At 52.5% G+C, this 57,671-nt stretch carries 47 protein-coding genes and 5 tRNA genes (1 of these 52 running past the window's edge); 15 read left to right on the top strand and 37 right to left on the bottom strand.

Going from position 1 to position 57,671, the window contains the following annotated elements; all coding sequences use genetic code 11:
• Positions 1 to 476, bottom strand: the 5' portion of a protein-coding gene (rlmE, locus tag J6J34_RS04425) for a 23S rRNA (uridine(2552)-2'-O)-methyltransferase RlmE (protein ID WP_301719917.1). Its footprint begins 151 nt before the window's first position; only the first 476 of its 627 coding nucleotides appear in the window; it begins with the start codon at positions 474 to 476; the stop codon falls past the left edge of the window.
• Positions 477 to 556: 80 nt separating this feature from the next.
• Between rlmE and yhbY the strand changes: the two genes are divergently transcribed.
• Complete coding sequence (gene yhbY / locus J6J34_RS04420; protein ID WP_301719916.1) at positions 557 to 865, top strand: ribosome assembly RNA-binding protein YhbY; 309 nt, start codon at positions 557 to 559, stop codon at positions 863 to 865.
• Here the strand turns inward: yhbY and J6J34_RS04415 are convergent.
• Entirely contained in the window at positions 862 to 1,401 is a 540-nt protein-coding gene (locus tag J6J34_RS04415) for a hypothetical protein (protein ID WP_301836622.1), read from the bottom strand. The two genes, yhbY and J6J34_RS04415, sit on opposite strands and share 4 nt — an antisense overlap.
• A 106-nt stretch (positions 1,402 to 1,507) precedes the next feature.
• Between J6J34_RS04415 and J6J34_RS04410 the strand changes: the two genes are divergently transcribed.
• Complete coding sequence (locus tag J6J34_RS04410; RefSeq protein WP_301719914.1) at positions 1,508 to 1,786, top strand: helix-turn-helix domain-containing protein; 279 nt, start codon at positions 1,508 to 1,510, stop codon at positions 1,784 to 1,786.
• 21 nt (positions 1,787 to 1,807) lie between these two features.
• Here J6J34_RS04410 and greA read toward each other — a convergent pair whose 3' ends face one another.
• From greA to grpE, 9 genes are all read right to left on the bottom strand, one after another.
• Positions 1,808 to 2,284 (bottom strand): transcription elongation factor GreA, encoded by a 477-nt coding sequence (gene greA / locus J6J34_RS04405; RefSeq protein WP_301719913.1) that lies wholly within the window; start codon positions 2,282 to 2,284, stop codon positions 1,808 to 1,810.
• A complete protein-coding gene (gene carB / locus J6J34_RS04400) occupies positions 2,281 to 5,505 on the bottom strand; it encodes a carbamoyl-phosphate synthase large subunit (RefSeq protein WP_301719912.1) in 3,225 nt (1,074 codons plus the stop codon). Before carB ends, greA begins: the two co-directional genes overlap by 4 nt.
• A gap of 30 nt (positions 5,506 to 5,535) precedes the next feature.
• The gene (carA, locus tag J6J34_RS04395; protein WP_301719911.1) at positions 5,536 to 6,696 is read right to left on the bottom strand and encodes a glutamine-hydrolyzing carbamoyl-phosphate synthase small subunit; all 1,161 of its coding nucleotides are present in this window, start codon (positions 6,694 to 6,696) and stop codon (positions 5,536 to 5,538) included.
• A 151-nt stretch (positions 6,697 to 6,847) separates the two neighbouring features.
• On the bottom strand, positions 6,848 to 7,657 hold the full coding sequence (dapB, locus tag J6J34_RS04390) for a 4-hydroxy-tetrahydrodipicolinate reductase (RefSeq protein ID WP_301898555.1): 810 nt from the start codon (positions 7,655 to 7,657) through the stop codon (positions 6,848 to 6,850).
• A complete protein-coding gene (locus J6J34_RS04385; RefSeq protein ID WP_301898554.1) occupies positions 7,654 to 8,889 on the bottom strand; it encodes a dicarboxylate/amino acid:cation symporter in 1,236 nt (411 codons plus the stop codon). The genes dapB and J6J34_RS04385 overlap by 4 nt, the downstream gene beginning before the upstream one ends.
• A 141-nt stretch (positions 8,890 to 9,030) precedes the next feature.
• On the bottom strand, positions 9,031 to 9,828 hold the full coding sequence (locus J6J34_RS04380; RefSeq protein WP_301719908.1) for a M48 family metallopeptidase: 798 nt from the start codon (positions 9,826 to 9,828) through the stop codon (positions 9,031 to 9,033).
• 31 nt (positions 9,829 to 9,859) lie between these two features.
• Entirely contained in the window at positions 9,860 to 11,008 is a 1,149-nt protein-coding gene (gene dnaJ, locus J6J34_RS04375; RefSeq protein ID WP_301773706.1) for a molecular chaperone DnaJ, read from the bottom strand.
• 111 nt (positions 11,009 to 11,119) lie between these two features.
• Positions 11,120 to 13,042, bottom strand: coding sequence for a molecular chaperone DnaK (gene dnaK, locus J6J34_RS04370; RefSeq protein ID WP_301719906.1), 1,923 nt, complete (start codon positions 13,040 to 13,042; stop codon positions 11,120 to 11,122).
• 273 nt (positions 13,043 to 13,315) lie between these two features.
• Positions 13,316 to 13,963 carry a nucleotide exchange factor GrpE gene (gene grpE, locus J6J34_RS04365; protein WP_301898553.1) on the bottom strand — a complete coding sequence of 216 codons (648 nt, stop codon included), beginning with the start codon at positions 13,961 to 13,963 and terminating at the stop codon, positions 13,316 to 13,318.
• A 103-nt stretch (positions 13,964 to 14,066) separates the two neighbouring features.
• Here grpE and nadK point away from each other — a divergent pair, with 103 nt between their 5' ends.
• The 5 genes from nadK to J6J34_RS04340 all read left to right on the top strand — a co-directional run bounded on the left by nadK (position 14,067) and on the right by J6J34_RS04340 (position 22,659).
• On the top strand, positions 14,067 to 14,960 hold the full coding sequence (gene nadK, locus J6J34_RS04360; RefSeq protein WP_301719904.1) for an NAD(+) kinase: 894 nt from the start codon (positions 14,067 to 14,069) through the stop codon (positions 14,958 to 14,960).
• Between the two features lie 76 nt (positions 14,961 to 15,036).
• On the top strand, positions 15,037 to 16,716 hold the full coding sequence (recN, locus tag J6J34_RS04355) for a DNA repair protein RecN (RefSeq protein WP_301773702.1): 1,680 nt from the start codon (positions 15,037 to 15,039) through the stop codon (positions 16,714 to 16,716).
• A 119-nt stretch (positions 16,717 to 16,835) separates the two neighbouring features.
• Complete coding sequence (gene bamE / locus J6J34_RS04350; RefSeq protein ID WP_301719902.1) at positions 16,836 to 17,183, top strand: outer membrane protein assembly factor BamE; 348 nt, start codon at positions 16,836 to 16,838, stop codon at positions 17,181 to 17,183.
• A 51-nt stretch (positions 17,184 to 17,234) separates the two neighbouring features.
• Positions 17,235 to 19,976, top strand: coding sequence for an insulinase family protein (locus J6J34_RS04345; RefSeq protein ID WP_301719901.1), 2,742 nt, complete (start codon positions 17,235 to 17,237; stop codon positions 19,974 to 19,976).
• An 85-nt stretch (positions 19,977 to 20,061) separates the two neighbouring features.
• The gene (locus J6J34_RS04340; RefSeq protein WP_301719900.1) at positions 20,062 to 22,659 is read left to right on the top strand and encodes an EAL domain-containing protein; all 2,598 of its coding nucleotides are present in this window, start codon (positions 20,062 to 20,064) and stop codon (positions 22,657 to 22,659) included.
• On the opposite strand, the gene J6J34_RS04335 is transcribed toward J6J34_RS04340, so the two are convergent.
• The 3 genes from J6J34_RS04335 to fadI all read right to left on the bottom strand — a co-directional run bounded on the left by J6J34_RS04335 (position 22,656) and on the right by fadI (position 26,360).
• The gene (locus J6J34_RS04335) at positions 22,656 to 22,787 is read right to left on the bottom strand and encodes a hypothetical protein (protein ID WP_301719899.1); all 132 of its coding nucleotides are present in this window, start codon (positions 22,785 to 22,787) and stop codon (positions 22,656 to 22,658) included. The genes J6J34_RS04340 and J6J34_RS04335 overlap by 4 nt on opposite strands.
• A gap of 130 nt (positions 22,788 to 22,917) precedes the next feature.
• Entirely contained in the window at positions 22,918 to 25,050 is a 2,133-nt protein-coding gene (fadJ, locus tag J6J34_RS04330) for a fatty acid oxidation complex subunit alpha FadJ (protein ID WP_301898552.1), read from the bottom strand.
• On the bottom strand, positions 25,050 to 26,360 hold the full coding sequence (gene fadI, locus J6J34_RS04325) for an acetyl-CoA C-acyltransferase FadI (protein WP_301898551.1): 1,311 nt from the start codon (positions 26,358 to 26,360) through the stop codon (positions 25,050 to 25,052). Before fadI ends, fadJ begins: the two co-directional genes overlap by 1 nt.
• A gap of 158 nt (positions 26,361 to 26,518) precedes the next feature.
• Here fadI and J6J34_RS04320 point away from each other — a divergent pair, with 158 nt between their 5' ends.
• The 6 genes from J6J34_RS04320 to J6J34_RS04295 all read left to right on the top strand — a co-directional run bounded on the left by J6J34_RS04320 (position 26,519) and on the right by J6J34_RS04295 (position 33,562).
• Complete coding sequence (locus J6J34_RS04320; protein ID WP_301719896.1) at positions 26,519 to 27,475, top strand: AAA family ATPase; 957 nt, start codon at positions 26,519 to 26,521, stop codon at positions 27,473 to 27,475.
• Positions 27,476 to 27,542: 67 nt separating this feature from the next.
• Positions 27,543 to 28,499: a DUF58 domain-containing protein gene (locus J6J34_RS04315; protein WP_301719895.1), complete on the top strand. Its 957-nt coding sequence runs from the start codon at positions 27,543 to 27,545 to the stop codon at positions 28,497 to 28,499.
• Positions 28,496 to 28,981, top strand: coding sequence for a DUF4381 domain-containing protein (locus tag J6J34_RS04310; protein ID WP_301719894.1), 486 nt, complete (start codon positions 28,496 to 28,498; stop codon positions 28,979 to 28,981). The genes J6J34_RS04315 and J6J34_RS04310 overlap by 4 nt, the downstream gene beginning before the upstream one ends.
• Entirely contained in the window at positions 28,978 to 29,967 is a 990-nt protein-coding gene (locus tag J6J34_RS04305) for a vWA domain-containing protein (RefSeq protein ID WP_301898550.1), read from the top strand. Before J6J34_RS04310 ends, J6J34_RS04305 begins: the two co-directional genes overlap by 4 nt.
• Positions 29,967 to 31,781 (top strand): VWA domain-containing protein, encoded by a 1,815-nt coding sequence (locus J6J34_RS04300; RefSeq protein ID WP_301773697.1) that lies wholly within the window; start codon positions 29,967 to 29,969, stop codon positions 31,779 to 31,781. Before J6J34_RS04305 ends, J6J34_RS04300 begins: the two co-directional genes overlap by 1 nt.
• Positions 31,775 to 33,562 carry a BatD family protein gene (locus tag J6J34_RS04295; RefSeq protein ID WP_301898549.1) on the top strand — a complete coding sequence of 596 codons (1,788 nt, stop codon included), beginning with the start codon at positions 31,775 to 31,777 and terminating at the stop codon, positions 33,560 to 33,562. The genes J6J34_RS04300 and J6J34_RS04295 overlap by 7 nt, the downstream gene beginning before the upstream one ends.
• Before the next feature lie 96 nt (positions 33,563 to 33,658).
• On the opposite strand, the gene ppiD is transcribed toward J6J34_RS04295, so the two are convergent.
• The 12 genes from ppiD to J6J34_RS04235 all read right to left on the bottom strand — a co-directional run bounded on the left by ppiD (position 33,659) and on the right by J6J34_RS04235 (position 43,853).
• Positions 33,659 to 35,551 carry a peptidylprolyl isomerase gene (gene ppiD, locus J6J34_RS04290; RefSeq protein WP_301898548.1) on the bottom strand — a complete coding sequence of 631 codons (1,893 nt, stop codon included), beginning with the start codon at positions 35,549 to 35,551 and terminating at the stop codon, positions 33,659 to 33,661.
• 112 nt (positions 35,552 to 35,663) lie between these two features.
• A tRNA-Asp gene (locus tag J6J34_RS04285) sits at positions 35,664 to 35,740 on the bottom strand.
• A gap of 7 nt (positions 35,741 to 35,747) precedes the next feature.
• Positions 35,748 to 36,020: a nucleoid-associated protein HU-beta gene (hupB, locus tag J6J34_RS04280; protein ID WP_034773817.1), complete on the bottom strand. Its 273-nt coding sequence runs from the start codon at positions 36,018 to 36,020 to the stop codon at positions 35,748 to 35,750.
• 306 nt (positions 36,021 to 36,326) lie between these two features.
• Complete coding sequence (gene lon / locus J6J34_RS04275; RefSeq protein ID WP_301719889.1) at positions 36,327 to 38,672, bottom strand: endopeptidase La; 2,346 nt, start codon at positions 38,670 to 38,672, stop codon at positions 36,327 to 36,329.
• 144 nt (positions 38,673 to 38,816) lie between these two features.
• Entirely contained in the window at positions 38,817 to 40,097 is a 1,281-nt protein-coding gene (gene clpX / locus J6J34_RS04270) for an ATP-dependent protease ATP-binding subunit ClpX (RefSeq protein WP_301719888.1), read from the bottom strand.
• 1 nt (position 40,098) lies between these two features.
• Positions 40,099 to 40,716: an ATP-dependent Clp endopeptidase proteolytic subunit ClpP gene (clpP, locus tag J6J34_RS04265; protein WP_301719887.1), complete on the bottom strand. Its 618-nt coding sequence runs from the start codon at positions 40,714 to 40,716 to the stop codon at positions 40,099 to 40,101.
• A gap of 104 nt (positions 40,717 to 40,820) precedes the next feature.
• A complete protein-coding gene (gene tig, locus J6J34_RS04260; protein ID WP_301719886.1) occupies positions 40,821 to 42,122 on the bottom strand; it encodes a trigger factor in 1,302 nt (433 codons plus the stop codon).
• 127 nt (positions 42,123 to 42,249) lie between these two features.
• Positions 42,250 to 43,362, bottom strand: coding sequence for a sensor domain-containing diguanylate cyclase (locus tag J6J34_RS04255; RefSeq protein ID WP_301719885.1), 1,113 nt, complete (start codon positions 43,360 to 43,362; stop codon positions 42,250 to 42,252).
• 109 nt (positions 43,363 to 43,471) lie between these two features.
• Positions 43,472 to 43,548: transfer RNA gene (locus J6J34_RS04250), tRNA-Pro, on the bottom strand.
• A 30-nt stretch (positions 43,549 to 43,578) separates the two neighbouring features.
• Positions 43,579 to 43,654: transfer RNA gene (locus tag J6J34_RS04245), tRNA-His, on the bottom strand.
• A 29-nt stretch (positions 43,655 to 43,683) separates the two neighbouring features.
• Positions 43,684 to 43,760: transfer RNA gene (locus J6J34_RS04240), tRNA-Arg, on the bottom strand.
• 16 nt (positions 43,761 to 43,776) lie between these two features.
• Positions 43,777 to 43,853, bottom strand: a tRNA-Pro gene (locus J6J34_RS04235).
• Positions 43,854 to 44,095: 242 nt separating this feature from the next.
• Between J6J34_RS04235 and folD the strand changes: the two genes are divergently transcribed.
• Positions 44,096 to 44,956: a bifunctional methylenetetrahydrofolate dehydrogenase/methenyltetrahydrofolate cyclohydrolase FolD gene (folD, locus tag J6J34_RS04230; RefSeq protein WP_301898547.1), complete on the top strand. Its 861-nt coding sequence runs from the start codon at positions 44,096 to 44,098 to the stop codon at positions 44,954 to 44,956.
• A gap of 7 nt (positions 44,957 to 44,963) precedes the next feature.
• Here the strand turns inward: folD and J6J34_RS04225 are convergent, their stop codons facing one another.
• The 11 genes from J6J34_RS04225 to topA all read right to left on the bottom strand — a co-directional run bounded on the left by J6J34_RS04225 (position 44,964) and on the right by topA (position 55,938).
• Positions 44,964 to 45,671 carry a hypothetical protein gene (locus J6J34_RS04225; RefSeq protein WP_301898546.1) on the bottom strand — a complete coding sequence of 236 codons (708 nt, stop codon included), beginning with the start codon at positions 45,669 to 45,671 and terminating at the stop codon, positions 44,964 to 44,966.
• Positions 45,668 to 46,390 (bottom strand): hypothetical protein, encoded by a 723-nt coding sequence (locus tag J6J34_RS04220; protein ID WP_301898545.1) that lies wholly within the window; start codon positions 46,388 to 46,390, stop codon positions 45,668 to 45,670. The genes J6J34_RS04225 and J6J34_RS04220 overlap by 4 nt, the downstream gene beginning before the upstream one ends.
• On the bottom strand, positions 46,387 to 46,632 hold the full coding sequence (locus tag J6J34_RS04215) for a hypothetical protein (RefSeq protein WP_301773692.1): 246 nt from the start codon (positions 46,630 to 46,632) through the stop codon (positions 46,387 to 46,389). Before J6J34_RS04215 ends, J6J34_RS04220 begins: the two co-directional genes overlap by 4 nt.
• A 12-nt stretch (positions 46,633 to 46,644) precedes the next feature.
• Positions 46,645 to 47,085, bottom strand: a complete 441-nt coding sequence (locus tag J6J34_RS04210) for a type II secretion system protein (RefSeq protein WP_301719878.1) — start codon at positions 47,083 to 47,085, stop codon at positions 46,645 to 46,647.
• Between the two features lie 37 nt (positions 47,086 to 47,122).
• Complete coding sequence (locus tag J6J34_RS04205) at positions 47,123 to 48,160, bottom strand: type II secretion system F family protein (protein WP_301836653.1); 1,038 nt, start codon at positions 48,158 to 48,160, stop codon at positions 47,123 to 47,125.
• Positions 48,148 to 49,545, bottom strand: a complete 1,398-nt coding sequence (locus J6J34_RS04200) for a GspE/PulE family protein (RefSeq protein WP_301898544.1) — start codon at positions 49,543 to 49,545, stop codon at positions 48,148 to 48,150. Before J6J34_RS04200 ends, J6J34_RS04205 begins: the two co-directional genes overlap by 13 nt.
• A 1-nt stretch (position 49,546) precedes the next feature.
• Positions 49,547 to 50,005, bottom strand: coding sequence for a hypothetical protein (locus J6J34_RS04195; RefSeq protein WP_301773689.1), 459 nt, complete (start codon positions 50,003 to 50,005; stop codon positions 49,547 to 49,549).
• The gene (locus J6J34_RS04190) at positions 50,002 to 51,195 is read right to left on the bottom strand and encodes a hypothetical protein (protein WP_301898543.1); all 1,194 of its coding nucleotides are present in this window, start codon (positions 51,193 to 51,195) and stop codon (positions 50,002 to 50,004) included. Before J6J34_RS04190 ends, J6J34_RS04195 begins: the two co-directional genes overlap by 4 nt.
• A complete protein-coding gene (locus J6J34_RS04185; RefSeq protein WP_301898542.1) occupies positions 51,192 to 52,715 on the bottom strand; it encodes a hypothetical protein in 1,524 nt (507 codons plus the stop codon). Before J6J34_RS04185 ends, J6J34_RS04190 begins: the two co-directional genes overlap by 4 nt.
• Complete coding sequence (locus J6J34_RS04180) at positions 52,712 to 53,062, bottom strand: hypothetical protein (protein WP_301836654.1); 351 nt, start codon at positions 53,060 to 53,062, stop codon at positions 52,712 to 52,714. The genes J6J34_RS04185 and J6J34_RS04180 overlap by 4 nt, the downstream gene beginning before the upstream one ends.
• 176 nt (positions 53,063 to 53,238) lie before the next feature.
• Positions 53,239 to 55,938 (bottom strand): type I DNA topoisomerase, encoded by a 2,700-nt coding sequence (gene topA / locus J6J34_RS04175; protein WP_301898541.1) that lies wholly within the window; start codon positions 55,936 to 55,938, stop codon positions 53,239 to 53,241.
• A 238-nt stretch (positions 55,939 to 56,176) separates the two neighbouring features.
• Here topA and astB point away from each other — a divergent pair, with 238 nt between their 5' ends.
• Positions 56,177 to 57,523, top strand: coding sequence for an N-succinylarginine dihydrolase (astB, locus tag J6J34_RS04170; RefSeq protein ID WP_301773683.1), 1,347 nt, complete (start codon positions 56,177 to 56,179; stop codon positions 57,521 to 57,523).
• The last annotated feature ends 148 nt before the right edge of the window (positions 57,524 to 57,671 follow it).

Genomic DNA, 57,671 nt, shown 5'->3' with positions numbered 1-57,671 from the left:
CTGCCATTCGGTTTCAATACCTGGTGACACATATCTAAGGCCAGTTCGACCAGGTACATTGACCGTGGCAAGTCAACGTTATCGTTACCGCTCATATTCGGCGCCATATCCGACAACACTACGTCTACGTTCTTGCCCCCGATTCGGGTCAGCAGAGCCTCCAAAACACTTTCTTCGCGAAAGTCACCTTCGAGAAAATCGACGCCAGCGATCGGATCCATAGGCAGAATGTCACAGGCAATGACCTGACAGTTGCCTTCCAGCTTCTCGACCACATACTGCGACCAGCCGCCAGGCGCTGCACCAAGATCCACCACCGTCATACCTTGTTTTAAGATATGATCCTTTTGCTGAATTTCATCAATTTTAAATACCGCCCGGGAGCGTAGGCCCTGCTTTTGGGCCTTCTGTACATAATGGTCGCTAAAGTGTTCCTGCAACCACCGTGAACTGCTTGCTGATCGTTTTTTACCCATAGCCTCAATACCAAACTGGCTTCTACTACCCAGATGGCGGTAGAATAGCGAAAATTCAAGAGATAGTAGGATATTATTACATGGCTGCAGGGTTAACTTTAAGCAATAAACAGAAACAACACCTAAAAAGCTTGGCACACAAGCTCAAACCGGTGGTGTTATTAGGCGGAAATGGCCTTACCGAAGGCGTAATGGCGGAAATCGACCTTGCGCTTAATCATCATGAACTGATTAAGGTTCGGGTCCCTGAAGACGACCGTGAACTACGTGAGCAGATTTATACCACCATCGTCGCGCATACGCAGGCGTATCGGGTACAAGTCGTAGGTAAGGTGCTGACCCTTTATAAACCGGGTCCGGAAGGGAAAATTCAATTACCGCGCAGTTAACTGCGCGGTTTCTTCATGTTGCGTTGGGCGCTGGCAAGCGCCTTGGCGACTTGTTTAATCGCAAAACTAGCTGTGACATGGTCCGCTCTGCGGGCCAGATAAGTTTCCACCAGTAACGCCTGGTTATCCTCAGTTTTCTCCAGATTAAAAAGTCTGAACAATGGTTCGATCGCTTCCACTGCTTTGATTACCTGTGCCCGTTCTGAAGCCCTTTGATACTCAGATTGCACTGCTTCGGCCAGATGCAGTTGCGAAGGCGTAGGATAATTCAGCTGTTTGTCGGGAGAGAAAAACCAATCTAATGATATACCTGCGTTAATCAGTCCTACCACCAACTGATCGCTGGTGACTGTGCCGCGTTTGCGCCAGTTCGCATATGTTGAGTTGGGTATGCCGATTTTACGCATGATTTTTGCCAGGGGTAAATCACCGTAATACAGCTTCAACCGCGCAATACACTCGTCCATACTGAGTATTTCTACTTTGCTTTTCTGCGCCCTATGTGTAGTATTTATTTTAGTGTCATTTGACATCATTTTTCCTTAATATTTGTCTTTTGACCCACTTTTTTAGTTCTTTTGAACGCACTGTGAACTCCACTTAAGTTCACAATGAGCTACATTCAACCACAGCAGAGCGACGATGGATAGTAATAAAATTAAAAAGGAATTAGCCCAGCGAGGATATGATTTTTCAATGCTTGCTAAAGCTCTTGGGAAAAGCCCTTCGCTGATTTCAAAGGTGGCTTCGCGCAAGGCCCGGTCACAATCTGTGGCTGCGGCACTCGCTAAAGCGCTGGACCGACCGATAGAAGAAGTGTTCCCAGATGTCGAGAGTTATCACGGCGCTGTGGTGACCAGCAAAGAAGACCGCGAACAAAAAGAGCGCGAACTGGTCGCGCTCTTAAATGACAAAAATTAGTCAAACCAGGGGAAAGACGAGTTAACTATACTCGACTTTCACCACTTCGTATTCGACTTCACCGTTTGGCGTATTGACGCGTGCCACATCATCGATTTGTTTGCCGATGAGCGCACGGGAAATTGGCGAGTTCACTGAAATCAGATTTTGTTTGATATCAGCTTCATCGTCACCCACGATACGGTAGGTCACTTCTTTTTCAGTAACTGTATTGTACAGGGTGACTGTCGCGCCAAAAATCACTTTGCCCTGATTCGGGACCTTGGTGACATCAATGATCTGTGCATTGGATAGCTTGGCTTCAATTTCCTGAATACGACCTTCACAAAAGCCCTGTTGTTCACGGGCGGCGTGATATTCCGCATTCTCTTTCAAATCGCCGTGCTCACGGGCATCAGAGATCGCCTGAATAATCCGCGGTCGGTCTTCAGTCTTTAAACGTTTCAATTCCTCCCGCAGCATCTCGGCGCCGCGGGTCGTCATTGGAATCTGACTCATGCTGTTTCAACCCTTTTATGTAATGACTGCAGTGAGTTTACCCGTGCCCGGTCATCTGCAGTATTTGCTTTAACTGTCGCAAATGCTGCATTCAAAGTGGTGGTATAAATCACTTTATTCAAGAGCGCTTCGCGGCGAATATAGACCGAGTCTTCAATTGCCTGGCGCCCTTCAACGGTATTGATAATGTAACTGTACTCGCCGTTTTTAATTGCATCAACAATATTTGGACGGCCTTCCTGCAATTTATTCACCACCGAGCAGGAGATGCCCTCGCCGCTAAGCAGTTTCGCAGTACCGCGCGTTGCTTCCAGAGAAAAACCAAGTGCAATCAAACCGCGGGCAAGGTCAAACAACCGCGCTTTGTCACCATCCCGGACCGATAACAAGGCCTTGCCGGCTTTTGCCAGCGCTTCGCCTGCGCCCAGGTTAGCTTTTGCATAGGCCTCTTCGAAGCTTTCACCTACGCCCATAACTTCGCCTGTGGAGCGCATTTCCGGGCCACGAATGGGGTCAACGCCCTGGAACTTAGCAAACGGAATCACGACTTCTTTCACCGAGTAATAGGGCGGAATAACTTCCTTGTCGTACCCTTGTTGCTTCAGGGTCTGACCCACCATCACCCGCGCCGCAATTTTTGCTAACGGAACACCGGTGGCTTTCGAAACAAAGGGTACGGTACGGGCTGCACGCGGATTCACCTCAATCAGGTAGATCTCGTCTTCTTTCACCGCGAACTGAGCATTCATTAACCCCTGTACGTTAAGTTCAAAGGCCAGCTTGCGCATCTGCTCACGCAGCTCGTCCTGAATTTTGTCGCTTAACGAGTACGGTGGTAACGAACAGGCCGAGTCACCTGAGTGGACCCCCGCTTGTTCAATGTGTTGCATAATGCCGCCGATAAACACGTCCTGACCATCACAGATGGCATCGACATCCACTTCAATTGCGTTATCGAGGAAACGATCCAGCAACACCGGGGCCGAATTGGATACCTTCACCGCATCCGTCAGATAGCGGTGCAAGTCAGTCTCATCGTAAACGATTTCCATCGCCCGGCCACCAAGCACGTAGCTTGGCCGTACCACCAGCGGATAGCCAATGCGCTCTGCTTCGCGCAGAGCTTCATCGACCTTGGTCACGGTCGCGTTCTCAGGTTGCTTGAGACCTAAGCGGCGTACCGCGCTCTGGAAACGCTCGCGGTCTTCGGCGCGGTCGATGGCATCTGGCGAGGTGCCGATCACGGGCACACCATTGGCTTCCAGCTCACGCGCAAGTTTCAATGGCGTCTGGCCACCGTATTGCACAATCACGCCTTTAGGTTGCTCGACGCGAACAATTTCCAGCACGTCTTCCAGAGTAATAGGCTCAAAGTACAACCGATCAGAAGTGTCGTAATCCGTTGAAACCGTCTCTGGGTTACAGTTCACCATGATGGTTTCATAGCCGTCTTCACGCAACGCTAAGGCAGCGTGTACACAGCAGTAATCAAACTCAATGCCCTGCCCGATACGGTTGGGTCCACCACCGATCACCATGATTTTGTCACGGTCGGTCGGCGCCGCTTCGCACTCTTCGTCATAGGTCGAGTACATGTAGGCGGTATCCGAGGCAAACTCGGCGGCACAGGTATCCACACGTTTATAGACAGGCACGACGCCTAACTCATGGCGGCGACGGCGAATTTCTGTCTCAGCAACGTCAAGAATCTGTGCGATACGGGCATCAGCAAAACCTTTGCGTTTAAGTACCCGCAGCACACGCTCATCAAGACCTGTCATACCCAGTTTTTGAATCTCTGCTTCCAGCAGCACGATCTCTTCAATCTGGATCAGATACCATTCGTCGATGCGGGTCAGCTCGAACACTTCGCGCACGGTCATACCGATGCGGAATGCATCAGCAATGTAGAAAATTCGTTCCGCGCCCGGCTCTTTAAGCTCCCGGATAACTTTGCCACGTGCTTCTGCATCATTAGGGTCGACCATAGGGTCAAAGCCGGTTGCACCGATCTCCAGACCACGCAGTGCCTTTTGCAAGGACTCCTGCTGATTACGGCCAATGGCCATCACCTCACCGACAGATTTCATCTGGGTGGTTAAGCGGTCATTACAGCCAGCAAACTTCTCGAAATTAAAGCGTGGAATTTTGGTAACGACATAGTCTAATGCTGGCTCAAAAGATGCAGGGGTGACGCCGCCGGTGATCTCGTTTTCGAGTTCATCCAGGGTATAGCCTACGGCTAATTTTGCAGCCACTTTGGCAATTGGGAATCCGGTTGCCTTTGAGGCTAGAGCAGAAGAGCGAGACACCCGTGGGTTCATCTCAATGACGACCATGCGACCCGTATCAGGATCAATACCAAACTGCACGTTTGAACCGCCGGTTTCGACACCAATCTCACGCAATACGGCCATCGCCGCGTTCCGCATGATTTGATACTCTTTGTCGGTCAGTGTTTGCGCCGGTGCCACAGTAATCGAGTCACCGGTATGGATACCCATCGCGTCAAAGTTTTCAATGGCACAGACAATAATGCAGTTATCTGCTTTATCGCGCACCACTTCCATTTCAAACTCTTTCCAGCCGATTAACGACTCATCAATAAGCAATTCTTTGGTGGGCGACAAATCCAGGCCGCGCCGGCAGATCTCTTCGAATTCTTCACGGTTATAGGCAATACCGCCACCGCTGCCGCCCATAGTGAATGACGGGCGAATAATACAGGGAAAGCCTAAGCGACCGAGAATATCGAAAGCTTCGTCGAGGTTATGAGCAACCTCAGCGTTTGGCGTTTCCAGTCCAATCGCTTTCATCGCTTTATCAAAGCGATCACGGTCTTCAGCTTTATCAATGGCATCCGCATTGGCGCCGATCATTTCCACCTTGTACTTTTCCAGTACACCGTGTTTATCCAGTTCCAGCGCACAGTTGAGTGCCGTCTGGCCACCCATGGTGGGTAGCACCGCATCCGGGCGTTCAACTTCAATGATCTTCGCCACGACTTCCCAGTGAATCGGCTCGATGTAAGTCACATCGGCCATGTCCGGATCAGTCATGATGGTGGCAGGGTTGGAGTTCACCAAGATAACCTTGTAACCCTCTTCACGCAGGGCTTTACAAGCTTGGGCTCCGGAATAGTCAAACTCACAGGCCTGGCCAATAACAATGGGGCCAGCGCCAAGAATGAGGATGCTTTTTATGTCGGTACGTTTTGGCATAAGTCGGTTCGTCCTCCGTTCAGGCAGCGCTTACTGCGCGCGCTGGCTCATCAGGTCAATAAAGTGATCAAACAAAGGTGCAGCATCGTGCGGTCCGGGGCTGGCTTCAGGATGTCCCTGGAAGCTGAACGCCGGTGCATCAGTGCGATGAATCCCCTGTAAAGTTCCGTCAAAAAGGGACTTATGCGTCACTTTAAGATTCTCCGGGAAGTTTGTCTCTGAGACCGCAAAGCCATGGTTCTGACTGGTAATCATCACCCGGTTGTTCGCTAGGTCCTGAACCGGATGGTTGGCACCGTGGTGGCCAAACTTCATTTTCTCGGTTTTCGCACCACTGGCCAGCGCCAGCAACTGATGCCCAAGACAAATACCAAACAACGGCATTTTTGCTTCAATCAGTTCACGAATTGCCTTGATGGCGTAATCGCAAGGCTCAGGGTCACCCGGTCCGTTGGATAAAAACACACCGTCAGGTTTCATTGCCAGTACGTCGCTCGCTGGCATTTCTGCTGGGACCAGTGTCACCTTGCAGCCGCGATCAGCTAGCATCCGCAGGATATTGCGCTTACAACCATAATCATAGGCGACCACATGAAACTTGTGATCTTCGAGCTCACTAAAGCCCTTGCCTAATTGCCAGCTTTTGCTGGTCCACTCATGCGGCGCGCGGATCGTCACTTCCTTCGCCAAATCCATGCCCTGCAAGCCCGGGAAGCCTCGTGCGAGCTCCAAGGCGTGGTCAACGTCTAACTCACCATCAACATTACCGGCCATAATACAGCCGTTCTGAGCGCCTTTTTCGCGCAACAGTCGGGTCAGTTTACGGGTATCAATGTCGGCAATCCCCACCACATTTCGCTGCCGCAAGTAGTCACCTAAAGATTGTTCCAGGCGAAAATTACTGGCTTTGAGGGATAAATCACGGATGACCAGGCCTTTGGCCCAAACACGGTTGGATTCTTCGTCTTCGTGGGTGGTGCCGTAATTGCCAATATGGGGATAAGTAAGAGTTACGATTTGTTCAGCATAGGAGGGATCGGTGAGAATTTCTTGGTAGCCGGTCATTGCGGTATTAAAAACAACTTCGCCGACCGCCGTGCCACCAGCACCGATTGCAGTGCCGTGAAAAACAGTTCCATCCGCAAGCACCAAAATGGCTTTGCTCGCTGAATGGCTCGCTAGAATACTCAAGGTTAACCTCCGTACATAAAAAAACGGGTGAATCATAAAATGACTTCCCCGTTGATTACCTTGCACCAGCTAAAAAGTGCGCGTTTTCAGCTCACCAACTTTACGTTGGCAAATTGAGTCTATTTTAAAGAAAAGCCGCCCTTAAGTCTAGTTAAATTTCGTGCAACAGCCGTTGTAGTAACGCCTTGGTGTCGAGCATATCGCGCATTTTATAACGGCCCGCAGGTTGCCCCGCCAGCCATTGCGCTGCCTGCACCGCGCCACGGGCAAACACCTGGCGATCGCGGATCCTGTGGGTCAGCTCAATACGCTCTCCGGTCTGGGCAAGATAAACGCTATGTTCGCCGACAATATCTGCCGCACGCAGCACGGCAAAACCGATACTTCCCGCCTGACGGGGGCCCTCGCCACGAATTCCTGCGGTGCTTTGCGCCAGAGTGGTGCCGCGTCCGGTTGCTGCCGCTTCGCCTAACACCAGGGCGGTACCAGAGGGCGCGTCACGCTTCGCCGCGTGGTGCGCTTCAAGAATTTCGATATCTGCGTCAGCAAATCCGGCACTAGCCAAAGTAACGAGTTGTTCCATCAGCGCGATACCAACACTGGTATTGGCCGCGTAAAGCACGGGCAGCGACTGCGACGCCTGTGCCAGCGTATCCTGATCGGCGTCCGCCAACCCCGTCGTACAAACGACTATTGGCGCCCCCAAGTGCTGCGCCAGGGCAAGATTATGCGATAACGCCTGTGGTAGGCTAAAATCAATCATCACATCGACGCTACCGGGCTCTAATTCACGGCCCGAACTGTAGTGCCTGCCGGCAAGTCGCGGATCGTCCGGCGCCTGGCCCAGCTGGCTGGACTGTTCACTGACAATGGCAGCAGCGCACTCATGCCCCTGCGCTATCAACTCTTGCAGGACTGCCTGTCCCATGCGCCCACTGGCGCCAATTACCGCTACCTTCATGATTGCTCCTGTGGCATCCCGACAAGCTCTTCACCAGCGCCATTATCTTCGCGTCCAAGCACGACTGCAACTGCCATATCACCAGTGACATTGGTCGCTGTGCGAGCCATATCAATAATGCGATCGATAGCAGCGATAAAGGCAATGCCCTCCAGCGGTAAGCCTACCACATTCAGGGTGACTGTCAGCATCACCAGGGCGGTGCCAGGCACACCCGCGGTGCCGATTGAGGCCAGGGTTGCGGTACCCGTGATCAGTAAGTAATCCATCCACTCCAGCGGCACGCCGTAAAGTTGCGCAATAAAAATTGCGGCAATCGCCGGATAAATACCGCCACAGCCGTCCATATTAATGGTGGCACCTAATGGCAACACGAAGCTGGCATAGGACTTTTTCACCCGCAGGCGTTCGGTAATGGCCTGATGGGCTGCGGGAATCGTACCAAAGCTGCTACAGGTGGTGTAAGCGACTAGCTGAGCTGAAAACACCGACTTGAAGAAAAACCAGGGTGACATCCCGGCAAGCCGCACCATGGAGCCGTAAACAAAGACAATATGAATAAAGCAGGCGAGATAAATCGCACCGACAAAAGCCGCCAGCGGTGCCAGACTACTCAAGCCATAACTGCCGACCACCCAGGCCATCAGACCGAGTACGCCAAAGGGCGTCAATTCAAGCACCATCTTGGTAATACGGTACATCACCTGAGCACCGGATTTTAACACGTTACCCAGTGCCTGAGCCGGCTGCCCTACCTGGCGGATAGCAATACCCACGAGGGCTGCAAACACCACGATCTGCAAAATTTTACCTTCGCTGAGCGCAGCAAAGGGATTGCTCGGGATCATGTTCAGAAACACCGCGATAGGCCCAGGAACGTCTTTCTCCTGATAATCTGGCGAAGCCACCAGATTTTGTGTCGGTGACACATCCAGTAAACTACCGACGGCAAGGCCGATGACACTGGCAAGGACAGCCGTCAGCAAGAACAGACCTACGGTTTTTGCACCTATTTTTCCCAGCCCTTCGTCTTCGCCAAACTGCAAAATAGCATTCACGATGGCACAGAAAATCAGTGGCGCCACCAGCATTTTTAAGGCTTGAATAAACAGATCACCTAAGGGCTTCAGGGCTACAGCAAAGTCCGGCACCAAAAGTCCCGCGGCCACACCAAGCACAAAAGCACCCAGCACCCGTTGCCAGAACGGAATTGCAAACCAGGTTTTGAGCATAGATCCTCACATCGCTCGTCAAAAAGAATCTATTGTACGGGGGATGTCTGGAATGGGATTAGAACGATTGGTTATTCGTTATTCGTTAATGGTGCGGCCGCGTGGTGCGGCCGCTGGGTACTAAAAGTTCGGGTCTAAGATTTAAGGTTTACGACAGCTTGGCTGCGGCGCCTGACGGTAGGTGCTCATGGCATCAACGGCAAGCGCTTCAAGCTTTTCAATGCGCGTTTGCGGTGACGGGTGAGTCGATAGGAATTCAGGCGGGTTCGGGCCGGCCTGTTGGGCCATGTTCCGCCACAACTCAGCGGCTTCTCGAGGGTCGTAACCGGCAGCAGCCATATAACCTAAACCGAGCTCATCAGATTCACTTTCATGAATCCGCGAATACGGCAGGATGTAACCCAGTTGCACACCTACGCCGAGGGCGCCCATGACCAGCGCAGCTGTATCGCTGTCCATTTCCTGTCCGACCAGAATGCCGCCTAACTGCAGGCCAAGACCTGCAGCAAACTGATTCGACATACGCTCATTACTGTGTTGCGCGATAACGTGGCCTATTTCATGGCCTATCACAGCGGCCAGTTGTGCGGCATTTTCAGCCACCTCTATCAGGCCAGTGTAAACACCTATTTTGCCGCCTGGCAGCGCAAAGGCATTCACCGCTTCGCTTTCAAACACAGTGACTTCCCACTGCTGCTGCGCCCACTGCTCTGGAAGCACAGCAATGAGATCGTCAGAGATACACTGCACATAACTATTCAGGGCAGGATCCCTGGAGATTTTTTCTTCCTGCTTCAGAGCATTATAACTTTGCGCACCTAATTGAGCGATTTCATCGCTACTGAACAACTGCAACTGAGATCGTCCCGTGGGGGATTGCGTGCAAGCCACCAGGCCGGTTAAGCCCAGGGCCAGAAGTCCATATTTTAGTGTGCGCATCGCCTGCCTCCGATTGAGTTCCAAAGAAGAATTAACCGCGAAGATCGTCGAAGAAACGTTTCACACCATCAAAAAAGCCTTTTTCTTTCGGCCGATAGTGCGCTGCCTCATCGCCTGTGCCCATGGATTCGTCCAACTGACGCAACAGATCCCGTTGGTCGTCCGACAGGTTCACTGGTGTTTCGATAACAACCTTACAAATTAGGTCGCCAACGGCACCGGTTCGCACCGAGCGGACGCCTTTTCCACGCAGCCGGAACAGCTTACCTGTTTGCGTCTCCGCTGGGATTTTCAACTTAACCTTACCTTCCAGCGTCGGTACCTGAATATCACCGCCTAAAGCTGCATGGGTAAAGCTTAAAGGTACTTCACAATAGAGATTATTGCCATCGCGTTTAAAAATTGGGTGTTCACGCACATGCACCTGCACGTACAGATCGCCAGCAGGGGCGCCCATTTCACCCGCTTCGCCTTCGCCGTTCAGGCGAATACGGTCGCCGGTATCAACGCCAGCAGGGATTTTCACATTCAGTGTTTTTGTACGCTCAACCCGACCTTCACCGTGACAGGTCCGGCAAGGATCCTTAATGACTTTACCGCGGCCCCGACAATGTGGGCAGGGTTGTTGTACGGCAAAGAAGCCCTGCCGCATTTGAATATGACCACTGCCGTGACAGTGTGAACAGGTTTCAGCGCTGGAGCCTTCACGAGCGCCCGAGCCATCACAGTCCTCACATTCGGCCAGCTTAGGAATTTTTAAATCGACTTCTTTACCGCGAACAGCTTCCTCTAAGGAAAGTTCGAGGTTATAGCGCAGATCTGAGCCTCGCGCTGCCTGCGCACGACCGCGACGGCCACCGCCGCCACCAAAAATATCACCGAACACATCACCAAAAATATCGGCAAAATCCGCAGCGCCGGCTCCGCCGCCACCGCCAAAGCCGCCCTGGCCTTGCTCAAATGCGGCATGACCATACTGGTCATAGGCTGCTCGCTTTTGCGGATCCATCAGCACTTCATACGCTGTTTTGACTTCCTTGAACTTCAGTTCAAGGTCTTTATCACCCTTGGTACGATCCGGGTGATACTTCATCGCCATGCGCTTGTAGGCTTTCTTGATGTCGCGTTCGCTGGCATCTCTGCTTACGCCCAGCACTTCATACAAATCTGGTTTCGCCATAATATTGCGTCTTCCACTTTCCTATTTAGCTTTGTCCTGACACAAACACACGGAGGCCACCTGCTGGCAACCCCCGTGCGTTGTTATCACAGACACCCGGTGGGCGTATGATTACTTTTTCTCGTCGTCTTTGACTTCTTCAAACTCAGCATCGACGACATCATCGTCTTGCTTCGCTTGCTGACCACCAGCTTCAGCTCCAGCGTCCTGCTGCTGAGCTTTTTGCTGTGCTGCTTCCATGAGCTTGCCAGAGGCTTCCACCAGCGCTTGCTGCTTGGCTTCGATCTGTTCTTTCTCATTGCTTTTCACAGCTGCTTCGAGGTCAGTAATAGCCGCTTCAATCTTCTCTTTTTCAGCGCTATCCAAATCATCGCCAACTTCATCAAGTTGCTTACGAGTGGCATGCACAAGAGCGTCAGCCTGGTTGCGAACCTGAACCATTTCCTCAAACTTGCGATCTTCTTCGGCATGGGCTTCAGCGTCGCGTACCATTTTCTCGACTTCATCATCGCTCAGACCAGACGAAGCTTTGATGGTGATTTTCTGCTCTTTGCCAGTGTCTTTATCTTTCGCAGACACGTGCAGGATACCATCTGCATCGAGGTCAAAGGTGACTTCAATCTGAGGCACGCCACGTGGCGCCGGACGAATTCCTTCCAGGTTAAACTGACCCAGCGACTTGTTGTCAGCCCCACGCTTACGCTCACCCTGCAACACATGCACGGTAACGGCAGACTGGTTGTCGTCAGCGGTCGAGAAGGTCTGCGATTGCTTCGTCGGAATCGTGGTGTTCTTCTCAATCAACTTGGTCATCACGCCGCCCATGGTTTCAATACCCAGCGACAGTGGTGTTACGTCCAGTAGCAAGACGTCTTTAACGTCACCCTGCAAAACACCAGCCTGAACTGCAGCACCTACAGCAACGGCTTCGTCAGGGTTCACGTCACGACGTGGCTCTTTACCGAAGAAATCAGTGACTGCCTGCAGCACCTTCGGCATCCGTGTCTGGCCACCCACGACGATGATGTCCTGGATATCGCTGACAGACAGATCCGCATCAGCAAGAGCTTGCTTGACCGGCTCCATTGAGCGGGTAATCAAGTCTTCTACCAGAGATTCCAGTTTCGCGCGGGTCACTTTGATTGCCAGGTGCTTAGGACCGGTGTTATCGGCCGTAATGTACGGCAGATTAACTTCCGTCTGCTGTGCAGAAGACAACTCAATCTTGGCTTTTTCAGCAGCTTCTTTCAGACGCTGCATCGCCAGCGGATCTTTACGCAAGTCGATACCCTGATCTTTATTGAACTGCTCAACCAGATAGTTAATCAAACGGTTATCAAAGTCTTCACCACCTAAGTGAGTATCACCGTTGGTCGCTAGCACCTCAAAGGTATGCTCGCCTTCAACTTCATCAATTTCGATAATTGAGATATCAAAGGTACCGCCACCTAAGTCATAAACAGCAATGGTGTTGTCGCCTTTTTTCTTGTCCAGGCCATACGCCAGCGCGGCTGCGGTAGGTTCGTTAATGATACGCTTCACTTCAAGACCCGCAATACGGCCGGCGTCTTTAGTTGCCTGACGTTGCGCATCGTTAAAGTAAGCAGGTACAGTGATTACCGCTTCAGTGACTTTCTCACCGAGGTAATCTTCCGCAGTTTTCTTCATTTTCTTCAGAATTTCTGCCGAGATTTGCGGTGGCGCCTTTTTCTCGTCGTTAATTTCGACCCAGGCATCGCCATTCTCAGCTTCAATAATTTTGTACGGCATGATGCCGATATCACGCTGAACTTCTTCGTCTTTAAAGCGACGACCGATCAAGCGCTTAATCGCAAACAAGGTTTTATTCGGGTTGGTCACTGCCTGGCGTTTTGCCGGCTGACCCACCAGGGTTTCACCGTCGTCAGTAAAGGCTACGACCGAAGGGGTCGTGCGATCGCCCTCTGCGTTTTCAATCACGCGCGGCTTGTCGCCGTCGAGTACTGCTACGCAAGAGTTTGTAGTACCTAAATCGATTCCAATAATTCTGCCCATGTTTGTCTCCAACTCCAACTTTCAAAACTAATTCGTTATTCCAGATATGGGGCGGTCATGATTCATTTTCAATAGCCGCCGACTGGAAATCCCTTTGCAATGACTGATAAATGGGGCTGAGATTGAAGATTACAAGCGAATTAGACAATTTATTTCAGCCGCTCGCTTGAGCTCTTTGGATAAGACGACAATCCAGCCGTAATCATCAGTAAAATCTTTAACTCACGCCTATTTTGTCGGGGCTGGCCTCGCGCCTGGCCCCGCCACGCGATATCAGTTTTTTACCACCATCACCATCGCTGGTCTTAACAGTCGCCCACTGAGCGTATAGCCCTTTTGCATGACCGCCAAAATGGTGTTGTTTTCTTTGCCTTCAGCAGCCTGCATCGACATTGCCTGATGCAGATCAGGGTTGAAGGTCTCCCCTTCTTCACCCACTGCTTCCACACCAAATTTCTGTAACGTGGTCAGTAAGCTCTTGTGGGTCAGTTCAATACCTTCCAGGAAGTTCGCGTTAATCGTTTCTTCGTTAGCCGCTATCGCCAGCGCGCGTTCAAGATTATCAACGGTGGTCAACAGTTCGTTGGCAAACTTCTCTAGTGCGAATTTATGTGCTTTTTCAACATCCATGGCGGCGCGACGGCGCACGTTCTCCATTTCGGCAACAGCGCGAACTGCGCGATCCTTTGACTCTTCAGCACGCTGTTCAGCCTGCGCTAAAGCCAGTTCCAGCTCGGCAATCTGTTCATTTAGCGCAGCAACATCGTCACCCTGCGCCTCACCGGCTTTCTGTTCCGGCTGAGTATCCCCATCCTGTTGGGTCTCAACATCAGCATTTTCAACATCCTGCTGGGTGTCATGTTCGGCGTCTTGCGCTACTTCGTGCTCTTGATTTTCCTTGGCAGAATCGTGTTTTGTCATGTTTCGTTACTCTTCCAATGTGATATAACTAAGCTTGTGCACAGTTATGGGGGCACAGTTTTTCGATTCAAGGCTAATGCATACAAAATTGGAGAAACTTACTATGGCGTCTTCCTCGCAACATGCCTTTCAACGTGTTGCCTTGTTGGGCAAAGTGAATCATGAAGCAACGCGTACCACGCTACTGACTCTGGAGCGGGAATTAACCAATGCCGGAGTAGAGGTCATCATTGAAGAACGCACAGCTAAACAGCTGGGCGAAGATATCAGCAGCCCCACCTTTAGCCTTGACAACCTTGGTGATGAGGCCGATTTAGCCGTGGTCGTCGGTGGTGACGGCAATATGCTCGGCGCGGCCCGGGTACTCTGTGAAAACGATGTTGCAGTGATTGGCGTCAATCGCGGCAATTTAGGCTTCCTGACGGATCTTGATCCCGACCATGTGATGGAGCAATTGCTCGACGTACTGGACGGAAATTTCATTTCTGAACAACGTTTTTTGCTGCAAGCGGAGGTCGTACGTGACGGCGAGCGTCGCGATGTCGGGCGGGCCATTAATGAAGTAGTGCTGCACTCAGACAAAGTCGCACATATGATTGAGTTTGAAGTCTATGTTGACCATGATTTTGTTTACAGCCAGCGCTCTGACGGCCTCATCATCAGCACACCGACCGGCTCAACCGCCTACTCGCTTTCCGGCGGCGGTCCTATCCTGACCCCAAACCTGAACGCTATATCACTGGTCTCCATGTTCCCCCATACTTTAAGTAGCCGCCCTATCGTGGTGGATGCGGACTGTACCCTGCATCTGCGCCCCGCGCCCGACAACGGTACCCTGCAAATCAGCTGCGATGGGCACCGGCGCATGGAAGTCCTCCCGAAAGATGAGGTCCTGATCCATAAATACCCGCATACATTGCGTTTGATTCATCCTAAAGATCATAGTTATTTCAGGGTGTTAAGAAACAAATTAGGATGGGGTAGCCGACTCTTCTGAAAACCTCCTTGCATTACTGTATGAATACTGTATAAATACTGTATGTAAACACAGTGGTTGATAAGAGAGGTTCCTCATGTTGATGCATCTGCAAGTCCGCAACTTCGCCGTGGTTCGTCAATTAACCGTTGATTTTCAAGCAGGCATGACTGCGATCACCGGCGAAACTGGAGCGGGAAAATCCATTGCACTGGATGCCCTTGGCCTGTGTCTTGGCGACCGCGCCGAAACCGATTCCATCCGTGCCGAGGCTGAAAAAGCTGAGGTGATTGCGAGCTTTCAGGTTCCGCATAAATCTCCGGCTGCAGTCTGGCTTAGTGAAAACGAGCTGATGGATGAAGAAGAGCCCGATCATTGCGTATTACGCCGTCTCATTACTCGCGAAGGACGCTCGAAAGCCTGGATCAACGGTTATCCGGTCAATGTTGCGCAACTCAAGCAGTTGGCACCCTTGCTGGTCAATATTCATGGTCAACATGAACATCAACTGCTGACCCGGCCTGAACATCAACTCGAACTCCTCGACGCCTATGCCCGGCATAGCCATTTGTTAAGTGAGGTCGAATCTGCTTATCAACAATGGTATCAACTTCGCAAACAGCAAAAAGAAGCTCTGCAGAAGCAGGAAGAGCGTCAGTCTCGCGCACAGTTAGTCCGTTATCAGGTCGAAGAACTCGACCAATTTGCGCTTGCCGAAGGTGAATACACTGAACTTGAGCTACAGCACAAGCGCTTAAGTAACAGCTCCGCCTTGCAAGAAGACAGTCAATTCGCATTAAATGCTCTGTATGAAGGCGAACACAACAACGCTTACAGCCTGGTTCAGACCGCCCTATTACGACTGGAAGAACAGTTGAGCATAGACCCGCAACTCGAACCCGCGGTTAAACTGCTCGGCGAGGCCAGTGTACAAATCGAAGAAGCCGCCCGGGAATTGCGGTTGTATAGCGATGGAATCGAAGTTGATAGTGACCTCCTGGTACAGGTGGAACGCCGCGTCACTCAGGCAGTACAGCTGGCACGCAAACACCAGCTCGATCCAGAACAGCTACCCAAGCTTCATCAGCAGCTCAGCGAGGAATTAGCAGAGCTCGAAGCGGCGGAAGCAAAACTCGCTGATTCCGATGAACAGGTGCAGGCCGCCGCTCAACACTACCGTAAAGTTGCTGCAAAACTGTCCAAGCAACGGCAACGTGCGGCACAAGAACTTGGTGAACAGATCTCAACATCCATGCGCGCTCTGAATATGCCTCATGGTCGATTTGTGATCGCCGTAGATCATCAGGAACAAGCTCCGGCAACACGCCTTGGCACTGACTCTGTGGTCTTTCAGGTTACCACCAACCCAGGCCAGCCCTTACAAGCGCTGGCGAAAGTTGCCTCTGGCGGTGAGCTGTCCCGTATAAGTCTCGCCATCCAGGTGATTACGGCAGCACAGTTAACCACTCCCACGCTGATGTTTGATGAGGTTGATGTAGGAGTCAGTGGCGCGACGGCTGCCACTGTCGGTAAGTTGTTACGACAGTTGGGGCAAAATAATCAAGTCATCTGTGTGACCCATTTGCCGCAAGTAGCCGCTAAGGCGCATCAACAGTTGCGGGTCGACAAGACCACCGACGGCGAAAGTACAGAAACCCAGATGACCGCACTCGACCATGATCATCGTGTGATCGAGCTCGCCCGTTTACTTGGCGGTGACACAATCACGGCCACCACAAAAGCCAATGCCGCGGAATTACTCGCTACTGGCTCTTAGTTTTAGGGAACATTCGCACAAGATTGCGGTCAATCTTGTGCGCAAGGCTAGTTATTCATGATAGCTTTGTTTATCATCCTTATTAATGAGCTCCTCAAACAAGAAGTAAAACGTATTTTATGAAAAAACTTATGCTAATCGGCATGGTGATCGCGTTAAGTGGTTGCTCCGTATTTGAGAAACTGGTGTATCGGATTGATGTACCACAAGGAAATTATCTTGAGCAGCGCGACGTTAACCAGCTCCGCGTTGGCATGACTAAAGAACAGGTTGCTTACGTGCTGGGTGTGCCGGTTGCAGAAAACGTTTTCGCCAATGACACCTGGTACTACGTTTTTAATATGGAAGCAGGCAAAGGCAGTGATTATCGCCGTAGCGTGACACTGACCTTCGAAGACGGCAAACTCGCCACCTACGAAGGTGATTTTGACCGGCCAGAGAATTTCGACACGCCGCTGGATCAATAAACAGGCCGTTGCCAGCGCACCTCCGCAGCTAGATAAAAATTCGGGGAGTGTATGAAGCCGAGCAACAGCCTCGACCATTTTACCGATATTATTCAAAGCCCAACAGATCATCGCGACTATGCGATGGTCGTGTTGCCTAATGGCTTGCGCTGCGCCTTGGTGCACGATGCCCAGTCGGAACAAAGCACCGCAGCTTTAGCCGTCGCAGCCGGTCACTTTCACGACCCGATAAACCGGCAGGGACTTGCGCATTTTCTCGAGCATATGCTATTTCTGGGAACCGATGGTTATCCTGAACCAACGGCTTACCACGATTTTATCCATCAACATGGCGGCCATCATAACGCCTGGACCGGCACTGAGTTCAGCAGTTATTACTTCACCTGCGACGCGCAGGCATTTAGCTCTGCACTAGACCGCTTTTCCCGTTTCTTTTACCAACCCAAGTTTAATCGTGAATGGGTCGCCAAGGAAATTCAATCCATTGAGGCTGAGTTTAAGCTCAAACAAAAGGATGAATTGCGCCGGCTTTATCAGGTCCATAAAACCACCGCCAATCCGGCGCATCCGTTTCATAAGTTTTCTGTTGGCAATCTCGCAACACTTACAGATGCCGGCGATACCACATCCCTGGAATGCGAACTAAAAGCCTTTTTTGAGCGCTGGTATCGCGCCAATCGGATGACATTAGTACTGGCCGGCCCGCAGTCGCTGACCGAGCTGGAGTCTCTGGCAACGGACTACTTTCAGCCAGTGCCCGGTGGTGGCGAAGAAATTACAGCGCAGACCGAGCCGCTTTACCTACCTGAACAACTTGGTATTCAACTCAATGTACGGCCATTGAAAGACGCCCGCCGTCTCATTCTTGCCTTCGCATTACCCGGCATCGATGACGATTACCCCCACAAGTCGACCAGCTTTATCGCTCATTTGTTGGGGTATGAAGGCCCCGGTAGCCTATTTGCCGAACTACACCGGCGCCACCTGATTAACAGCTTGTCTGCGGGCGGTGGTATCAGCGGTAGTAATTTCAAAGACTTTAACATCAATATGCAATTGACAGACGAGGGGCTCGAAGCCACTGACGTCATTATTGAACAGGTTTTTGCCACCCTGCGCCTAATTGAACAACAGGGACTCGAAGAGTGGCGATATAACGAACGCCAAACCGTGATCGCCAATGCATTTCGTTTTCAGGAGCCGGCGCGTACTTCCGATCTGGCGCCGCAGCTGGCAATTAACATGCACCATTATCGCCCCCATGACCTCATTTTTGGCGACTACCGGATGACCGGCCTGAATCATTCCAGGATTCGCCAGTTGCTCGCTGCGATGACGCCCGACAACATGCGCGCCACGCTGATTCATAAACAGGTTGAGGTGAGCGCTCACGAACCTATTTATGGTACCGATTACCAACTCAGCCCGCTTACCGAGGCGCAACTTCAGCGTTGGTCAGCACCATGTAAACCCTGGGGAGCATTACCGCCCGAAAACCCTTATTTACAACCCCTTGAAGCGCCGCTGGAACTGCGTGAGCCGATTGCATCAACACCGCAACAGCATCAGGTTGCAAGGGGGCTGACCCTTTGGCATCTGCAGGACCCAGATTTTCGTGCGCCAAAAGCGCACATTTATTGCCAGTTTATATTGCCCGAAGCAACCCGCTCCGCTCGCCACTATGCCTGCGCACGACTTTGGTGTGAGCTGATGATCGACCGTCTGAATGAAGATTGCTACGATGCTGAGATTGCCGGACTGCATTTTAATATCTACCCGCAACACTACGGTATTACCCTGCATGTGAGTGGTTACTCTGTTGGCATCGCTGAATTGACGGAGCGGATTCTGGCACGTTTTCAGATGCCCCAATTTGCTGAAACCCGCTGGCATGATATGCACCAGAAGCTAAAAGCGAATTGGCAGTCTGCACTCTCCAACAAGCCTCTTAATCTGCTCTTTGCACGACTTAATGTGCTGTTACAGCCACATATGTACGCACTTAGTGATCTGGCGGCAGCGCTGGCTGAAGTTGATTACGAGCAATTCAAAACCTGGCAGGCCCAACTTTTTGCGCAAACAGAGATAAAAATGCTGGCCCATGGCGACCTCGATCTTGAGCGTCTTGCACCGGTTCTAGACGGCGCTCAGCATTACTTCAAGCTTAGCGAAGGCCTGCAGGCGCAGGTTCCGCCAACCCATACGATGGCGAGTATAAAAACGTCCGGTAAACTCGCTGAACGCGGTAAGCTCACGACCCGCCACAGTGATCACGCTGCCTTGTTGGTGATTCAGGGCCAGTCCATGGACGTTACCGAGCAGGCGACCCTGCTGCTACTCAATCAGTTGATTCAGCCTCATTTATTTAACGAGCTGCGCACCCATCAGCAATTAGGCTACGTAGTTGGCAGTACCTTCATGCCCATCGAGCAACGACCACATCTGTTGTTATACGTGCAAAGTAGTGACTATTCGGCGCCGACCTTAGTTGACCGACTCACAGAGTTTGTAACACTTTTTACCGAACAGCTGGAGCAGCTCGGCAATGCCGATTTAGATAAAATCCGCGGGTTCCTGGTCCAGAAACTGCGTGAGCCAGACACCAATTTGCGCCTCCGCAGTCAGCGCCTCTGGACCTGCGTTTCGCAGTACAATGTGGCGTTCGATCGTCTCGATCAGATTGCGCAATTGCTTGAAAGTAAGCCGACTTCGTTTTTCCTGGAGAAAATGCGGCAACAATTATCCGCAAAACAGAGCCATGGCTTTATTACAGCGACTCCTAAAGAGCTTTGACAGCGGCGCGTTTATTGTTTAACTTGACGGATATATAACAAAAATAAGAGTTGTGCCCGAACGCAACCCAACAACAGGATGACACGTGCGTTTCAATACACAATTGATAAAGTGGTGGTTGACAGGGCTTTTGTTCTTGTCGCTTATCGCTCCGGTAGCTGCGCAAGTAAGTGCAGACGACTGGCGTGTTGAGCTGATCACGCTTCGTGTTGCAAACAAACCTGTTAATGCTAACGAGCTCGATGAACGTAACCGCGCTCAGCTCTACAGCGCCGAAAACCTGTACCTGCCCAGACTCGACCAGCCCCTGACCATCGAGTTTGGCGCGCCTTATGCGCCAGCCGCGCAAAAACTTTACTATCGTTACAAACTCGATGGATTCGATAAAGAGTGGATTTACACCGATGCCGATTACCGGCGGGCAACCTATACCAACCTCGGATTTGGCGCTTATACTTTTATGGTGCAGGCCTCCCCTAACGGTGAAACCTGGCTCGGCGAGCGAACCCTGGATGTTGCAGTTGCAAGTCCCGTCTGGCTCTCACCCTGGGCAATTGCTATTTACGTTGCCCTATTGCTGGGGCTGCTGCTTGCCTTTGGAACCATTCTCGGCGCAAGGCGACAAGCCATTCACTTACTACGCGACAGTGAAGAGCGTCTTAAGCTGAGTCTCTGGGGCAGTGGCGACCAGCTTTGGGATTGGCAGATCGCAGCCAACAAGCTGCACCGCCATAACACCTGGAGACAACTCAAGTGCTTCCCGCAAGATGGCATTCGCGAGGTATTTGAGACCGCCGCATCGAACATCCACGAATCTGATCTACGCAAAGTTCAACGCGCCCTGCGAGACTACCTCGATGGCCGTACCGATCATTATGAGCAAACCTATAGAGTGGCTACCGATAAAGGCTGGATGTGGGTTCTCGACCGCGGCAAGATCGTCGCCTATGACGACCAGCAGCAGCCTGCGCGTATGACCGGTACTTTAAAAGATATCACTCCGCTGGTGACCGCTGAAGAGCGACTAAAAATGCTTGCAGCATCGATTACCAACATCTCCGATGGGGTGTGCATATACGATCATCAGTTCCAGGTCGTCGAAACCAATCAGTCCTTCAGTAAGATTACCGGTTATCGCCGCGACGATATGCTCGGCCATACCCTGAAGCTTAGCCTGTACAGCCCTGATTATCTCAATCAAATCAAGCAAATGGTGCAACAACATGGCACCTGGCACGGTGAAATTGAGGACTTACGCAAAGATGGCACCGTTTATCAGATGGAGCTCACTTTCGACGCTATCTTCGATGACAGTAATGAAATCTCCTATTACGTGGCAACCTTCTCGGATATTACCGATCGCAAGAATGCAGAACGTGAACTACGCCGATTGTCCAACACCGACACCCTGACGGGTCTGCCTAACCGTTCTTATTTTCAGGTGAGTCATTCGAATCTGGTACGCAAACGTATCATGCATGCCCTGTTGCTTTTCGATCTGGATGATTTCAAAAAGATTAATGACTCTCTCGGCCATGAGATTGGCGACCACTTGCTGATGCACGTGGCCGAGCGTGTCGCTGAGGTCGGCCGCCCGCAGGATACGTTCTACCGGTTAGGTGGCGACGAGTTTAATTTAATTCTTGAAGATACTGCTGATGTGCGGATTATCACCTCAACAGCGAAGCGCATCCTTGAATGTCTGGCACAGCCTTTCCATATCAGCGGCCATGACATCGTGGTGAGCAGCTCGATAGGTATTGTGGTTTATCCCAACGATGGCCAGTCGTCACAGGAATTACTGCAAAACGCCGATACCGCCATGTATCACGCGAAAAATCGCGGCGGTAATACCTACCAGTTCTTTAACGAGTCCATGAATAAGAACGCAGTGCGCCGGCTGCAAGTCGAGAATCAGCTACGCCAAGCCCTGCGCAATAATTACTTGCAGGTTCATTACCAGCCGAAAGTGTCACTGCGCACCAACAAATTTGTCGGTCTGGAAGCGCTGGTCCGTCTCGAAATACCGGATAGCGGCGTGATAAGTCCTGCTGAGTTTATTCCGCTCGCCGAAGAAACAGGCCTTATCATCGAAGTTGGTGATCGCGTGTTACGCCAAACCTGTCGCGATATGCGTGAATGGGTTGAGGCCGGCGCCGTGCAGGGCCGGGTGGCAGTAAACCTGTCAGCGAAACAGTTCTTACAGCCTGATCTCGCCAAACATATTATGGGTATCCTGAAAGAAGAAGGCTTAGCTCCTGAGCACCTTGAGTTGGAGATCACCGAGGGCGTGGTGATGGATGATCCGGAACATGCCATAGAAATCATGACCGAACTCAACAATTGCGGCATTCATCTGGCACTGGACGACTTTGGCACAGGGTACTCTTCGCTGGCCTATCTGAAACGTTTCCCTATCCAGACGCTTAAGATTGATAAGGCCTTTATTGACGACATCAATGGTGCAGAACGAGACCGCAACATGGTCGCCTCTATCGTCGCTATGGCGCACAATCTGGGCCTCGATGTCGTCGCAGAGGGCGTCGTGAACCATGAGCAGGCGTCGACACTGAGTACACTGGACTGCGAGTTCGCGCAGGGCTTTTTATTCGCCCAGCCACTACGACGTGAACACTTCCTTGCTCACATCGCAACGACTCTCGCTGGGGCAACCAAAGATTAACGCGGCTGCCAGAATACGTGGTCACGCCCTAAAGCGCGCATTAAGGTAAGACGTTTCTGAGAGATAAACAGTGGCAGTACGATAGGGCCTAACAGTAATCCAGCAACAGCCCAGCGTTTCGCTGCCATAGCATTTTTCAAAGCTTGAACATAAAGTATCAGCGCAGACAACAAACAACACAGCGCGAGTAGCACAATAACCTCCTAAGTTAACCCCTGACGGTGCCCTCATACGAGCACCGCCAACGGCTACAACAACTTAATCTTGATAGAACGTGCGGCCTTCTTCCGCCATTTCAACTAACAATGGCGCCGGCTCGTAACGTTCGCCATGTTGCTTTGCATAAGCGCGCAACTGACCAACGACTTCCGCACAACCGAGACTATCCATGTAGCGGAACGGTCCACCGCGGAATGGTGGAAAACCAATACCGTAAATAGCCCCTATATCGCCGTCACGCGGACTTCTGATGATCTCTTCAGCCAGGCAGTAGACCGCCTCGTTAAGCATCAGGAAGACCGTACGCTGAGCCATTTCTGTTGCTGTCAGCTTGCTATCAGGCTGCACGCCTAACAGAGAGTAAACACTGGTATCAACATCCTTACCCGATGCTTTATCGCCGTAAGCATAAAATCCTTTCTTATTCTTCTTACCCTTGCGATCATCATCCAGCAGCTTCGAGAAGGCATCCGGAGCACGGAATCTGTCGCCAAGCTCATCAGCCATAATCGGCGCGACCTTTGCAGCAACGTCAATCCCCACTTCATCCATCAATTTCATTGGCCCCACCGGGAAGCCGAACTTCACCAGGGCTTTGTCAACGTCATCAATAGGCTCGCCACCTAACACCAGACGAGCAGCCTCGTTCATGTACGGCGCCAGGATACGGTTGACATAGAAACCTGCACCATCTTTCACAACAATTGGCGTTTTGCCCTGTTTCTTCGCCAGCTTAACCGTTGTCGCGATGGTTTCTGCCGAAGTTTTCTCGTGGGTAATAATTTCCGCCAGAGGCATTTTATCAACCGGCGAAAAGTAATGTAAACCAATTACATTCTGCGGACGTTTTGCTTTTGCCGCAATTTGCGTAATGGGCAGACTTGAGGTGTTGGTGGCAAAAATCACATGCTCCGGCGCAACAGACTCAATATCCGCGACCATCTTCTGCTTCAGTTCGAGATCTTCGAACACCGCCTCAATCACCAGATCGACCCGCTCGAAACCACTGTAGTCAAGTGAGCCGCTAAGCCTCAACATGGACTTTTCCAGCTCAGCGCGACGCATATGCTTGCGCTTTACTTTCTTGTTTAACAAGTCGTAGCTGTATTTCAGCGCGTGCGCAATGCCCTGCTCCTCAATGTCCTTAATACGTGCCGGCAGTTCAGCTTTTATCGCTGTTACGTAAGCAATACCGCCGCCCATCAGTCCACCGCCCAGCACACCAATACGGTCGAGTTTGCCGGGTTTGGTATCGCCGGCACCGGTTTCTTTCTTCATTGCCGTTGTGGCAAAGAAAATGCCACGCAGTTGCTTCGACTCGGGCGTCATTGCCAGTTCGCCAAACTGGCGTGCTTCGTACTCCAGGCCTTCGCTAAAGCCGTGTTCTGCACCATAAGCAATGGTATCGATAATTTTATCCAATGCCGGGTAATTCCCCTTACCTTTGGACTGTGCTTGTTCGCGAGCCTTTTTGAAGATCAGCTTACGCCCGGGCGGAGTGCGTTCAAGCGCCTTGTTAAACAGGCTGAGTTTAACTTTCTGCACTTTAGCCTTGCTGTTCAGGGTCTTTTCTACTGCCGCCTCCAGCAAAATACTCGCCGGCACGATTTCGTCAACAATGCCCTGCTTCTTCGCTTGTTTTGCTCGCAACTCTTTCCCCTGCAAAATCAGTGGTAACGCTTTTTGCAAACCAATGAGTCGCGGCAGGCGTTGCGTACCGCCGGAGCCGGGTAATAAACCCAGCTTAACTTCCGGCAGCCCCAGCTTAGTTTTATCGCTGTCGGTGCAGATTCGATAATGACATGCCATAGCTAACTCCAGACCACCGCCAAGACAAGCACCATCAATGGCTGCGACGACTGGAACCTTAAGTTGCTCAATGCGATCAAACATTGCCTGCCCCTGCCGCGCCAGACTTTCTGCATCGGCGGCAGTGTCGCAGTCATCAATCATGCTGATATCAGCGCCGGCCACAAAGGAGCCGGGCTTATCACTGATCACCACCACACCTTTGAGAGTGGACAGCTGCTCGAGTTTTTCCAGTACGTCAATGACCTCATCAGCAAAACTCGCTTTGAGGGTATTCATTGACTCACCGGGCACGTCAATATGAATGACCGCGACGCCGTCGTCACGGGTTTCCAGGCTAAATGCGCGTTGCGTATCACTCATTAGTTACTCTCCAAAATCATTGCTGCACCTAAACCACCAGCGGCACATGCCGTGGTCAGAGCGGTTCCGCCACCTCGGCGCTTAAGCTCATTTAAGGTTTGCGTAATCATCCGTGCACCGGTCGCTGCGAACGGGTGACCGTAAGCGATCGAGCCGCCAAGCACATTAAACTTATCCATATCGATCTCGCCGATGGCTTCACTGCGGCCAAGTTTTTCTTCGGCAAACTTCTTACTGCCCAACATTTTGACATTCGCCAGCGTCTGGGCTGCAAAGGCCTCATGCATATCGATTAAGTCAAGATCAGACAGCTTCATGCCAGCACGGTCCAGCGCGATGGGGGTCGAATAAGAAGGTCCCATCAGCATGTCTTTCTCTACTCCGATCGCACTAAAGGCATAGCTCTTAATATAACCCAGCACTTCATAGCCAAGCGCTTTGGCCTTGCTCTCTGTCATCAGCAGTACCGCAGCGGCGCCATCGGTTAACGGTGTGCTGTTGGCGGCCGTAACAGAACCATGTTTGCGATCAAATACAGGTTTGAGTTTGGCATAACCGTCCAGCTTGCTGTCACTACGAATGGTATTGTCGCGCTTCAGAAAATCCTTATAGGGTTCAGCATAGGCGGTCATGACTTCATCTTTCAGCTTGTCCGCTTCCCAGGCTTCATGGGCCAGTGAGTGCGAGCGATGTGCTAATGCATCCTGGTCGGCGCGGCTGATATCGTGGCTTTTCGCCATCTGTTCAGCAGTCTCCCCCATGGTGAGACCGGTGCTGTACTCGGCAATCGCCGGCGGCACCGGAGCCAAATCTTTAAAGCGCAAGCGCTTCAGAATCGCGAGGCGCTGGCCCAAGGTCCGCGCCTTGTTCAAATCCACCAGAGCAATCGCAAGCTTGCGGGTAACGCCAATCGGTAACACCGACGAAGAGTCAGCTCCGCCAGCGATACCCACACTGATATTACCGGCCAACATACTCTCGACAATATTCACTGTAGATTGAAAGCTGGTTGCGCAGGCGCGGGAGACGCTATAAGCATCAGTGCTGACAGGTAAACTGGTACCCAGAACGATTTCCCGGGCAATGTTAGGAGCAGACGGCATTTGCACCACCTGGCCGAAAACCAGCTGTTCTACTTCTTTGCCTTCCAGCCCATAACGATTGAGCATTTCCTGGACAACCATTTTGCCAAGATCAAGCGCTGGAATGCCGTGAAAGTAACTCGCTTGCTTGGCAAACGGTGTGCGCAAGCCAGCAACCACAGCAATGCGGTCACCTGTTGCGGTTGTCAATTGCTGACGTGACGTCATGTTCAACTACCTCTGTTCGGTGAATTGGGTCATCTCTAATCTGGTCTGACCTCATAGTTTATTACAAATTTTAGCGGGTTCATCCCAAGAATTAAACTCTTGTTTTCGGTACAGTGCATATTAGAGTATAGACACACGCTACCACTTTAGAGGTCAACATGGCTGCTGAACAGTTTCAAAGCCTACGCAATTACCTGGATAGCCAAGTTTTAGGGCAACCAGAGTTCACCGAAAGTTTGCTCATTGCGGTGCTTGCCGACGGCCATTTACTGGTTGAAGGTCCACCAGGATTAGCCAAAACGCGAGCTGTAAATGCTTTGGCAAAAGGTATTGAAGGGGATTTCCACCGGATTCAGTTCACCCCTGATTTGCTCCCTGCGGATTTAACCGGTACCGACATCTACCGCCCAGAGACCGGTGAGTTCGTTTTTCAAAAGGGTCCCCTGTTTCACAATGTGATTCTTGCTGATGAGATTAACCGCGCCCCGGCCAAAGTACAGTCGGCGTTGCTGGAAGCTATGGCCGAACGCCAGATCAGCGTTGGCCAAACCACCTATCCGCTAACCGAGCTGTTTATGGTGTTAGCCACTCAGAACCCACTTGAGCAGGAAGGAACTTATCCGTTACCCGAAGCGCAGTTGGATCGTTTCTTAATGCAGCTTAATCTCGACTACCCTGCGGCAGATACCGAGCTTGATATTCTGCGCCTGAACCGCGGTGAAGAGCTCCACGGTGAAGTGGCCATGCCAACCCCGCTGCAACAAAACGATATTTTTAAAGCGCGTAAAGAAGTCCTCGAAATTTTTATGGATGAGACCGTTGAGAACTATCTTGTGCAACTGGTCATCGCCTCACGTCAGCCTGAGCATTACAATGACGATCTGGTGCGCTGGCTCAGTTACGGTGCGAGTCCGCGGGCGACCATTGCTCTGGATCGCTGCGCCCGCGCAAAAGCATGGCTGGCTGGACGTGATTTTGTCACTCCTGATGATATTCAGGCGGTATTCCCGTTGGTGATGCGACATCGTATTATTCTGAGCTATCAGGCTGAGGCTGATGGCATTACCGCAGACAAGGTCCTGCAGGTTATTCTACAAGAGGTTGCCACACCCTAAGCATATGACGTTGTATCAAACTCCTGAACTTAATCCCAAAACTCACTAGAGGCCGGTGATTCTAAACATGACGCAAACGCAGGAATGGCTCCAGCAGTGGCATAGTAACGGTGTGCAAGTCGGCACTGCGGAACTGATGTACTACCGCAGCAAAATCGGTGCCTTTGCCCGCCATCGCCGGCTGCATCCACCCAAGGCACAAACCGGGGCATTACTCAGTAAGACCCGTGGCCGCGGCATGGAGTTTGATGAAGTGCGCCATTATCAGGCGGGTGACGACGTCCGGGCAATCGACTGGCGGGTCACCGCACGCACCGGCACACCGCATACCAAGCTGTTCCGCGAAGAGCGGGAACGGCCAGTGATGTTTATCGTCGACTTCACCCATAGCATGCATTTGGGCAGCGCGCTGCTACTGAAAAGCGTCCAGGCCTGCCATATTACCGCAGCCATGGCCTGGCTGGCCTCCCAGCGCGGTGATCGCGTTGGTGCCCTCATTGGTCATCCGGCACGGCATCAGGAAGTTCGGCCGCAAGGCAGACAGCATGGGGTATTGCGCATCCTGCATGCGTTGGTCGAGTTGCAGAACGAGAGTCTGGCTGCCTGGCAACAAGGTCAGCAGACTTCGGAACCCGTCCTTGATGGCTTATTGCAGCGTGCGCAGCAAGTCGCAAAACCTGGGACTATCATTCATGTGATAAGTGACTTTTCCCAATTTACCGAACACACCATCTCTTTGCTGCAGTCCTTGCAGCGCCACTGCTCAGTGCAAGCGGTGCAATGCCTGGACCCAGTTGAAACCGCCCTGCCTGCGCAGCTGGAACAGCAGGACGTGGCCCTGACCGATGGCCGAAAATCCTGGCATTTTGCTGCTGGCGACAACGCTGCGCGGCAACACTACCGGGATAACGCCATGCAGCAACAACAGCAGTTGCTCAAAAATTTGCAACAGCTCAGCCTTGAGCTGCATCAGTTCAGTGCCGCCGATGCGATTGAGAACCAGTGGCCGGAGGTCATGCGATGACAGCACCTGAACAACTCCACGATATTATCCTGCCGCCCGCCGCCAGCTGGTGGCCGCTTGCGCCCGGCTGGTACGTGCTGGCGGTGGTATCAATCATTACTGTGGGCCTGCTCACCTGGTTGGCGGTACGTAGTTATCGGCGCCGGCGGGTACGCCGCGCAGCACTCACTCAACTGAGCCCGTTGCTGCCCTTGAACAGCACCACTTTGCTGCTTAAACGCGCGTGTTTGGGTTACTATCCCAGCCCCGCTATCGCAGGACTTACCGGCTCGGCATGGCGTGACTTCCTTCTGCAGCAACTTAGTTCTTCCCAGGCAGCGCGCTTTGTCGACCTACTGGTAGAGGTGGAACATGCGGCCTATCAACCGACTGACGACGAGGCCCCGCGCCTACGTAACGAGTATTATCAATTTGCCCGCTTCTGGATGATGCATGCACTACCGCCATCCTCGACGCAGCTCACTGTTGAGGAGGCCAAATGATCGAATTCGGATGGCCATGGTTAGCGCTGGCCTGGTTACTTGGCCCGCTATTGTGGTGGCTGCGTCGCCCCCAACAACGGCAATTTTCAACCCTGCGTGTGCCACATTTGGCACAGGCCAGCAGCCAACCGGATCCGGCCGCACGACAGTGGTGGTCAGCACTGCTCGCTATTTTAACCTGGACGCTGTTGGTTGCCGCTGCCAGCCGTCCACAGTGGTTAGGCGAACCCGTACAGATCCGCAGCGAGGCCCGGGAGATGGTGTTGGCAGTGGATCTCTCCGGCAGTATGGAAATCGCAGACATGCGCATTGATAACCAGGAAGTGAATCGCCTGACCATGGTTAAACATGTCGTCAGCGACTTCATCACCCGCCGCAAAGGCGACAAGCTCGGCTTGATTTTATTTGCCGACACAGCTTATGTGCAGTCGCCCATTACCTATGATTTGCGCACCGTTGAACAACTGTTGAGTGAAGCCCAGTTGCGCTTGATCGGCGAGCGAACTGCTATTGGCGATGCCGTGGCGCTGGCGGTGAAACGTTTTCGCGATAACGAGCAGTCGAACAAGATATTGATCCTGCTGACCGATGGCCAGAATACCGCCGGTAATGTATCCCCCGGACAGGCACGGCAACTCGCTGCTTATTACGGCGTTAAAATTTACGCCATTGGCGTTGGCGCCGAAGAAGTCCTGGTCGACAGTTTTTTCGGGCAACGCAAAGTTAATCCGAGTCGGGATCTGGACGAAGACATGCTGCGCGGGCTTGCTGAGGCCACGGGTGGCGAGTACTTCAGAGCGCGCAGTACAGAGGAACTGGAGGCCATCTACGAAACCCTCGACCGCTATGAGCCGGTCACCGGGGATGAACAACTTCGACGGCCACAAACCGAACTCTTTTACTGGCCTGTCGGCGCAGCATTGCTATTGCTGTTGGTCCTGTGTCTGGCCAAATTAGCCGGTCGCCGCAGCAGGGGGGCGTTCTGATGCCGCTTGAGCAGATACTGGAACAGTTCCACTTTTTACGCCCTTGGTGGCTCACGGCTTTGCTACCCGTAGCTATCATTACCTGGTTGCTTTGGCGTCGCGCCCACCGAGCCAATGGCTGGCAGAGCGTGATTGCTCCGCACCTGGCCCAGGTCTTGGTCGTTAGCCAGCAACAAACACAACGCAGCGCGCTCCGTTGGAGCTTGCCGCTAGCCTTAGTCGCCCTGGTGCTGGCCGGAGCGGGTCCCAGTTGGGAACGGATTCCACAGCCAGTCTACCAACTCAATGCGGGGCAGGTAGTGGTGCTGGATATGTCGTTATCCATGCGCGCAACGGATGTGCCCCCTAACCGGTTGACGCAAATGCAATACAAGGCCATGCAACTCACCGATGAGCACCTCGATGGTGAAACCGGCCTGATCGCGTACGCCGGCGATGCCTACGTCATTAGTCCGCTGACCGCCGATGCGAGTAGTCTTGGTAATCTCATTCGCGCGTTACGGCCCGAAATCATGCCGGAACTTGGTAGCTATCCGCTGAGTGCCCTGCAGCTGGCAGACCGGTTACTTCGTGAAGCAGGCTATGCTGAGGGCGATATCTACTGGTTCACTGACGGTATTGATACTCGCGATCAACAGGAACTTACCAGTTTTGTTCGTAACCATCCGCACCGTTTGGCTGTGCTAGCCGTGGGCACCGAGCAAGGCGCGCCGATTGAACTTGAGGATGGCAAGCTGTTACGTGATCAAGGTGGCGATGTGGTGATTCCGAAAATGACACCAGCACGCCTCGAACGGTTAGCACAACTGAGTAACGGTCGTTTCGCCGAGTTGCGTCAGGATCAGCAGGACATTATTTATTTGAGTGGTTTACCGCCGCTGTCCCGCGATGGTAAAGACCGTGATGACCAGCAGGGCGATACCTGGTACGACCTGGGTCCCTGGCTGGTGTTGTTCGCATTGCTGGCAATGCTGCCGTTGGCGCGCCGGGGTGTACTCTTTACTGCCTTATTTAGCGTTATTTGTGCCAGCCAATTGGTGCTGGTGCCGCCGGCGGCAGCGCAAAGCTCCAGCGAAGGTCTGAGCTGGGACGAACAACTATGGCAGACGCCCTACCAACACGCCGATGAAGCGCTGCGTAATGAAAACTATGAGCGCGCGGCAAGAATCGCTGAAGACCCCTGGCAGCGTGGTGCCGCGAACTACCGCAATGGTAATTACGAACAGGCGGTGGTGGACTTTTCCCAAGTCGATAATCCCGCAGGTTTCTATAACCAAGGCAACAGTCTGATGCAGCTCGAACGGTTTGATGAAGCGGCGAATGCCTATCGGGAGGCACTTGAGCGTGACCCCGATTTTGCCAAAGCGCGGGACAATCTCGCCTTAGCGGAACAAGCTGCAGAAGAACAACAACGCCAGCAGCAACAGCAGCAAGGCGAAGGTCAGGGGCAACAACAGCAGCCCCAGCAACAAGAAAACGCTGATGGCGAACAAAATGATGCGTCACCATCGGGGACTGAACAAGCGCCGCAACAGCAGGAGCCAGAGCAGGCCTCAGAGGGCGAACCGCAACCTCCGGCAGAGCCGCAGGCCGGAGATGCTGACCCTGAAGCGGAAGCTCAGGAGGGCGAACCTTTACCCGGCCAGGAAGGTGAGGCAGACCCGTTAAGCGAAGAACAGCGACAACAAATGGAACAGTGGTTAAACCGTATCGAAGACGACCCTGCTTATTTGTTGCAACGAAAAATGCTTGAAGAAGCCAGAAAGCGCCGTACCCAACAACGTCAGCCGCAAGGAGTTCAAAAACAGTGGTAGTTTATCGAAGCAAAATTTTCTCTGTGCTCACGGTAATGCTGCTTGCAGCTCTGCTGTCAGGTCAGCCCGGTATAGCGCAGCCCGCTGCAGCTCCTGAGGTAGCTATCAGTGTCGACAAGAATCCTATCGCTGCAAATGATACCTTCATTCTTACCCTCACTGTCGACCAGCTGGTCAATGACAGCGAATGGCGCCCGCAAGATGCATTACCAAACCTGCAGGTACTGGGCAGTTCCAGCAGCCGCAGCACGCAAATAATTAATGGTGAAACGTCCGAACAGACCACCTTTAATACCATCATACGTGCACCCAGTGACGCCGGTAATTACACTATTGGCCCCATTGAACTGCTCGGCACACGCAGTAATTCCATTGAGCTCGAAGTACTCTCTGCCGCACAAAGCGATCAGCTACTGGATCAGCGCAAGGCTTTTATGCGCGTTGAGCTGGCCCGGACAGAACTTTACGTGCAGGAACAGGTGCAGCTAACAGCCAAGCTTTATCTCGCCGCAAACTTACACAGCGGTAACATCATCCCGCCAAAACTCGAGGACGCAGATATCCGCCAGGTAGGCCGGGATAACGAGTCCACAGAAATCATCAACGGCCGCAAATTTCAGGTATTTTCACGTAACTTTGTGGTCATTCCGCAACGCTCCGGCGAGCAGGTCATTCGGGGACCGCTGTTTCAGGGGCAAATTAACGTCAACAGTAACCGTACGCTGTTTCCCTCCTTCTCTTCGACCGAGTCGATCACGACCGCCGCTGAGGACCTGGCGATTACGGTCAAACCTATACCGGCCAGCTGGCCGCCGCAGAGTAACTGGTTACCGGCTGAGATCGTAACCCTTTCTCTGAGTGTCGGCAGTGAAGGTAGTAAACAGGATGACACCGCCCAGCAGCAGTTTACCCAAGGCGAGCCCATTAATCTGACCTATCGTCTGACCGCTGTTGGGCCGTTGCCTGACCAGCTGCCGCGCTTAGATGAACTGGTCGCTTCGCTGGCCATTGACGGCGCCAGTATTTACCCCGAGGCGCCTGAGTCTGCGGTGAATCAACGTAACGGCCGGATGGTTTCGCAGCAGACAGTGCGCGTTGCTATTATTCCTCATCAGGGCGGAGAGCTGGTCATTCCCGCTCTGCCAATTCTTTGGTTCAATACGCAACTGCGTGAGCAAGACCGCGCCACGGCGCCGGCACAGCGCTTTAGCATCGTTGCAGCCAGCAATGCATCACAACTTGCGGCACCGGCAGAGCCTCCAGCCACGTCCGCGCAAACCACAAAAGAACCAGCCCCTGTACCGACGTCCGAAGTTGCAGGAACAGAACGGCTAAAGCGCTGGCAGATCCTTACCGTGGTCTTTGCCGCACTTTGGTTAATCACCTTAATTTGGATGTTGTGGTTGCGCCGCGCTAAGCCGTCAGCGGTAACCACCGAGGCCAATCCTGAAGGTGCCGGGCAGCAGCAAGAATTACGGGCCATCAAGCATGCCTGTATGCGCGATGATGCGGCAGCGGCTGAACTACTGTTGAAGCGCTGGGTACGCGCACGCACTGGCGCAGATAACGCCCAACTCACGCAGCTGGCGAACACACTGGACCATGCACCCTTACGCAGCCAGCTTGAGCATTTACAGCGCTGTCGCTTTGCTCCTGGTCAACATGAGTGGCATGAAGGAAAAGCTTTGTGGCGAGCCTTACAGGCCGCATTAAAAGCGGCTGATAAAAAGGATAGCAGCGGTAAACCTGTTAACGACCTGCCCGACCTCTATCCCAATTAAAAAAAACGCACACGCTGAAGTGACCCTCAGCAGTGTGCGTTTTCTACTTTCTGCATAAACAGCCGTCAGTTAGCTGACGGCGTCTAGCAAAGATAACTACTCTTCTTCATTGCCTGAGTTGAGTAGAATTTCAATCTCAGCATCACTTCGTAGCGCTTCAATAACAGCCTGATACATCTGTTGCATGTAGTTGTTCTTTAACTGTTCCTGAAGCTGCGTCGTACGCGCTGGATCAACCGAGCCCTCGCTCACACTACTCAATACCACCACCACGACGTTACCGCTGGCGGTAGTGGCTGTATCGACATTGACAGAACCTTCTGCCGGAGCCGCCATGGAAAATAATGACTGCACAACTGCGCGCGGTAACCCTGTGGTTTGCCGTGATACCTCAGTTACTGGAGTAAATTCCACCGAGTTCACAGGTTCACCGGTACGTACTTGGGTCAGCACTTCGTCTGCAGCTTGCAGGGCAAGCTCTTGCGCTTCTTCACGGCGCACGTTTTCAGCGACCTGCTCGCGTACTTCGGACAATGGCTGCGTGCTGGCAGGTTTATGATCGATAACGCGCACCACCACAGATTCGGTGTCACTGATTTCAATCAGATCGCTGTTCAGCTGCTCGGCAATCAGGTCAGCACTGAAAACTTCAGCCAAGACTGCTGGAGAGCGCATCACTGCCGGGGCATTTTCACGGCTGAACCAATCCGTCCGCTGAACCTCGATACCGAGGTCTTCAGTTACCGGAGCAAAAGTATCCGGAATCTCGAAGGTCAGCTCGGTGACATCCTGCTGCAATTCATAGTAACGCTGCTTCACGCGCTCTTCACGCAAGTGAGCGACAATCTCGTCACGAACTTCAGCCAGAGGCGTTACTGAGCCCGGCTTTTTATCGGTAAGCTTGATGATGTGGTAACCAAAGCTGGTCTCCACGACGCCAGTGATATCGCCCACACTCTCAAGAGCAAAAGCAGCTTCTTCGAAGTCAGCGTCCATGGTGCCCGGCTCAATCCAGTCCAGATCACCACCTTGCTCACCTGAGAAGATATCGTCTGAGTGCTCTTCAGCTAAGGCGGCGAAATCCGCACCCTGCTGCAGCTCTTCCAATAATGCCTGAGCTTCAGCAGCAGCTGCTGCCTCATCGTCGCCGGCTTCGATTAAAATGTGCGAGAAACGATACTGCGGCGCTTCAGAGTAACGACGCTCATTACCTTCGTAGAAAGCTTGCACTTCCTCTTCAGTCACTTCGATCTCTTCGGCAATGGTTCCGGCATCCACCAGCACGTAGGCAACTTTGACTTGTTCAGGGATCGCGAAGCGTTCGATATTCTCGTTGTACCAGCTCTCTATCGCAGTATCGGTCACCTCGACCTGGTCCAGGTAATCAGCAGTCGTGAGCTCAGCAAAACGGCCGCTACGCAACTGTCCAAGGACACGTTGGGTCGAATCCACCTCACTGGGTAGTACGAATTCGCTGTCGACCAGCCCCTGCACAAACTGCTGGGTCACTAAGTCACGACGAATTAAGGCAGCAAAACCATCAGGCGTGTAGCCAAGGCTGCGCAAGGTAGTTTGATAGAGGTCATTGTCGAACTGGCCGGCGACTTTAAAGCTGGAGATATCACGAATCGCCGCTTTCACTTGCGCCGGTGACGCGCGCAAGCCCTGAGCCTTAGCCGCCTGCTCTAATAATTTTTGATTGACCAGGTCGTTCACCACTCGAGCACGCAAGTTTTGCGTGTAGCCAGGGTCTCGAGCCAGCTGGTCGTAAAAATCGCCAAGCTGCTGCTTTTGACGACTGCGCTCATTTTCCACTGCACGTTCAAACTCTACCTGGGTGATTTCTTCGCCATTCACCAATGCCACCGCCGGCTCAGGTTGGTTAGCAATGTAGCCACCAATCCCTGCCAATGCGAACGTCAGTGCGATGAGAACAAGGAAAATCTTGACCCAAAGGCTCTGTGACCCTTCACGAATCCTGTCCAACATAATTCTATTAACCTCAAAAAGTGTTCGATTTTTTTACCGCGCATTATTCTATCCCATAACGCGGAAAAAAAAATAACCCGAAGACATGCTTCGGGTTACTTTCGCTATTCGCTGGCGGAACGGACGGGATTCGAACCCGCGACCCCCGGCGTGACAGGCCGGTATTCTAACCAGCTGAACTACCGCTCCGCAGTGATTAGTTTACTGAGTCTTTCAGTGCTTTACCGGCTTTGAAAGAAGGCACTTTCGCCGCAGCGATTTGGATAGTCTGGCCAGTTTGTGGGTTACGACCCGTGCGAGCTGAGCGCTCACGTACACTGAACGTACCAAAACCTACTAGTGCAACTTGCTCACCCTTTTTCAAAGCATCAGTTACCGCTTCAATGAAAGAGTCCAGAGCACGTCCAGCAGCAGCTTTTGAAATTTCTGCTCCCTCTGCAATTTTGTCAACTAACTGAGACTTGTTCACAGTATCATCCCCTTAGATTGTTATTATCAGATTTTTGCATGGTTCCATTTGCATTTTGAATGGGCCAGCGAAGGTTATAACAAGCCTGAACACTTCGTTCAAGCAGTTCAACAGGTCCCCGACTACATTTACGTATCCCTGTCGTTCAAGTGGTATGTCAGAGCTATCGTTAGGTTTTGTCTGACCAATCACTTTGACTCTAGGCTACCACAAGAATTTCTATTGAGAACCCTTTTTCACAAATTTTTTGACGAAAGAATGCGGCCTGCAGCGATGTTGCTGGCTCAGAGGCCGCATTTTTCCGTTTTAATGGCTCTTTTTCGTCTCGGGTTGGCGTTCCAGCGCGACCTGAAGCACTTCGTCGATCCACTGCACCGGTTGTATGATCAGATCGCCCTTCACGTTGTCACTGATCTCCTGCAGGTCACGTTCGTTATCTTTCGGGATCAGCACATGCTTAATACCGCCACGGTGTGCCGCGAGTAACTTCTCTTTCAGACCACCAATCGGCAGTACTTCGCCACGCAGGGTAATTTCACCGGTCATCGCAACTTCCGCCCGCACGGGGATTTTCGTTAGCGATGACACCAGTGCTACGGCCATAGCCGTACCCGCACTCGGGCCGTCTTTAGGCGTAGCGCCCTCAGGTACATGCACATGAATATCCCGCTTCTCGTGGAAATCATCGGCAAGACCTAACATATCCGCACGGCTGCGGACCACGGTCAAGGCCGTCTGAATCGATTCCTGCATGACATCACCAAGGGAGCCCGTGGAAGTGATTTTCCCTTTACCGGCGACGTTGGTCGCTTCGATGGTGAGCAAGTCGCCACCGACTTCGGTCCAGGCCAGGCCGGTCACCTGACCAATCTGGTTTTTCTCTTCCGCTTTACCATAATCGTATTTTTGCACGCCCAGATAATCTTTCAGATTGTCGGCGTTGATTTCGACTTTCTTAATGCGTTTATCCAGCACGATCTTCTTCACCGCTTTGCGGCAAAGACGTGAAATTTCGCGCTCGAGGTTACGCACCCCAGCCTCACGGGTGTAGTAACGGATGATGCCGATGATGGCGTCATCTTTGATAGTTAACTCTTTTTCTTTCAAGCCATTACGATCCAGCTGCTTGTTCAGCAGGTGACGCTTGGCGATGTTGAGCTTCTCGTCCTCGGTATAGCCAGATAGACGAATCACTTCCATACGATCCAACAAGGGCGCAGGAATATTCATACTGTTCGAGGTCGCCACAAACATCACATCAGAAAGGTCATAATCAACTTCCAGGTAATGATCATTGAAGTTGATGTTTTGCTCCGGGTCTAATACCTCGAGCAACGCTGATGCAGGGTCGCCCCGCATATCTGCTGCCATTTTGTCGATTTCATCAAGCAGGAACAACGGGTTACGCACGCCGACCTTGGCCATTTTCTGAATCAGCTTACCCGGCATTGAGCCAATGTAGGTGCGTCGGTGGCCGCGGATCTCGGCTTCATCGCGAATACCGCCCAACGCCATACGAATGTATTTACGACCCGTGGCCTTGGCGATGGACTGCCCCAGCGAGGTCTTTCCCACACCTGGGGGTCCCACCAGACACAGAATCGCGCCACGAACCTTGCTGGTACGTTGCTGTACTGCTAAATACTCAAGGATTCGTTCTTTGACCTTCTCCAGACCGTAATGGTCGGCATCCAGTATTTTCTCGGCATTGGCTAAATCTTTCTTGATTCGCGAACGCTTTTTCCATGGCACGGAAACCATCCAGTCGATGTAGCCACGCACAACCGTCGCTTCAGCTGACATTGGTGACATCATTTTTAGCTTCTGCAGTTCGGCGCGGGTTTTGACTTCCGCTTCCTCAGGCATTTTCGCTTCCTGGATCTTATTTTCCAGCGCTTCAAACTCGTCCGGGCCGTCTTCCATTTCCCCAAGTTCTTTTTGAATGGCCTTCATCTGCTCATTCAAATAGTACTCGCGCTGGCTTTTCTCCATTTGCTTTTTAACCCGCGTACGGATGCGCTTCTCAACCTGTAGCAGGTCGATCTCGCCTTCCATTAACGCCATCAAAAACTCAAGCCGTTCCCGTACCTCAGTAATTTCCAGTACTTTTTGCTTATCATTCAGCTTTAACGGCATGTGCGCCGCCATAGTATCGGCCAGCCGATCTGCTTCCTCGATACCCGACAATGAGGTCAGCACTTCCGGTGGAATCTTCTTGTTTAGCTTCACATAGCCTTCAAACTGATTCACCGCTGAGCGAATCATCACTTCTTCCTCTTTCTCCGGCATCGCTTCCGAATCAAGGTAGTGCACTTTCGCCCGGAAAAAGTCTTCATTCGCTTCAAAGGAATCAATCTCGGCACGTTGCGAGCCTTCAACCAGAACTTTTACGGTTCCATCAGGTAGTTTCAGCAGCTGCAGGATATTAGCCACTGTACCTATGCTATGGATGTCTTTTTCTTCGGGTTCGTCGATGGAAGCATCTTTCTGAGCTGACAGGAAAATTTGTTTGTTATTCTCCATGGCCGCTTCCAGACAGCGAATCGACTTATCGCGACCCACAAATAATGGAATGACCATATGCGGGTACACCACTACATCACGCAGTGGTAAAACAGGAATACTCAGGTGTTCGACCCGTTCTTCGCTCATATATGTCTCCAGGTTCAATGACGTCATGTCAGATTTAGTTATCTTACCCTCTAATATGAGGTCATACAGATAAAGTTCAATGTTTTGCACAAAAAAAGGGCCTTAATGGCCCTTTTTGCATAAAGATCAATCTAAATGGAGGGATTATTCACCTGAGGCTTGTCGATCCTGCTCCTGATTTTGATAGATCATAATCGGATTAGATTCACCGGTAATCACTGACTCATCAATCACCACTTTGGCAACATCATCCGTGGACGGCAATTCGTACATGGTGTCCAGTAGCACACCTTCTACGATAGAGCGCAGACCCCGGGCACCGGTTTTCCGGTTCATGGCTTTACGGGCAATTGCCCGCAGCGCATCATCACGAAATTCCAGCTCGACGCCTTCCATTTCGAACAGTGCAGCATACTGTTTCGTCAGCGCGTTTTTCGGCTCTTGTAAGATTTGCACCAGCGCATCTTCATCAAGCTCTTCCAGCGTTGCTAGTACTGGCAAACGACCGATAAATTCGGGGATCAGACCATATTTGACCAGATCTTCCGGCTCTACCTGCTTGATCAGGTTCGCCATCAAGGCTGTGGTTTTATCTTTCACCTGAGCGCCAAAGCCGATGCCGCTGCCAACACTGACCCGCTGCTCGATAACCTTATCCAGGCCGGCAAACGCGCCGCCACAGATAAACAGGATTTTCGAGGTATCCACCTGCACAAATTCCTGCTGCGGATGTTTGCGACCGCCCTGTGGTGGAACCGCTGCCACCGTACCTTCAATCAGCTTCAACAGCGCCTGCTGCACACCTTCACCCGATACATCACGGGTGATCGACGGGTTATCTGACTTACGTGAAATCTTGTCGATTTCATCAATGTAGACAATACCGCGTTGTGCTTTCTCAGCATCGTAATCACACTTCTGCAGCAGCTTCTGAATGATGTTTTCAACATCTTCGCCGACATAACCTGCCTCGGTCAGGGTGGTTGCGTCCGCCATGGTGAATGGAACATCCAGGAAGCGTGCCAGGGTTTCTGCCAAATACGTTTTACCAGAACCGGTCGGACCAATCAGCAAAATGTTACTTTTACCAAGTTCAACGTCGTCCTTGCTGGCTTTGCCCGAGCTTTGCAGACGCTTGTAGTGGTTATAAACCGCCACTGCCAGAACGCGCTTTGCAAATTCCTGACCTATGACATACGCATTCAGGTGGTCACGAATTTCTTTTGGTGTCGGCAAGCGATCGGAGCTTTCTTGCGGCGCAATATTCTGGATCTCTTCTTCCAGAATGTCATTACACAGCTCGACACATTCATCACAAATAAAAACTGAGGGCCCAGCAATTAACTTGCGAACCTCGTGCTGACTTTTCCCGCAAAAGGTACAAAACAATGGCTGATCGCCATTACCTTCGGTTTTATCAGTCATGCTACTCTCCAGCTCGTTGGGTGAGTACCTTATCGACAACGCCGTAATCTACGGCTTCTTCTGCTGACATAAAGTAATCACGATCAGTATCTTTAGCGATCTGTTCGATGTCACGACCAGTATTTTCCGCCAACATGCGGTTCATCCGGTCTTTGATATCTAAAATCTGTCGGGCATGGATTTCAAAGTCAGAAGCCTGCCCCTGGAAACCACCGAGCGGCTGATGGATCATCACCCGCGAGTTTGGCAAGCAATAACGCTTCCCTTTTGCACCACCGGCTAACAGGAACGCGCCCATGCTGGCTGCCTGTCCCATACATACGGTACTCACATCAGGCTTGATAAAGCGCATGGTATCGTAAATCGCCATGCCGGCAGTCACTGCGCCGCCGGGTGAGTTAATGTAAAGGAAAATATCTTTTTCCGGGCTTTCAGACTCAAGAAACAGTAGCTGCGCTACGATCAGATTCGCCATGTGGTCTTCTACCTGCCCACACAAGAAAATCACCCGCTCTTTTAACAAGCGAGAATAAATATCGTAAGAACGCTCACCTTTCGCGGTTTGTTCAACCACCATAGGGACTAACTGCGCGAGAGGATCGTGCGCGTGATCCGACATAGAAACTACTCCTGAAAATAAAAATGGCTCGTATAAGACTATACGAGCCATTAAACCAAGTTGCGAGTGACTCCGTCAACGTCTAGCGCGCGGAATCCACAAACTTACTTCTCTTTCGGGTTCATCAGCTCGTCAAAGCTGGTCTTCTTCGCCGAAACTTTCGCTTTGTCGAGAATGAAGTCAACTGCCTGCTCTTCCAGTGCTACATTGCGCACTTGTTGCAACAGTTCGTCGTTACCTTTGTAGTAAGCAACAACTTCTTCAGGGTCTTCGTAAGCAGAAGCATTATTGGCAATGATCTCGTCAACTTTTGCATCGTCAACTTTGATGTCATTGGTGCGAATTACTTCGCCAAGCAATAAGCCAACTTTAACGCGCTCTTTCGCCTGCTCTTCGAACAAGTTCGCTGGTAACTCAGGCATTTGCGCCTGATTGTCACCAAAACGCTGCATCGCCTGACGACGTAAGCCATCAATTTCCTGCTTAACCATAGCGCTTGGCAGATCAACGTCGTTGTTCTCGACCAGACCTTTCAATACTTGCTCTTTGACTTTGCTTTGCACAGTATTTTTCAGCTCACGTTCCATATTTTTGCGAACTTCAGCTTTAAGTGCATCAACACCGCCGTCGGTGACACCGAACATAGCAACGAATTCGTCGTTGAGCTCTGGTAATTCCTGTTCTTCGACTTTCTTGGCAACGATATCAAATTCAGCTTTCTTACCTTTCAGGTTTTCTGCGTGGTAATCGTCCGGGAAAGTGACTTCAATAGTCTTCTCTTCGCCAGCTTTCATACCGATGATGTCGTCTTCAAAACCTGGAATCATGCGACCCTGGCCAAGTTCCAATGCGAAGTCTTGTGCTTTACCGCCATCGAATTCTTCACCGTCGATACGACCCGTGAAATCGATAGTGATACGATCACCTTTCTTCGACTTACGCTTAACTTCTTTCCAGCTTGCATGTTGCTTACGCAGGGTTTCCAGCATGCCGTCAACATCTTCATCAGTGACGGTAACGTCTGGCTTCTCAACTTCGATTTTGTCTAAGCCCTGAACTTCAACTTGCGGGTAGACTTCAAAAGTTGCAACGAACTCAAGATCTTTACCTGCTTCATTTACTTTTGGTTCAATCGAAGGAGGACCTGCAGGGTTAATCTGTTCCTGCATGATCGCTTCAAAATATTTGCTCTGCATTAATTCTTGAGCAGCGCGGGCACGAGCTTCTTTACCGAATAATTTTTGTAAAACATTCGGTGGTACCTTGCCTTTACGGAAACCGTTAATACGGCGGTTACGGTACTCGTTTTTCAACAGCTCTTTGACTTTCTCGTCAATGGTTGCCGCTGGCACAGTAATGGTGGCGCGGCGTTCTAATCCTTGGGTTGTCTCTACAGAAACCTGCATTGCTCTCTTACCTCGGCTTCACTATTGGCCTTGAGCCCACCACTAATGGGGCCCTTGAAAATGACGCAGCATTATAGCGAAGGCATACCCTCGAGTCGAGTAGTGTCGCTTATCTTTTTGGTCGATTCTATTCGTAGGAACGCCGCACGAAGCAATTCCGGCCATTATTTTTGGCCTGATAAACAGCTTTATCGACGCGTCGTATCGCTTCTTCTGGAGTGGTATCGATACCTGGAATAAAGCTGATAATGCCAATGCTGACAGTTATCTCAGAAGCTTTAGTACAGGAACGGACCGAGCCCAACAACGCAGCTGCGCGTTGTTCAGCTTCTTCGGCATTCATGCTCGGGCTCAGGATCAGGAATTCGTCGCCACCATAGCGCGCCACGACTTCACCACTGCGCTTAAAAGCGCGTGATAGCTCAGTCGCCACGCATTGCAAGGCAACGTCGCCTGCCAGATGTCCCTGCCGGTCATTGAGTTCTTTAAAGTGGTCTATGTCGACCATCAACACACTCAGCTGCTCTTGTTTGCGTTGCATCCGCCGCAACTCCGTCGCTAACGCCAGGTCAAGGCCACGGCGGTTGATCAGGCCGGTCAAACTGTCTTCATTTGCCAACTGGGCCAGACGTTCATTGGCTGAGCGCAGCTCTGCCTGCAATTCATGCAGTTTTGCTTCAGTGCGATGGCGGGCAATCGTATTGGTGATCATATCGGCAACCAGCTGCATCTGCCGCACATCCTGTTCGTTCCAGTCACAAGCGCGCTGCACTAGATCGCAGCCGACAAAACCAATGAGTCGACCTTCCAGGTACATCCCGACCGCCATCATCGACTGAATACTCTCGCGCAGCAGCTCATCCTTAAAGCCTCCGGCGACGTCAGGTAGATTTTGTGAGCTCGGTACGACCACCTGCCCGTCGGCACGCATACTGGCAAAAAACCAGGGCATGGCCTCTAAGGGGACGTTTTGCAACTCTTCTTTATGGGCAGTGATGCCGCGATTCACCCATTCATGGGTATTGCTCATTTGTTTATAACTGTCGTCAAACAAGAACACATAACAACGATCTTTACGATCGTTGCAACCCAGTGCTGCCAGCGCTTTCTCGATATGCACTTCAGCTTCTTCCGGGGCGGCATTAATGAGGTTAGTGCTTAACTCAGAAATCAGATAAGCAAACGACTCCGACGTCTCGCGGGAGCTGTAAGAAGGTGTGGCGTCAGGATTCTGAGTCATAGCGATTTAGTTTCATTATTGTTAGCTAGATGACTGATAACTGTAATATGCGCTATGTTTTCGGAACTTTCAAGCTGCCATCGGCAGATTGGGGGGGAATGTAAACAGATGGTCGGCGAGACTGGATTCGAACCAGCGACCCCTTGTACCCAAAACAAGTGCGCTACCAAGCTGCGCTACTCGCCGAACGTATAATCGTGGGGAACTTTAAGAAGATGGGGTGGCTGATGGGATTCGAACCCACGACCACCGGAATCACAATCCGGGGCTCTACCAACTGAGCTACAGCCACCACTACTTTTATGTCATGCCAGGGCTAAATGGCGCACCCGGCAGGATTCGAACCTGCGACCGACGGCTTAGAAGGCCGTTGCTCTATCCAACTGAGCTACGGGCGCATGGTCTAGCTAAAAATGGTCGGCGAGACTGGATTCGAACCAGCGACCCCTTGTACCCAAAACAAGTGCGCTACCAAGCTGCGCTACTCGCCGACATTTTTCAAAACCCGTGCAGGACGCGGCCTGACAACGGGGGCGAATATTACCTGCTGCTCATGGCAGCGTCAAACATTTTTTTGGGCAATTCGGCTGACTGCTGTTTTTTACAACAATCCGCCGGTAAATTCATCGGTAGCCGATGGCTACCTGACAAACTAAACTACACTAAACCGCGGAAACATGTAAAAATATGCGCCCTATTTGGCCTTCATTTTTGTTAGTTTTTGAGGAACAGCATGACCGCGCAATTTATTGACGGAAAAAAAGTCGCTCAACAGGTTCGGGACCAAGTCAGAGAACGTGTTCAACAACGCCTGCAACAAGGTTTACGCGCACCCGGATTAGCCGTCATTTTGGTCGGTGAAGACCCAGCTTCTGAAGTCTACGTAGGGAGTAAGCGGCGCGCGTGTGAAGAAGTCGGCTTTGCCTCAAAGTCTTATGACTTACCGGCAAGCACCAGTCAGAGCGAGCTGCTGGCGCTGATTGACCAGTTGAATGCTGATACCAGCGTTGATGGGATTTTAGTCCAGTTACCCTTACCTCAAGGCCTCGATGCGCAAGCTTTGTTAGAGCGTATTCATCCTTTTAAAGACGTCGACGGTTTCCATCCGTTCAATATGGGTCGGCTGGCCCAGCGGAACCCCGCGCTGCGCCCCTGCACGCCGCGTGGCGTGATGACGTTATTCGAATCTATCGACCTTGACCTGCACGGGCTTAATGCTGTGGTGGTCGGCGCATCCAATATCGTTGGCCGGCCAATGAGTCTGGAACTCTTATTAGGTGGAGCCACCACCACTGTTTGTCACCGTTTCACAAAAGATCTGCAAGAGCATATTGGCCGCGCTGATGTGTTGGTCGTCGCCGTCGGTAAAGAGAACTTCATTCCCGGTGAGTGGGTGAAGCCTGGCGCAGTGGTCATCGATGTCGGAATCAATCGCGGTGCCGACGGTAAATTAGTCGGAGACGTTGAATTTAAGGCCGCTGCCGAACGTGCCAGTTATATTACGCCAGTGCCCGGAGGGGTTGGCCCGATGACGGTTGCGACCCTGATGCAGAACACCCTGCAAGCCTGCGACACCTGGCACGCGCCGGAGTAGACCCAGCTTAATTCAGCCCTTCCCGATAACCACTAAGCAAGGGCGCCGCAAGGCGCTGTTGCATGGCCCATAAGGGCCGCCCGGTGAGTTCTTCGCGTAGCCGGCAATGCCGCTGCGCCGGCGAGGTCCACCAGCGGCGTAACTGCATCAGCACTTGCGCCGCTAACGGCACTTCCAGCGGCAAACACCACCAGACTTCGATATCCAATTGCCGTTGTTGCTCCCACACAACTGCATCTGTGTCCTGTATTCGGGCGCTGGCATAATCAACAGGCAGCTCGTTGACCCAGTCGTCAATCATCAAATCAAAGCGCCTTTCGCTGTGCTCTCTGAGTACTGCCTCAGTAGGACCATGAATCTGCAGACGCCCGGTCAGCTGGTAATGTAACCATTGTCTGGCCGTCGCTGCTAATTGCGCCCGGCGCAGCTGGTTACGGCTGGGTCCCTGCTCCCGCCCGGCTCCGTCCGGCAGCAGCGGTTGCAGACTCGCCATCGCAGCAACAAGGGTGCGCTCCATTGCGTTGATGGAACCATGGTTGATGGTTCCCGCGCGTAAACTATAGCTCACAGCCACCCGAAAGGTCGCGTTGGCAAACACCAACCATAACACTTGTACCACCAGTAACACGGTCAAAATCAGGACCGGTAGTGCCACCAGCGTCTCCACCGCAGCCTGGCCCTGCCTGCCCCGGGCAGACCATTGCCGTTCCTTCACTGACAGCCGCCCTGGGCTTTGCAGGTTTGCCAGCTTTGTTCTAACTGCTGCATTCGCTCAATGATGGTCACTACATCGTATCCGGCCACCGTCGCTTGCGCCGCACTCAATGTGGTTACAACCACTTCGCTGGCGCGCAGATCGGCAATAGTAGCGGATTGCAGCGTTGCGGTTTGACCGGCAAGCCGTTCCGCCTCGATCAAGCCGACATTTTTAATACTAAAACCGCCCATATCAAGATCCGACGCCATGGCACTGTATTCTGGCGCATCAGGATCCGGTATGCGGTGCAAGTAACGCTCCCGCAGCGCTAACAAAAGCGGCTGCCAGACGTGTAGCTGTAACTGATCATCAACTGTACTACTGGCACCTGCAATACGCCGCGCCAGCCACCGGGCTTCAGTGCTATCAGGAGCCTGAGTTTGCAATCGCAGCAGGTTGGCTTGCGTGCTCAGTTGCCAGGGCTGCCCCCAGGGTTGCCATACCTCGGCAATATAACCTTTACTGACCAACTCACTCAGGCTGTCCGGCACCCGACGTTGCTCAAGCCAGAAGCGCTCCAGCGCTGTCATCAGATTCCGTGCTTCGAGTTCCCAACCTTGCCGCTGCTGCACCTGATGCTGCCGCACCAGCCATTGTTGGCTCATGACCAGTACCCCGGCAAGCAAACTCAGGGCGATCACCAGCTCGAATAAAATATAACCACGACGTTGTTTCATAAGGGGCCTTGTTGCATCTGCAGTAACCAGCGCTGTTGGTCGCTTGCCAGCGCCTGTTGCTTTTCATGTAATAACCGTAACGCCTGCTGCTGTTCCAGTTGTTGCACAGTCGTACTGGGTTCCCAGAGATTCAACATTGATAGTGTCAGAAGGGCAAACCCCGCCAGACAGGACACCGCTATGACCCACTCGAGCAGCAGATAGCCTTTCATTTTTTTTGGCGAGGGTTTGCCAGACATCATGCGTACTCCTGTTTAACCCTGAAAGCGCAGAGTAAGAGTGCCGGCGCTGTAGGTGCTATCAATGCTATAGTCGGTAAAATCACGCGCCAGCCGGGCGCCTTCGCCATCTTGAGCGATACCCGACAGGGTGACGACATAGCGGCTGCTGTCACTTAAATCCGCTTCCACATTAATCGCGCCGCCCCAGGGGTTAATCCCTGCGCCATCGCCCCAAGCTTCAGGTACCGCGGCAATCTGCGACATTGAAGTCATGGTAATGCCGGTAAAGTCGCCATTGCGGGGACGCCATAGCTGCGCGCCAGCCTGCACGGTAATGATCTGATTTTTCGCTTCGCTGACTCGCGAGTTGCCAACCGCCCAGTCACGCACCGCCAGGGTAGCGATCGTCGCTAAAGCGATGATGCCAAGCACTGTCAGAACTTCAATAAAAGTAAAACCCTGCTGATTTTTCATAATAAACACTCCATGTTTTGTAGTTTGCTTTCATGTCTTAACGTACGTGTTGCTGGGTGACTGCCATCAGCATGGCGCCCATACCTCCAACAGTTAACAGCAACAACCAGAGAATCAGTGCGTAGCAACTGACTTGAATGACCACTCGCAAACGTTGCAAAGCCGCCACCGCGTCTGCGGCGGCGTAGTTTGCGACACGTTGCAAGGTGCCATGCTCGGTGGCATTTCGACTGCCGTTACTCAGTCGGAATAACATTCTTGGTGACAGGAGGCCGCAGTCGAGGATAGCGACCAGGCGCCGTTCCCCCCGCGCCAGACGCTGTCGAAGTTCAGGCAAGGCATAGGCCAGCGAGCCTGAACCAAATTCCTGCATGGCCTGTAACGCCCGGTCAAGCCGCGTTCCGGCTCGCAATAACACAGTTAACGACTGCAACAGCAACACCCCGTCAAAATAGCGCCGGATGACAAAGGCGCCGCGCCCAGCCAACCAGCGCCAGCAGGAGAAACGGAAATCAATCGCCGGATAGGGTCCCCAACAGACAAAAATGGTCAGCAGTAACAATGCGGCAAGTAGTCCTAACCAGGGGCCCGAGCTCACCATAAGTAGCTGTTGACTCAGAAACGGCCAGTGCATTTCCGCAACGCCCGCGGCAAGCTTGGGCATCACCTTCTGACCCACGCCAAAGCAGGCAAACATCGTGATCAGTACCATCAGTAATGGATAAATGAGAGGTCGCCAAAATCCTTGTATTGCCGCCGCGCGTTGTTGCTCGAACAGCCGCTGTGCGGCAATGAGCTGGTCCAGAAGACCGCTGCGTTCACCGATACTGACCAGCATACAAAGATCATTAGCGAACCAGTCGCGCATAGCATTCGCCATAGGAACGCCCTGATAGACTGCGCCCTGCATTGCTCCGACAGCTTCACTTTCGCGCTTCAGGCCCTGTTGTTCGGCATGCTGACGCAGCTCCTGGCAGGCCTGGGCGGCCGACAAGCCGTCCCCCACCGCCAGCGCAATATCCTCTAGCAGTGCCAGCTGACTGCCTCGGCCCAGCGGGCGTTTTAAGCGCTGCATGGCGCCTCCCGTTGCAGTTGTGCGGCGAGCGTTGGCCACCCTTTGGCAATAAGTTGCAGCCGATAGGCTTCCAGATCATCATTGCGTAAAGCGCACCTTAACTCGGCGGTGGGCTCCAGGTACTCAGCGACATAACGCCGCTTCCCTACGCCGGTACCCTGACATTGCTCACAATCCTGATGGTTCGGCTGCCCCTGACAGGCGCTGCAGTCCTGTTTCACCAAGCGCTGTGCAAGAATGCCGCAAAGAACTCCGGGCTGCGCCAGCACGCCATTACTGATGCCCAGATCATTTAGCCGCTGCAACACACCGAAACAGTCGTGGGCATGCAGGGTTGCTGTGACGAGGTGCCCGGTCAGTGCTGCGGTATAGGCCGCCTGCGCAGTTTTGCTATCACGGATTTCACTGATTGAAATCACATCAGGGTCTTCCCGCAAGGCCACCTTCACCATATTGGCAAAGTTCAGTTCAGGATGATCCGCAGCCACAGGTTTTTGCTCAATGTGCGGCTGAATAATCTCAATAGGATCCTCCAGCGAAATAATTTTATGATCAGGTGGAATCAACAGGTTCAACGCCGCCAAACTGGTGGTTTTACCCTGCCCGGTGGGGCCGGCAATGATGAACAATCCGGTGGGCTGCTCCAATGCCAAGCGCAACTGAGCGGTGAGCGCAGAACTTACGCCGAGTTGCTCAAAGCGTTGTATGCTCTGCCGCTCAAGCTGCACGCGCATGGTCACCGCAAAGCCATTACGGGTGGGGGATTTTTGAACCCTTAACCGCAATCGCTGCGGTTCCCCCTGATGAATCACCACCACGTTGATACTGGCGCTGGAAAGTCGCTGCTCATCGAACAGCTCGCGAAAGTCATCGGAACGGGTATTGAGCGCCGCCGCAATGGCTGCGGCAAGGGTTTCCCGCGGCCGCTCAATATGGCCCACCATGCGCCCGTGGACGCGGAAGGCGAGTGAGGCGCACTGTGGATCGAACACCAGATGAATATCAGAAGCGCCCAGCAACAGCGCCTGACTGATCAGATCTTCCAGCGCAAGTTGTGCGCGGGTACGGTCAAACTTTATCTCACCCTGTTGCTGCTGCTGGTGTTGCTGCGCTGCCTCGGCATCGTGTAAAAAACTTCGTACATCACGCGCCTCGCCAAGCAAGCTGGTGCGAAACTGCTGGCGGGCTTGTAACTCCACCCTCAGGTTTAACAGATCCAATGACGCCTTCTGCCAGGCATCGGGGGTCGCAATCAGGCAGCCATCACGGGTCACCACGACCGCCGTATCCGCTTCATTTTCGCGCTCAGTAATGGTCAGGCATTCGCTGAGGAAGTGCTGATCCGCTTCGGCTTCCTGCCATTCTGCCGGAGTAATGTACCGCATCTTACCACTCTCCCTGCAGGTAAAAGGTCCGCTCATGCCCGTCTTGTTTCAGTGTCAGACGGTTCGCCTGCAGTTGCACATCCAGTGCATAGGCATTGCTACGTTCTGGCTGCACACTAAAACGTTGCTGCGCGTGCTCAAGCCAGATGCTGATCTGCTCACCGCTGCGCACCACGCTAAGTAATTCCAACGCCGCCAGCGGGTGTTCAGGGACAGCTTCAGCAAGTTGCGCGGAGGTGTCAGGTTGGTCTAACGCCGAAATCTGATGACGCAACTGTGCCACTTGCAGCTCGTGCTGTAACTTGCGCACTCTGGCGGCAGCGCGTAACTCAGCGAGTTCCTCATTGCGCAGTTCACTGACCTGTCGCAACTGTTCCTGTAACGGCTCAGGCGTTAGTTGCGGTGCGGCCTGAACACCAACTTCACTAAACAACATAAAGCACAAACTGAAAGCAATCATGAGGTACGCTCTCCTTGCGTGATGGGAATGGGTTCGTAGGCGCGAACCGTCAGCTCCATGTGTAATTTTTTACCGTTTTGCAATTTCAGGCTGGTGACACGCAGGTTGGCCTGTTGCAATAGTGCTGCCAGGCGGCTGAGCTCAGTAAAATCCGTATTGGCCAGCCGCAGTTGCCACTGCTGCCAACGGTAGCTGCTGTCCTGACCGCCGGCGCCGGATTGCAGATTCAATTCAGGGAAATATAACGCGCCCTGACTAAGCCACTCAGGGGTCCCGGATGGGTCGATGTCACCAAGCGGTTCGGTTACGCGAGTATGGGTTAGCACCACCTGCTGGCCCTGCTCCTGGACTATCCAACCCGCAGGTAACTGCGGAGTCAGTTCCTCGCTGCGACCATAACTCGGTACCACCACAGCCTGTAGCCGGGTGCCTTGCAGTTGTGCTGAGCGCCATTGCCAGCCCGCCAGATGACGAAAGCCAGCAAAGAGTTGCGGCAGCTCCTGCAGGATCTCGATGGTAACACCAGCTGGCGGGACCGCCTGCCGGTTCAATTGCTCCGGTGGCAACGACGTTTGCGGTTGCGGCCAGAATAACCAGCCGCCCGCGGCGGCAGCGCTCAGTAGGATAAGACTTGCTGCCAGCGCCCGTTGGCGTTGTTGCCAGGGGGGGCGCTGGGCAAGACTCTTGAGTCTGGCACTGCGAAGGAGCTGCAATTCCCGAAGCTCCTTTTGTTGCAGCAATAGCCGCCATTGACAAAGCTGTGTCCGGCACAAAACGATCAGGTCTTCCGGAGTCTGCTTGGCAATCACTGCGGTCGGCTGACCTTTACCATCACAGCTCAATTGCTGCAGAACAAGCTGCAGTTGATGTAACCCTTCCGCATCGTGGCGACAGGCCAGGCAATGACGTAACCGTTCTCCCTGCCAGGCGATACAGATAATCTGACCCTGCCAGGGCGCCAGATAAATAGCTTGGTGCAAGCTGGCGAAGGTGCGCCGCACCACCAAAGCAATGTCGTACTGCGGCGCTGTCAGTGCGCTATTCCCGCACACCAGCCAATAGCAGCGGCCTTGCCTGCCAACCGCGTAATGGCTGAAGCCACGCTCGCGTGCACGCCGTAAATAAGTATCAATCTCCCGCGTCGAGCGGCTTTGTTGACGCCAGCCATTGATTAACCAGAAGTCACTCATGAGCCCGCCTCACGTGCGATGATGGTTGGCGTCAATAACACCAGCGTTTCACTTTGCTGCTGCTGTTGTTGCTGTTTACCGCCGAGTAAAAAGCTGAGCCAGCTTTGTTGTTCGGTACGTTGCTGCCGCTCATTGCGCAACCCGGACAGCAGTAATGTCTGGCCATCGCCAACCACCGCTTGCATGAAAAACTGTTTCCGATTGGTATGAGGTGTTTGAATCAGCTGCTCGCCCGAGCGCACTTCATCAATACGAAGCAAGTCCGAGAGTTCCGTGGAGAGCTGTAAAATTACCTCGCCATCACGGATGCTGGGTAACACATAAAGCTCAAATCCAGTGCTGACCAGCCCCGGCTGCAACGTGGTAGTGACGCCGACGTTAACTGTGCTGGTGGTCCCAGCGGAGGCCAGGTAAGTGGCATTGTCCTGCAAAGCGATCTTGGCGATTTGGTTATTCAGACTGAGCAGCCGCGGTTGATTGCTAATTTGCACTAATCCTTGCTCCTGCAGGGCTTCAATAAATAGCTCGGAGCCGGCCGTGCGCCCTGTTTTGCGCTGCCAGAACAGCTGCCCACCCAACTCTTCGCCCAGCCCACCAAAGGCACTACTGCCAAGCCCCAGCACCGCGTTTCCCCCAGCAGTTCGCGCCAGCGCCTGCCAATCCACCGCAAGTTGCTCCTCGTCACGGAAACTGACCTCGATGATTTGCACCTCAATGGCAACCTGCCGGGTCAGCCGTTCATTTTGTTGTCTGAGGTAGTGCTCGATCTGAGCCACATGATGGGGTTTGTCTTTCACCAGCACTGACGTTGAACTCTGGTTCATACTCAATACCCCTTGCTCGGATAACAAAAGCCGCAGAGCTCGCTCAAGATCATCCCAGACACTCAATTCGGTGTTACTGAAGTTACTGTATTGTTCGCTGCCGGCGGCACCTGCTGCAGCCAACGCCCCGGTTGCTGATGGTGCAGAGCTTTGCTGCTGATTCTTTTGGGTCATCTCACGATTTCCCATAAAAAACTTGGTGGCACCAGCGATGAAAGCGACATCAAATTCTGCTGTGCGCCAACGACTCCAGTGAACCCGATGATCATTATGGGTAAAGTGCCAACCGGTATGATCGGCAAGACGCTGCAGCAGCTCGCCAAGAGAGCCGGAAAACTGCAAGTGCAAGGGGTGGTCCCGCAGTTCAGGCTGACTGAATCCTAAGCTGACAGTTTCGCTGGCAAAGACATCTGCTAACAGTTCATGAAAACCTACGCCTGAAGCATTCACCACAACTGGCTTGCTGAACCAGACGGGGACGTGTTCGGCATGAATCCCAGCCGCTGGCACATAAAGTTCCGGTGAATGCGTAATGGTGGCGTTTTGCTGGCCGCTGTTATTGCCCGGGTCCAGCTTTGCAAGTTCTGCCAGCGCGCGGTTTTTTTGCTGACTTAAACCATCTTGCTCCGGTGGCGTCGCACAACTTGATACCAGCAAGGCGATGCCCACCCCCCAGCAGCACATCCGCCAGCTCATGGCTTACTCCCCGCAGCAGAAGTCACCGCAGCAGGGCTCACCACCGCAGTGTGATTGGCATAGAGGGTCAGTTGTAACTGATAAGGCTGTAAAACTCGCTCCAGCGCAGCTTCCCAACTCGCTGCTGTCAGGGTGAAGTCTGTCGACCAGCGGTAATGCGGGGAGGCGCGCCAGTCCAGCTGACGAATGGCAAAGTGTTGTTTGAGTAGTGTTTCAATCTGCGGCTGCAACAATCCCGCAGTCAGAGCCAGTTCCACGGCTGGACTGGTGGCCGCTGGCGCTGCACGCTCTGTCTGTGAAAAGTTAAAGGGCTGGCAGTTTTCTTGTGCCTGGACTGGCGTCGTCAACAAGCAGCATAATGCTAAACTGCTTGCGACGAAACGCCATTGGACAGGTGTCCAAGTAGATTGCAAAAGCATACGACCTCCGTGTCATTCATGCATCGCCATCCTTGACGATGTCTAGCAACTTTAGTCGCTAGCAGGGGGTCGTACAAGCGTTTAAAAGCCTAACTTCAAGGCAATTATTTCTTACGTTTCTGCGTTGTGCTTTTGGCCTTGGTGGTGGTTTTAGCTTTGGCTTTGGCTTTGGCTTTGGCTTTGGCCTTCGGCTCGGTTTCAACCCATTCGCCATCGCGATAATGTGCCTGCCACCCCGTAGGTTTACCGTTCTCTTCGGTGATCACGTACTGCTCTTTCTGTTTCCTGCTGTAACGCACAATCGCTTCGTTCCCGGCGCTATCCTCGGTCGGCGCTTCTGCCAGATAGTAAAACTTTTTGGGAATGCGATCTTTAAAGCGTTTCAGCTCAGCAACTTTAACAGCCCGGGTCTCGCGCGACTTCGGAAAGGTATTCGCAGACAGAAAGATACCGGAGGCACCATCACGCAACACAAAATGCGCGTTGGAATCTTCACAAGGCAACTCAGGGAAAGGTACCGGATCTTCCTTCGGTGGCGCAGGTTGACCACTCTTCAGTAATTTGCGGGTATTCTTGCAGTCGTCGTTAGTGCAATCAAAGTACTTACCAAAACGACCGGTTTTTAGCTGCATGTCACTGCCACAGCGGTCACATTCCAGTACTGGCCCGTCATACCCTTTAATCCGGAACTCACCAAACTCGACCAACTGGCCAGGACAAGCTGGATTGTTACCACAGACATGCAACTTACGCTCTTTATCAATCAGGTAACTGTCCATCGCCGTGCCACACTCAGGGCATCGTTTCTTGGCTCGCAACGCCTCAGTTTCAGCTTCATCGTCATCACTGACTTTCACCGCTTCTTCACCAGGCAATAAGTTAATGGTCTGGGTACAGCGCTCTTTGGGCGGTAACTCGTAGCCCGAGCACCCCAAAAATACACCTGTAGAGGCGGTACGAATCCCCATTTTACGACCACACTTGGGACAATCGATGTCGGTGAGGATCATCTCGTTGCCACGCATCCCACCTTCTTCCGGGGGCATTTCCGCCTGTTCAAGTTTCTTCGAAAACTCCGCGTAAAACGCGTCCAGAGTATCTTTCCAGTCACGTTTGCCCTCAGCGATATCGTCCAGGGCCTGTTCCATTTCTGCGGTAAAGTTGTAATTCAACAAACGCGAGAAATTTTCCACCAGCCGGTCATTCACGATCTCGCCCATTTTTTCCGCATAAAAGCGACGACTTTCAACCCGTACATAGCCACGGTCCTGAATCGTCGAAATAATTGAGGCATAGGTCGAAGGTCGGCCAATGCCGCGCTTCTCAAGTTCTTTGACTAAGGATGCTTCGCTAAACCGTGCTGGCGGTTTAGTGAAGTGCTGCTGCGGATCTAAATCCTGCAGGTTCAGCGATTCGCCCTTTTTGACATCAGGCAAGGTGGCGTCTTCGGCACTTTTTGAACCCGCTGGCGGCTGTACTTTGGTCCAACCGGCAAAGCGCATCACCCGGCCGCGGGCTTTCAGCTCGTAATCGCCCGCGCCGACAGTGATGGTCGTGGCATCGTAACGCGCCGGAGTCATTTGACAGGCCACAAACTGACGCCAGATCAGCTCATACAAGCGCTGGGCATCGCGCTCCATGTCTTTCAGCGATTCAGACTTCACCTTAACGCTGGATGGCCGAATCGCTTCGTGCGCTTCCTGAGCGTTTTTCTTGGCACCATATAAATTAGGTTTTTCAGGCAGGTAGTCCTTACCATACTGCTTACCGATAAAGTCGCGACAAGATGCCACGGCTTCACCACTCAGGTTGGTCGAGTCGGTTCGCATGTAGGTGATGTGCCCCGCTTCGTATAAGCGCTGAGCCAACATCATGGTTTTCTTCACACCATAGCCCAGCCGCGTGCTGGCGGCCTGCTGTAGTGTAGATGTGATAAATGGTGCTGAGGGTCGGCTGCTGGTCGGTTTGTCTTCCCGCTCCAGTACCTTGAAATCGGCGTGCTTGAGCGCTTGAACAGCTTTTCCCGCTTGCTCTTTGTCACTCGCTTTGAACGTTTTGCCGAGGTACTTCGCCAGTTGCACTCGCAGATCCTGTTGCTGATCTGTAGTTAAATCTGCGTAGATGTCCCAGTACTCTTCCGGCACAAAAGCTTTTATTTCACGTTCACGTTCCACCACCAGGCGCACAGCCACCGACTGCACCCGACCGGCTGATAAGCCGCGGGCGATTTTCTTCCACAACAGCGGTGACACCATGAAACCCACCACCCGATCCAGAAAACGGCGGGTCTGCTGGGCATTCACCCGATCAATATTGAGATGCGCAGGCTGTGAGAAGGCGTCCTGAATTGCGTTTTTAGTGATCTCGTTAAAGACCACCCGGCGGAAGCGCTCATTGTCGCCGCCAATGAGTTCGCGCAGGTGCCAGGCAATCGCTTCCCCTTCGCGGTCCAAATCCGTCGCGAGATAGATTGCGTCTGCCTTACTCGCCAGTTTTTGCAGTTCACTAACAACTTTCTCTTTACCTGGCAGAACTTCGTAATGGGCGTCCCAGCCGTGTTCAGGATCGACCCCCATGCGCGCCACCAGTTTCTTAAATTCGCGCTGCTGGCGATACGCCTCTTTCGCTTCCGGCGACATCTTGCGCACTTCTGCCGGAGATTTCTTGGCGACCTCTGCGGTCGACCGTGTTGGTAAGTCACGCACGTGACCGACGCTCGACTTCACTACGAAATCGTTACCTAAATATTTATTGATGGTCTTCGCCTTGGCTGGCGACTCGACAATAACTAGCGATTTTGCCATGCGTCTCTTTGCAACCTAGTAAGATGGGATTCTTTTTTAGATATATCGTTTCTGCACAGACGAAACAACCGTGCCGTGCAAAATTCATAAAAATTCGTTATTTGCTTATAGCCATGCAAGTCAGACTCGGATCACTCCAAACCGCGCGGCGGCGCGCAATATCAAGGCTTACACAAGCCCTTACTTGTGCGTATAATAGCGGTTGTTAACTTGCTTGCAACTGCAATGGAGGATTTTCGTGAGCACTCGGCACTTTGAAGTGAACTTCGATGGTTTAGTTGGACCTACCCACAACTACGCAGGATTGTCCTTCGGTAATGTGGCATCGCTATCGAATGCGAAAGCCAGCTCGAGTCCCCGCTCCGCAGCAAAGCAAGGTCTCGCCAAGATGAAAGCGTTGCATGATATGGGTATGGTTCAGGGCGTGTTTGCGCCACACGAACGCCCTAATATCGATGTTTTACGCCGTCTGGGCTTTACCGGGAATGACGGTGAAGTGCTCTATAAAGCCGCCACTCAGGCTCCGGAAATCTATCAGGCAGTGTGTTCAGCCTCGAGCATGTGGACCGCCAATGCGGCCACTGTCTCACCAGGCGCGGACACCGCCGACGGCAAAGTGCATTTTACCCCGGCCAACTTAACCAATAAGTTTCATCGCTCCCTTGAGCCGATGACCAGCGGCCGCATCCTGCAATCCATGTTTGCCAATCCGCGTTATTTTGAACATCATCTGCACCTGCCTGACAATGAGCACTTTGGTGATGAAGGCGCAGCGAACCACACACGCCTGTGCAGCAACTATGGCAATGCTGGCGTTGAGATCTTCACTTTTGGTCGTTACGCGTTCGACTCAAGTCAGCCCGCACCGACTAAATTTCCAGCCCGGCAGACCTATGAGGCGTCACGTGCCATCGCACGCCTGCACGGCCTGAGCGACGAAAATACTGTGTACCTGCAGCAAAACCCGGATGTTATTGACCAGGGCGTATTTCATAACGACGTCATCGCTGTTGGCAACCGCAACGTGCTCTTCTACCACGAACAAGCTTTCCTGGACACCGAAGCTAAACTGGCGGAGATTCAGCAGAAGTTTGGTGATGAGAAGGTTCACTTTATCTGTGTCAAAACCAGTGAAGTGTCCGTTGCTGACGCGGTGCAAACCTACTTGTTTAACACCCAGTTATTGTCCATGCCGGACGGCAGCATGGCCATCATCGCGCCGACAGAGTGTCAGGAAAACCCGCGGGTTTCGGCTTATCTGGACGAGCTGGTACAGCGCAATACCCCGATCCAAAAGGTACACTACTTTGATGTAAAACAAAGTATGCGTAACGGCGGCGGCCCTGCGTGCCTGCGCTTGCGCGTGGCTCTGAATGATGATGAGCTGGCAGCGGTAAACCCGGCGGTCATTATGAGCGATGGCTTATTCGTACGCCTGAACGACTGGGTCGATAAACATTATCGCGAAGAGCTTAGCGTCAATGACCTCCGCGATCCTCAGTTGTTAACGGAATCACGCTCGGCGCTTGATGAGTTAACTCAAATCCTCAAGCTTGGCTCGGTCTACCCGTTCCAAATCGACTAACAACAAAAAAGCCCGCATTACTGAAGTGACCCCCAATAGTTGGACATTCCTACTACTGGGGGTCTTTTTATGTCTAAACATCACAGAGCATTCAAGCTTGAATTAGCGAAGCGTGCTCAACATGAAAGTTCACGGGAGCTTGGACGCA

The organism is Pseudidiomarina terrestris, assembly GCF_030466405.1.
In the GTDB taxonomy this organism is placed as follows: Bacteria; Pseudomonadota; Gammaproteobacteria; order Enterobacterales; family Alteromonadaceae; genus Pseudidiomarina; species Pseudidiomarina terrestris.
Note: the sequence above shows the minus strand (reverse complement) of the source record. Positions and strands in the feature narration are given on the sequence as shown.

Bases quoted from the DNA above. Each gene is read 5' to 3' on its own strand.
- yhbY (WP_301719916.1), top strand. From the start codon at position 557: ATGGCTGCAGGGTTAACTTTAAGCAATAAACAGAAACAACACCTAAAA.
- J6J34_RS04415 (WP_301836622.1), bottom strand. From the start codon at position 1,401: ATGATGTCAAATGACACTAAAATAAATACTACACATAGGGCGCAGAAA.
- J6J34_RS04410 (WP_301719914.1), top strand. From the start codon at position 1,508: ATGGATAGTAATAAAATTAAAAAGGAATTAGCCCAGCGAGGATATGAT.
- greA (WP_301719913.1), bottom strand. From the start codon at position 2,284: ATGAGTCAGATTCCAATGACGACCCGCGGCGCCGAGATGCTGCGGGAG.
- carB (WP_301719912.1), bottom strand. From the start codon at position 5,505: ATGCCAAAACGTACCGACATAAAAAGCATCCTCATTCTTGGCGCTGGC.
- dapB (WP_301898555.1), bottom strand. From the start codon at position 7,657: ATGAAGGTAGCGGTAATTGGCGCCAGTGGGCGCATGGGACAGGCAGTC.
- J6J34_RS04385 (WP_301898554.1), bottom strand. From the start codon at position 8,889: ATGCTCAAAACCTGGTTTGCAATTCCGTTCTGGCAACGGGTGCTGGGT.
- J6J34_RS04380 (WP_301719908.1), bottom strand. From the start codon at position 9,828: ATGCGCACACTAAAATATGGACTTCTGGCCCTGGGCTTAACCGGCCTG.
- dnaJ (WP_301773706.1), bottom strand. From the start codon at position 11,008: ATGGCGAAACCAGATTTGTATGAAGTGCTGGGCGTAAGCAGAGATGCC.
- dnaK (WP_301719906.1), bottom strand. From the start codon at position 13,042: ATGGGCAGAATTATTGGAATCGATTTAGGTACTACAAACTCTTGCGTA.
- grpE (WP_301898553.1), bottom strand. From the start codon at position 13,963: ATGACAAAACACGATTCTGCCAAGGAAAATCAAGAGCACGAAGTAGCG.
- nadK (WP_301719904.1), top strand. From the start codon at position 14,067: ATGGCGTCTTCCTCGCAACATGCCTTTCAACGTGTTGCCTTGTTGGGC.
- recN (WP_301773702.1), top strand. From the start codon at position 15,037: ATGTTGATGCATCTGCAAGTCCGCAACTTCGCCGTGGTTCGTCAATTA.
- bamE (WP_301719902.1), top strand. From the start codon at position 16,836: ATGAAAAAACTTATGCTAATCGGCATGGTGATCGCGTTAAGTGGTTGC.
- J6J34_RS04345 (WP_301719901.1), top strand. From the start codon at position 17,235: ATGAAGCCGAGCAACAGCCTCGACCATTTTACCGATATTATTCAAAGC.
- J6J34_RS04335 (WP_301719899.1), bottom strand. From the start codon at position 22,787: ATGGCAGCGAAACGCTGGGCTGTTGCTGGATTACTGTTAGGCCCTATC.
- fadJ (WP_301898552.1), bottom strand. From the start codon at position 25,050: ATGAGTGATACGCAACGCGCATTTAGCCTGGAAACCCGTGACGACGGC.
- fadI (WP_301898551.1), bottom strand. From the start codon at position 26,360: ATGACGTCACGTCAGCAATTGACAACCGCAACAGGTGACCGCATTGCT.
- J6J34_RS04320 (WP_301719896.1), top strand. From the start codon at position 26,519: ATGGCTGCTGAACAGTTTCAAAGCCTACGCAATTACCTGGATAGCCAA.
- J6J34_RS04315 (WP_301719895.1), top strand. From the start codon at position 27,543: ATGACGCAAACGCAGGAATGGCTCCAGCAGTGGCATAGTAACGGTGTG.
- J6J34_RS04310 (WP_301719894.1), top strand. From the start codon at position 28,496: ATGACAGCACCTGAACAACTCCACGATATTATCCTGCCGCCCGCCGCC.
- J6J34_RS04305 (WP_301898550.1), top strand. From the start codon at position 28,978: ATGATCGAATTCGGATGGCCATGGTTAGCGCTGGCCTGGTTACTTGGC.
- J6J34_RS04300 (WP_301773697.1), top strand. From the start codon at position 29,967: ATGCCGCTTGAGCAGATACTGGAACAGTTCCACTTTTTACGCCCTTGG.
- ppiD (WP_301898548.1), bottom strand. From the start codon at position 35,551: ATGTTGGACAGGATTCGTGAAGGGTCACAGAGCCTTTGGGTCAAGATT.
- lon (WP_301719889.1), bottom strand. From the start codon at position 38,672: ATGAGCGAAGAACGGGTCGAACACCTGAGTATTCCTGTTTTACCACTG.
- clpX (WP_301719888.1), bottom strand. From the start codon at position 40,097: ATGACTGATAAAACCGAAGGTAATGGCGATCAGCCATTGTTTTGTACC.
- clpP (WP_301719887.1), bottom strand. From the start codon at position 40,716: ATGTCGGATCACGCGCACGATCCTCTCGCGCAGTTAGTCCCTATGGTG.
- tig (WP_301719886.1), bottom strand. From the start codon at position 42,122: ATGCAGGTTTCTGTAGAGACAACCCAAGGATTAGAACGCCGCGCCACC.
- J6J34_RS04255 (WP_301719885.1), bottom strand. From the start codon at position 43,362: ATGACTCAGAATCCTGACGCCACACCTTCTTACAGCTCCCGCGAGACG.
- folD (WP_301898547.1), top strand. From the start codon at position 44,096: ATGACCGCGCAATTTATTGACGGAAAAAAAGTCGCTCAACAGGTTCGG.
- J6J34_RS04220 (WP_301898545.1), bottom strand. From the start codon at position 46,390: ATGAAACAACGTCGTGGTTATATTTTATTCGAGCTGGTGATCGCCCTG.
- J6J34_RS04215 (WP_301773692.1), bottom strand. From the start codon at position 46,632: ATGATGTCTGGCAAACCCTCGCCAAAAAAAATGAAAGGCTATCTGCTG.
- J6J34_RS04210 (WP_301719878.1), bottom strand. From the start codon at position 47,085: ATGAAAAATCAGCAGGGTTTTACTTTTATTGAAGTTCTGACAGTGCTT.
- J6J34_RS04205 (WP_301836653.1), bottom strand. From the start codon at position 48,160: ATGCAGCGCTTAAAACGCCCGCTGGGCCGAGGCAGTCAGCTGGCACTG.
- J6J34_RS04200 (WP_301898544.1), bottom strand. From the start codon at position 49,545: ATGCGGTACATTACTCCGGCAGAATGGCAGGAAGCCGAAGCGGATCAG.
- J6J34_RS04195 (WP_301773689.1), bottom strand. From the start codon at position 50,005: ATGATTGCTTTCAGTTTGTGCTTTATGTTGTTTAGTGAAGTTGGTGTT.
- J6J34_RS04190 (WP_301898543.1), bottom strand. From the start codon at position 51,195: ATGAGTGACTTCTGGTTAATCAATGGCTGGCGTCAACAAAGCCGCTCG.
- J6J34_RS04185 (WP_301898542.1), bottom strand. From the start codon at position 52,715: ATGAGCTGGCGGATGTGCTGCTGGGGGGTGGGCATCGCCTTGCTGGTA.
- topA (WP_301898541.1), bottom strand. From the start codon at position 55,938: ATGGCAAAATCGCTAGTTATTGTCGAGTCGCCAGCCAAGGCGAAGACC.